Source organism: Salinisphaera orenii subsp. halophila YIM 95161 (assembly GCF_003732545.1).
GTDB lineage: Bacteria > Pseudomonadota > Gammaproteobacteria > Nevskiales > Salinisphaeraceae > Salinisphaera > Salinisphaera orenii_A.
This window is the reverse complement of record NZ_AYKF01000110.1, coordinates 57,672-113,531: the sequence shown is the minus strand read 5'-3', so window position 1 is coordinate 113,531 and position 55,860 is coordinate 57,672. Positions and strand designations below refer to the sequence as shown.

General features: G+C 68.6%; 52 protein-coding genes, 3 pseudogenes and 1 riboswitch (1 of these 56 cut by a window edge). Of the genes and pseudogenes, 15 read left to right on the top strand and 40 right to left on the bottom strand.

Going from position 1 to position 55,860, the window contains the following annotated elements; translation table 11 throughout:
- Positions 1 to 443: 443 nt before the first annotated feature.
- Both SAHL_RS14100 and SAHL_RS14095 read left to right on the top strand, forming a co-directional pair.
- Positions 444 to 869, top strand: coding sequence for a VOC family protein (locus SAHL_RS14100; protein WP_123592052.1), 426 nt, complete (start codon positions 444 to 446; stop codon positions 867 to 869).
- A gap of 83 nt (positions 870 to 952) precedes the next feature.
- Entirely contained in the window at positions 953 to 1,576 is a 624-nt protein-coding gene (locus SAHL_RS14095) for a LysE family translocator (RefSeq protein WP_123592051.1), read from the top strand.
- A gap of 29 nt (positions 1,577 to 1,605) precedes the next feature.
- On the opposite strand, the gene SAHL_RS14090 is transcribed toward SAHL_RS14095, so the two are convergent.
- The 12 genes from SAHL_RS14090 to btuB form a co-directional block, all read right to left on the bottom strand.
- Positions 1,606 to 2,475 (bottom strand): cobalamin-binding protein, encoded by an 870-nt coding sequence (locus SAHL_RS14090; protein ID WP_123592060.1) that lies wholly within the window; start codon positions 2,473 to 2,475, stop codon positions 1,606 to 1,608.
- Between the two features lie 179 nt (positions 2,476 to 2,654).
- Positions 2,655 to 3,581 (bottom strand): adenosylcobinamide-phosphate synthase CbiB, encoded by a 927-nt coding sequence (cbiB, locus tag SAHL_RS14085; RefSeq protein ID WP_221177968.1) that lies wholly within the window; start codon positions 3,579 to 3,581, stop codon positions 2,655 to 2,657.
- Between the two features lie 7 nt (positions 3,582 to 3,588).
- On the bottom strand, positions 3,589 to 4,332 hold the full coding sequence (gene cobS / locus SAHL_RS14080) for an adenosylcobinamide-GDP ribazoletransferase (RefSeq protein WP_123592059.1): 744 nt from the start codon (positions 4,330 to 4,332) through the stop codon (positions 3,589 to 3,591).
- 5 nt (positions 4,333 to 4,337) lie between these two features.
- Positions 4,338 to 4,961 carry a histidine phosphatase family protein gene (locus SAHL_RS14075; protein WP_123592049.1) on the bottom strand — a complete coding sequence of 208 codons (624 nt, stop codon included), beginning with the start codon at positions 4,959 to 4,961 and terminating at the stop codon, positions 4,338 to 4,340.
- The gene (cobT, locus tag SAHL_RS14070) at positions 4,958 to 6,022 is read right to left on the bottom strand and encodes a nicotinate-nucleotide--dimethylbenzimidazole phosphoribosyltransferase (protein ID WP_123592048.1); all 1,065 of its coding nucleotides are present in this window, start codon (positions 6,020 to 6,022) and stop codon (positions 4,958 to 4,960) included. The genes SAHL_RS14075 and cobT overlap by 4 nt, the downstream gene beginning before the upstream one ends.
- Positions 6,019 to 6,552, bottom strand: a complete 534-nt coding sequence (gene cobU, locus SAHL_RS14065) for a bifunctional adenosylcobinamide kinase/adenosylcobinamide-phosphate guanylyltransferase (RefSeq protein WP_123592047.1) — start codon at positions 6,550 to 6,552, stop codon at positions 6,019 to 6,021. The genes cobT and cobU overlap by 4 nt, the downstream gene beginning before the upstream one ends.
- Positions 6,545 to 7,318 (bottom strand): heme ABC transporter ATP-binding protein, encoded by a 774-nt coding sequence (locus SAHL_RS14060; protein ID WP_123592046.1) that lies wholly within the window; start codon positions 7,316 to 7,318, stop codon positions 6,545 to 6,547. Before SAHL_RS14060 ends, cobU begins: the two co-directional genes overlap by 8 nt.
- Positions 7,318 to 8,325: a FecCD family ABC transporter permease gene (locus tag SAHL_RS14055; RefSeq protein ID WP_123592045.1), complete on the bottom strand. Its 1,008-nt coding sequence runs from the start codon at positions 8,323 to 8,325 to the stop codon at positions 7,318 to 7,320. The genes SAHL_RS14060 and SAHL_RS14055 overlap by 1 nt, the downstream gene beginning before the upstream one ends.
- Positions 8,322 to 9,758: a cobyric acid synthase gene (locus tag SAHL_RS14050; RefSeq protein ID WP_245968544.1), complete on the bottom strand. Its 1,437-nt coding sequence runs from the start codon at positions 9,756 to 9,758 to the stop codon at positions 8,322 to 8,324. The genes SAHL_RS14055 and SAHL_RS14050 overlap by 4 nt, the downstream gene beginning before the upstream one ends.
- Positions 9,748 to 10,491: an adenosylcobinamide amidohydrolase gene (locus tag SAHL_RS14045; RefSeq protein WP_184947720.1), complete on the bottom strand. Its 744-nt coding sequence runs from the start codon at positions 10,489 to 10,491 to the stop codon at positions 9,748 to 9,750. The genes SAHL_RS14050 and SAHL_RS14045 overlap by 11 nt, the downstream gene beginning before the upstream one ends.
- A 59-nt stretch (positions 10,492 to 10,550) precedes the next feature.
- Complete coding sequence (gene cobO / locus SAHL_RS14040) at positions 10,551 to 11,174, bottom strand: cob(I)yrinic acid a,c-diamide adenosyltransferase (RefSeq protein ID WP_123592043.1); 624 nt, start codon at positions 11,172 to 11,174, stop codon at positions 10,551 to 10,553.
- A gap of 53 nt (positions 11,175 to 11,227) precedes the next feature.
- Positions 11,228 to 13,144 (bottom strand): TonB-dependent vitamin B12 receptor, encoded by a 1,917-nt coding sequence (gene btuB, locus SAHL_RS14035; protein ID WP_123592042.1) that lies wholly within the window; start codon positions 13,142 to 13,144, stop codon positions 11,228 to 11,230.
- Between the two features lie 136 nt (positions 13,145 to 13,280).
- A riboswitch (cobalamin riboswitch) is annotated at positions 13,281 to 13,502 on the bottom strand.
- Positions 13,503 to 13,621: 119 nt separating this feature from the next.
- On the opposite strand from btuB, the pseudogene SAHL_RS14030 reads away from it, so the two are divergent.
- A pseudogene (locus SAHL_RS14030) lies at positions 13,622 to 14,663 on the top strand (homocysteine S-methyltransferase family protein); the annotation flags it as partial.
- Between the two features lie 132 nt (positions 14,664 to 14,795).
- Positions 14,796 to 17,519 (top strand): annotated as a pseudogene (metH, locus tag SAHL_RS14025) (methionine synthase); the annotation flags it as partial.
- A 37-nt stretch (positions 17,520 to 17,556) separates the two neighbouring features.
- On the opposite strand, the gene SAHL_RS14020 reads toward metH, so the two are convergent.
- From SAHL_RS14020 to SAHL_RS14010, 3 genes are all read right to left on the bottom strand, one after another.
- Positions 17,557 to 18,534 carry a DUF2235 domain-containing protein gene (locus SAHL_RS14020; protein WP_123592039.1) on the bottom strand — a complete coding sequence of 326 codons (978 nt, stop codon included), beginning with the start codon at positions 18,532 to 18,534 and terminating at the stop codon, positions 17,557 to 17,559.
- A 137-nt stretch (positions 18,535 to 18,671) separates the two neighbouring features.
- A complete protein-coding gene (locus tag SAHL_RS14015) occupies positions 18,672 to 19,202 on the bottom strand; it encodes a cytochrome b (protein WP_123592038.1) in 531 nt (176 codons plus the stop codon).
- Between the two features lie 103 nt (positions 19,203 to 19,305).
- Positions 19,306 to 19,707, bottom strand: a complete 402-nt coding sequence (locus SAHL_RS14010) for a hypothetical protein (RefSeq protein WP_184947717.1) — start codon at positions 19,705 to 19,707, stop codon at positions 19,306 to 19,308.
- A 351-nt stretch (positions 19,708 to 20,058) separates the two neighbouring features.
- On the opposite strand from SAHL_RS14010, the gene hslO reads away from it, so the two are divergent.
- On the top strand, positions 20,059 to 20,952 hold the full coding sequence (gene hslO, locus SAHL_RS14005) for an Hsp33 family molecular chaperone HslO (protein WP_123592036.1): 894 nt from the start codon (positions 20,059 to 20,061) through the stop codon (positions 20,950 to 20,952).
- A 66-nt stretch (positions 20,953 to 21,018) separates the two neighbouring features.
- A complete protein-coding gene (locus tag SAHL_RS14000; RefSeq protein WP_221177966.1) occupies positions 21,019 to 21,903 on the top strand; it encodes an MBL fold metallo-hydrolase in 885 nt (294 codons plus the stop codon).
- Between the two features lie 21 nt (positions 21,904 to 21,924).
- Here the strand turns inward: SAHL_RS14000 and SAHL_RS13995 are convergent, their stop codons facing one another.
- Both SAHL_RS13995 and SAHL_RS13990 read right to left on the bottom strand, forming a co-directional pair.
- Positions 21,925 to 22,626 carry an NADPH-dependent F420 reductase gene (locus SAHL_RS13995; protein ID WP_184947715.1) on the bottom strand — a complete coding sequence of 234 codons (702 nt, stop codon included), beginning with the start codon at positions 22,624 to 22,626 and terminating at the stop codon, positions 21,925 to 21,927.
- 154 nt (positions 22,627 to 22,780) lie between these two features.
- Positions 22,781 to 23,656, bottom strand: a complete 876-nt coding sequence (locus SAHL_RS13990; protein ID WP_123592034.1) for a sulfotransferase family protein — start codon at positions 23,654 to 23,656, stop codon at positions 22,781 to 22,783.
- 531 nt (positions 23,657 to 24,187) lie between these two features.
- On the opposite strand from SAHL_RS13990, the gene SAHL_RS17870 reads away from it, so the two are divergent.
- Positions 24,188 to 24,802, top strand: coding sequence for a PEGA domain-containing protein (locus SAHL_RS17870; protein ID WP_184947713.1), 615 nt, complete (start codon positions 24,188 to 24,190; stop codon positions 24,800 to 24,802).
- Between the two features lie 133 nt (positions 24,803 to 24,935).
- Here SAHL_RS17870 and SAHL_RS13980 read toward each other — a convergent pair whose 3' ends face one another.
- Positions 24,936 to 25,139: a cold-shock protein gene (locus SAHL_RS13980; protein WP_123592032.1), complete on the bottom strand. Its 204-nt coding sequence runs from the start codon at positions 25,137 to 25,139 to the stop codon at positions 24,936 to 24,938.
- Positions 25,140 to 25,459: 320 nt separating this feature from the next.
- Positions 25,460 to 25,909: a YaiI/YqxD family protein gene (locus SAHL_RS13975; protein WP_123592031.1), complete on the bottom strand. Its 450-nt coding sequence runs from the start codon at positions 25,907 to 25,909 to the stop codon at positions 25,460 to 25,462.
- A gap of 149 nt (positions 25,910 to 26,058) precedes the next feature.
- Here SAHL_RS13975 and SAHL_RS13970 point away from each other — a divergent pair, with 149 nt between their 5' ends.
- On the top strand, positions 26,059 to 26,607 hold the full coding sequence (locus tag SAHL_RS13970) for an inorganic diphosphatase (RefSeq protein ID WP_123592030.1): 549 nt from the start codon (positions 26,059 to 26,061) through the stop codon (positions 26,605 to 26,607).
- A gap of 277 nt (positions 26,608 to 26,884) precedes the next feature.
- Here the strand turns inward: SAHL_RS13970 and SAHL_RS13965 are convergent, their stop codons facing one another.
- Positions 26,885 to 27,817 carry a ring-cleaving dioxygenase gene (locus SAHL_RS13965; RefSeq protein WP_123592029.1) on the bottom strand — a complete coding sequence of 311 codons (933 nt, stop codon included), beginning with the start codon at positions 27,815 to 27,817 and terminating at the stop codon, positions 26,885 to 26,887.
- Between the two features lie 237 nt (positions 27,818 to 28,054).
- Here SAHL_RS13965 and SAHL_RS17865 point away from each other — a divergent pair, with 237 nt between their 5' ends.
- Positions 28,055 to 28,225: a hypothetical protein gene (locus tag SAHL_RS17865; protein ID WP_184947711.1), complete on the top strand. Its 171-nt coding sequence runs from the start codon at positions 28,055 to 28,057 to the stop codon at positions 28,223 to 28,225.
- Positions 28,226 to 28,291: 66 nt separating this feature from the next.
- On the opposite strand, the gene SAHL_RS13960 is transcribed toward SAHL_RS17865, so the two are convergent.
- From SAHL_RS13960 to SAHL_RS13925, 8 genes are all read right to left on the bottom strand, one after another.
- Positions 28,292 to 28,774: a DUF302 domain-containing protein gene (locus SAHL_RS13960; protein WP_123592028.1), complete on the bottom strand. Its 483-nt coding sequence runs from the start codon at positions 28,772 to 28,774 to the stop codon at positions 28,292 to 28,294.
- Positions 28,775 to 28,933: 159 nt separating this feature from the next.
- A complete protein-coding gene (locus SAHL_RS13955; protein WP_123592027.1) occupies positions 28,934 to 29,365 on the bottom strand; it encodes a YkgJ family cysteine cluster protein in 432 nt (143 codons plus the stop codon).
- 281 nt (positions 29,366 to 29,646) lie between these two features.
- The gene (locus SAHL_RS13950) at positions 29,647 to 30,429 is read right to left on the bottom strand and encodes a nitrilase-related carbon-nitrogen hydrolase (protein WP_123592026.1); all 783 of its coding nucleotides are present in this window, start codon (positions 30,427 to 30,429) and stop codon (positions 29,647 to 29,649) included.
- Positions 30,430 to 30,501: 72 nt separating this feature from the next.
- The gene (locus tag SAHL_RS13945) at positions 30,502 to 31,851 is read right to left on the bottom strand and encodes an APC family permease (RefSeq protein WP_123592025.1); all 1,350 of its coding nucleotides are present in this window, start codon (positions 31,849 to 31,851) and stop codon (positions 30,502 to 30,504) included.
- Between the two features lie 1,025 nt (positions 31,852 to 32,876).
- Positions 32,877 to 33,413, bottom strand: coding sequence for a peptide deformylase (gene def, locus SAHL_RS13940; protein WP_123592024.1), 537 nt, complete (start codon positions 33,411 to 33,413; stop codon positions 32,877 to 32,879).
- Between the two features lie 72 nt (positions 33,414 to 33,485).
- Positions 33,486 to 33,701 carry a DUF3820 family protein gene (locus tag SAHL_RS13935; RefSeq protein ID WP_123592023.1) on the bottom strand — a complete coding sequence of 72 codons (216 nt, stop codon included), beginning with the start codon at positions 33,699 to 33,701 and terminating at the stop codon, positions 33,486 to 33,488.
- Positions 33,702 to 33,956: 255 nt separating this feature from the next.
- Complete coding sequence (locus SAHL_RS13930) at positions 33,957 to 34,850, bottom strand: SMP-30/gluconolactonase/LRE family protein (protein WP_123592022.1); 894 nt, start codon at positions 34,848 to 34,850, stop codon at positions 33,957 to 33,959.
- Between the two features lie 286 nt (positions 34,851 to 35,136).
- Positions 35,137 to 35,571: a lysozyme inhibitor LprI family protein gene (locus tag SAHL_RS13925; RefSeq protein WP_184947709.1), complete on the bottom strand. Its 435-nt coding sequence runs from the start codon at positions 35,569 to 35,571 to the stop codon at positions 35,137 to 35,139.
- Between the two features lie 302 nt (positions 35,572 to 35,873).
- Between SAHL_RS13925 and SAHL_RS13920 the strand changes: the two genes are divergently transcribed.
- Together SAHL_RS13920 and SAHL_RS13915 are read left to right on the top strand one after the other, a co-directional pair.
- Positions 35,874 to 36,497 (top strand): IMPACT family protein, encoded by a 624-nt coding sequence (locus SAHL_RS13920; protein WP_123592020.1) that lies wholly within the window; start codon positions 35,874 to 35,876, stop codon positions 36,495 to 36,497.
- Between the two features lie 703 nt (positions 36,498 to 37,200).
- Positions 37,201 to 38,124 (top strand): IS110 family RNA-guided transposase, encoded by a 924-nt coding sequence (locus tag SAHL_RS13915; RefSeq protein WP_123592019.1) that lies wholly within the window; start codon positions 37,201 to 37,203, stop codon positions 38,122 to 38,124.
- Positions 38,125 to 38,290: 166 nt separating this feature from the next.
- Here SAHL_RS13915 and SAHL_RS13910 read toward each other — a convergent pair whose 3' ends face one another.
- Positions 38,291 to 38,569 carry a peptidylprolyl isomerase gene (locus SAHL_RS13910; RefSeq protein WP_123592018.1) on the bottom strand — a complete coding sequence of 93 codons (279 nt, stop codon included), beginning with the start codon at positions 38,567 to 38,569 and terminating at the stop codon, positions 38,291 to 38,293.
- Between the two features lie 419 nt (positions 38,570 to 38,988).
- On the opposite strand from SAHL_RS13910, the pseudogene SAHL_RS13905 reads away from it, so the two are divergent.
- Positions 38,989 to 39,780, top strand: a pseudogene (locus tag SAHL_RS13905) (DUF3800 domain-containing protein); the annotation flags it as partial.
- A 697-nt stretch (positions 39,781 to 40,477) separates the two neighbouring features.
- Here the strand turns inward: SAHL_RS13905 and SAHL_RS13895 are convergent.
- The 6 genes from SAHL_RS13895 to aceE form a co-directional block, all read right to left on the bottom strand.
- A complete protein-coding gene (locus SAHL_RS13895) occupies positions 40,478 to 41,248 on the bottom strand; it encodes an SHOCT domain-containing protein (protein ID WP_123592016.1) in 771 nt (256 codons plus the stop codon).
- Between the two features lie 300 nt (positions 41,249 to 41,548).
- A complete protein-coding gene (locus tag SAHL_RS17585) occupies positions 41,549 to 41,737 on the bottom strand; it encodes a hypothetical protein (RefSeq protein WP_148045572.1) in 189 nt (62 codons plus the stop codon).
- A 97-nt stretch (positions 41,738 to 41,834) separates the two neighbouring features.
- Positions 41,835 to 42,056, bottom strand: a complete 222-nt coding sequence (locus tag SAHL_RS13890; RefSeq protein ID WP_123592015.1) for an addiction module protein — start codon at positions 42,054 to 42,056, stop codon at positions 41,835 to 41,837.
- Positions 42,057 to 42,206: 150 nt separating this feature from the next.
- Complete coding sequence (gene lpdA, locus SAHL_RS13885; RefSeq protein WP_123592014.1) at positions 42,207 to 44,039, bottom strand: dihydrolipoyl dehydrogenase; 1,833 nt, start codon at positions 44,037 to 44,039, stop codon at positions 42,207 to 42,209.
- A gap of 185 nt (positions 44,040 to 44,224) precedes the next feature.
- Positions 44,225 to 46,012: a dihydrolipoyllysine-residue acetyltransferase gene (gene aceF, locus SAHL_RS13880; protein WP_123592013.1), complete on the bottom strand. Its 1,788-nt coding sequence runs from the start codon at positions 46,010 to 46,012 to the stop codon at positions 44,225 to 44,227.
- Positions 46,013 to 46,111: 99 nt separating this feature from the next.
- Positions 46,112 to 48,802, bottom strand: a complete 2,691-nt coding sequence (aceE, locus tag SAHL_RS13875; protein ID WP_184947705.1) for a pyruvate dehydrogenase (acetyl-transferring), homodimeric type — start codon at positions 48,800 to 48,802, stop codon at positions 46,112 to 46,114.
- Positions 48,803 to 48,939: 137 nt separating this feature from the next.
- Here aceE and SAHL_RS13870 point away from each other — a divergent pair, with 137 nt between their 5' ends.
- Both SAHL_RS13870 and SAHL_RS13865 read left to right on the top strand, forming a co-directional pair.
- Complete coding sequence (locus SAHL_RS13870; protein ID WP_123592012.1) at positions 48,940 to 49,941, top strand: amidoligase family protein; 1,002 nt, start codon at positions 48,940 to 48,942, stop codon at positions 49,939 to 49,941.
- Complete coding sequence (locus tag SAHL_RS13865) at positions 49,938 to 50,639, top strand: gamma-glutamyl-gamma-aminobutyrate hydrolase family protein (RefSeq protein WP_123592011.1); 702 nt, start codon at positions 49,938 to 49,940, stop codon at positions 50,637 to 50,639. The genes SAHL_RS13870 and SAHL_RS13865 overlap by 4 nt, the downstream gene beginning before the upstream one ends.
- 63 nt (positions 50,640 to 50,702) lie before the next feature.
- Here the strand turns inward: SAHL_RS13865 and SAHL_RS13860 are convergent, their stop codons facing one another.
- Positions 50,703 to 50,909, bottom strand: a complete 207-nt coding sequence (locus SAHL_RS13860) for a CsbD family protein (protein WP_123592010.1) — start codon at positions 50,907 to 50,909, stop codon at positions 50,703 to 50,705.
- 76 nt (positions 50,910 to 50,985) lie between these two features.
- Positions 50,986 to 51,843 carry a formate/nitrite transporter family protein gene (locus tag SAHL_RS13855; protein WP_123592009.1) on the bottom strand — a complete coding sequence of 286 codons (858 nt, stop codon included), beginning with the start codon at positions 51,841 to 51,843 and terminating at the stop codon, positions 50,986 to 50,988.
- 92 nt (positions 51,844 to 51,935) lie between these two features.
- Between SAHL_RS13855 and SAHL_RS13850 the strand changes: the two genes are divergently transcribed.
- Positions 51,936 to 52,745, top strand: coding sequence for a glutaminyl-peptide cyclotransferase (locus tag SAHL_RS13850; RefSeq protein ID WP_123592008.1), 810 nt, complete (start codon positions 51,936 to 51,938; stop codon positions 52,743 to 52,745).
- Here SAHL_RS13850 and SAHL_RS13845 read toward each other — a convergent pair.
- The 3 genes from SAHL_RS13845 to SAHL_RS13835 all read right to left on the bottom strand — a co-directional run.
- The gene (locus SAHL_RS13845) at positions 52,732 to 53,133 is read right to left on the bottom strand and encodes an ectoine synthase (RefSeq protein WP_123592007.1); all 402 of its coding nucleotides are present in this window, start codon (positions 53,131 to 53,133) and stop codon (positions 52,732 to 52,734) included. The two genes, SAHL_RS13850 and SAHL_RS13845, sit on opposite strands and share 14 nt — an antisense overlap.
- A 46-nt stretch (positions 53,134 to 53,179) precedes the next feature.
- Positions 53,180 to 54,958, bottom strand: a complete 1,779-nt coding sequence (locus SAHL_RS13840) for a thiamine pyrophosphate-requiring protein (protein ID WP_123592006.1) — start codon at positions 54,956 to 54,958, stop codon at positions 53,180 to 53,182.
- A gap of 69 nt (positions 54,959 to 55,027) precedes the next feature.
- Positions 55,028 to 55,860: the 3' portion of an FMN-binding glutamate synthase family protein gene (locus SAHL_RS13835; RefSeq protein ID WP_123592005.1), read on the bottom strand. 784 nt of this gene lie beyond the right edge of the window; 833 of the gene's 1,617 nt are visible here — the last part of the coding sequence; its start codon lies beyond the right edge, outside the window — the gene reads right to left on this strand; its stop codon occupies positions 55,028 to 55,030.

Genomic DNA, 55,860 nt, shown 5'->3' with positions numbered 1-55,860 from the left:
GCGAGGCCGCGGGACGCGCTCTCGAGCGTATCCGGCAGGGCCGGGCCGTTGTGCCGCAATCCAGCGTCACCGCTGCTCGTGCGGCACGGCACTTCCGGCGCCCGGTCCCGCACCCAGGCAGCCGGCGGCCCGTGGGTCGGGTCACCCGAACCCGGGCGCCACTCGCCCGGGCATGCGCCCGACCGGCGCGAGTTCAGCACCGCGCCGGCCTCGATCATTCGGGGCTTGGTGGCAGCGATGGTTCACGGCCATCGTCGCGCCCCTCGCCGAACGCGCCGGCGGCTCTGGCGTCAGCCGATTCCGAGCCCCGGGCGGCTTGGCGCCGCCCAGGGCGCGCTGGCACGTACGACACCGTCGCGAGTGTCGACGAGGTGTGTGGCTGGCACGATCACCCGAGTGCGGTTTATGGTCGCCGGGTCCGATCCACGCCGCCCGGAGTTCCCATGGCGCTGTCCCCCTTTCATCTCGCGATCCCGGTTCACGACCTGCCCGCGGCGCGCCGCTTCTACGGCGAGACCTTCGGCCTGTCCGAGGGCCGCTCCGACACCCAGTGGGTCGACTTCGACTTCTACGGCCACCAGCTCGTCATCCACGAGCACCCGAAGACGCTGGCCCAGGACGGTGCCCACACCAATCCCGTCGACGGCCACGACGTGCCGATCCCGCATTTCGGCATCGTGCTCGAGTGGGCGGAATGGGAGGCGCTGGCCGAGCGCCTGCGCGCCCGCGGCATCGATTTCGTGATCGAGCCGCACATCCGTTTCCGCGGCGAACCGGGCGAACAGGCGACCATGTTCCTGCTCGATCCCTGTGGCAACGCGCTGGAGTTCAAGGCCTTTCAGGACCGCGGCCAGCTGTTCGCGACCTGAGCACCGGCTCGACATCCGCGGCTGCTTGATTTCGCGGCCGCCGGCCGCCATCTCGCAGGGCTCGTTCCTCCAGCGCTTCCCTCATGCCCTCGCTGCCGGCCCTGACCGTGTTCGTGCCCACCTTCGTGCTCGTCTCGCTCACGCCCGGGATGTGCATGATGCTGTCGCTGAGTCTGGGCATGCGCCTGGGCGTGCGGCGCACACTGCCGATGATGGCCGGCGAGCTCGCCGGTGTCGGGCTGGTGGCGGTGGCCGCGGTGGTGGGTGCGGCCGCGCTCATGCTCCGCTATCCGGCGGCGTTCATGCTGCTGAAGTGGGGCGGCGGCGCCTATCTGGTCTATCTGGGGGTGATGATGTGGCGCGATCGCGGGCCCGCCGGGACCGTCGAAGCGGACTCGCGCACGACCGGCACGGGCCCGGCGAACCTGGCCGTCCAGGGCTTTGTGACCGCGGTCGCCAACCCCAAGGGCTGGGCCTTCTTCATCGCCCTGCTGCCGCCGTTTCTCGAGGCGTCGCAGCCGCTGGCGCCGCAGCTCGCACTATTGGTCGGGCTGATTCTCGGCATCGAGTTCTGCAGCCTGCTGCTCTATGCCGGTGGCGGCCAGCTGGTGCGCGATTTCCTGCACCAGCGGCGCAACGTCGTGCTGCTCAACCGCGTCGCCGGTACCCTGATGGCGGCCGTGGGCGTCTGGCTGGCGCTGGACTGAGACCGGCGTCGTCGCCGGCCGGGGCGGCGTCAGCGCGCGGCGTCGATGGCCTCGCAGAGCTGCCGGGCGCCGTCGAGCAGGCGCAGTGTCGGCCGCTGGATCAGATCGGGCGGCACGAAGTGCAGCTGGTCGTCGGCCACCGCCCGCAGTCCCGGCCAGGCGCGCCAGTCGTCCAGCCAGTCCGGCCGCTCGTCGCCCATGCCGCTGGCGACGATGACCTCCGGATCCCGGGCCAGCACCGACTCGATGCTCACCTTGGGCGCCAGCGTGGCCACGTCGGCGAAGATATTGCGGCCGCCGCACAGCCGGATGAGCTGGCCCACGAACTGGTCGCGCCCCAGCGTCTGCAGCGGTTCGTCCCAGACCTGGTAGAACACGCTGACCGGCGGCCGGTCGGCGTAGCGACGGCGCAGCGTCTCGATGCCCGCGCGAAAGCGCCGGGCGGCGACGGCAGCGGTCTCCGCGTGGCCGGCCAGACGGCCCAGGTCCACGATCGCGCGGGCGACGTCGTCCAGCCGCCGCGGCCGATCGACGTACACCGGAATACCGAGGGTGGCGAAGCGCTCGCGTGTGGCCCGCGAGCCGCCGTCGCCCGAGGCCCAGGCAACCACCAGATCGGGGTCGAGGGCGACGACCGCCTCCAGGCTGACGCTGGTGTAGCCGCCGACCTCGGGCAGGGCCCGCGCCGCGGCCGGATAGTCGCTGTGCGAGACCGCGCCCACCAGCGCCTCGCCGGCGCCGGCGGTGTAGAGATTCTCCACCAGATGCGGCGCCAGTGCGACGATGCGTTCGGCCGGCGCGTCCAGCTCGATCTCGCGACCGAGAAAGTCCGTGACCGCGACGCCTTCGCCCGGCCACGCCGCCGGCGCGAGGCCGAGCAGGAGCCCGACGAACAGCATCAGGCGCGGCGCGGCGTCGCCCACACGACGGCGGTCGATGCCGGGCGACAGGCCGAACGGCACAAGACCGTTCAACCCTCGCGCGACGCGTCGAAGCCATCCCCGGTCAGCGGCCGCCCGGCGCGCCGATGCCGGCACGACAGCCGTGGTGCGGCGACGCCGATGACCGCCGATCTCCATCACAGAACAACGTCGAGGCCGACGATGACCGCGCACCAGAGCACGAGCGCGCGCCCGATCAGGGCGAGCGCGCGGCGAACGTCACCGTCGGCCGGCGGCGCGCCGCAGCCCAGCACCGGGCGTGCGCGCTGCTGTCCGTGATAGCGCGCCGCGCCGCCGAGGCGCAGGCCGAGCGCGCCGGCGCCGGCGCTCATCACCGGCCCCGCGTTCGGGCTGTCGCAGGCGCCGGCCTGCGCGCGCCAGCAGGCCAGCGCCGCGCGGCGGTCGCCCACCAGGGCGAGGCTCGCCGCGCTCGCCCGGGCCGGCAGCCAGTTCAGCAGATCGTCCAGGCGCGCCGCGGCCCAGCCGAAGCGACGCCATGCCGGCGTGCGATAGCCCCACATCGCGTCCAGGGTGTTGGCCAGCCGATGGCCGATCACCAGCGCCGCGGCCGCCGCCGGGCCGCCGACCAGGCCGCCGACGGCAAACCAGAACAGCGATGCGAAGACGCCGTCGCTCGCGTTTTCCAGCAGCGACTCGATCACCGCGCGCCGGATCGCCGCGGCGTCCATGGCGGCGGTCTCGCGGCTGACCAGACGCGCGACCGCACGGCGCGCCGCCGGCAGATCGCCGGCGGCCAGCGGCGCCGCTACGGCCTGGCCGTGTTCACGCAGACTGCGGGCGGCGATGCACAGACTCGCCAGCACGGCGGCCACCATCCAGCCGACGGCCGCCGGCAGCAGGACGACGGCCAGCGCCGTCGCCACCCCCGGCAACAACACCAGCAGCGCCACCGCGAGCACGCCGCCGATACGCCCGTGCGGCTGCAGATCGCGGCCCACGCGCGTGGCCAGCGCGCCGAAGCCGACGACCGGATGCAGACGCCGCGGCTCGCCCAGCAGCCGATCGAACAGAACTGCGGCCAGCATCGCCAGACTCAGCCCCACGCCGGACTCAAACCGTGAGCGCGGCCGCGACCACCACGGCCAGCTCCACGCATTCGATCAGGCCGCCGACGACGTCGCCAGTGTAGCCGCCGATACGGCGCTGCCAGAGCCCGCGCCAGGCCGCGCCGGCGGCGATCGCCGCGGCCAGCAGAATCAGCCAGCGGCCCGGGCCGACGACGAACAGCCCGATGACCGCCACCGCGGCCACCGCCAGGGCCGTGGCCCGCCGCGGCAGCCACGCGGCCATGGCCGTGGCCAGGCCGCCGGACCGGCGATAGGCCGTGGTCGCCATGAGCACGGCCGCGCCCGAACGCGCAAGCACCGGCGCGGCGACCAGCGCCAGTGCATCCCCGGTCCCGACGAGGACCGTCAGCGCCGCGGCCTTGGTCAGCAGCAGCAGGACCAGTGCGACCACCGCCATCGGCCCGGCCGCCGGATCGCGCATGACCGCCAGACAGCGCTCGGGATCGCGGTGGCCGGCGAACCAGGCATCCGTGCAGTCGGCCAGACCGTCGAGATGCAGGGCACCGCTCAGCGCCACCCAGACCGCGAGGGTGAGCACCGCCGCGAGCCCCGCGTGCACGCCGGCCAGCAGCGCCGCGAAGCCGGCAACCAGCAGGCCGATCAGCAGCCCCACCAGCGGATAGCAGACCACCGACCGCCCGGAATCACGCGAGGCGACCGGCGTGTGCACCAGCGGCCCGACGGGCAGCGTGGTCAGCAGCGCGCAGGCGAGCCAGAAGGGTTGCAGGCGTTTCATGCGACGTCGTCCCCGCCGATGTTGTGTCCGACCAGCCGCAGCATGTCGCCTTGCGCCGCGTGCGTCACGCGGAGGCGGCTGAGGCAGGCGTAGGGCGTAGCCAGCCGCTGGATGGCGGTGCCCGGCATGGCGAGCAGATCGCCGAGCAGGGCGCGCATCAGCCCACCGTGGGTCACGATCACGCCGTGGCTGCCGCGGGCCGCGTCGATGCGATCGTCGAAGCCTTCGCGGGCGCGCGCCCGCACCGCCGCCAGCGCCTCGCCGCCGGGCGGCGGGTGGGCCTCGGGATCGGCCAGCCAGGCGGATGCCGCGGTCTCTTCCTCGGCCCAGACGTCGGCCACCGGCCGGCCTTCCCAGGCGCCGAAGGACATCTCGCGGAATCGGGCGTCCACGCCGCAGGCGAGACCGCGCTCGGCGGCCAGGGCCTCGGCGAAGGCCCGGCAGCGGATCAGCGGCGAGCTGGTCACCCACTGCCAGTCCGGCACGCCCGCGGCCACGCGCCGCAGCCGCGCCCAGCCCGCCGCGGCCAGGGCCACGTCCCGCGAGCCGCGGAAGATGGCGCCGCCCTCGCACTCGGCGTGGCGCAGCAGGTCGATGGTGGTGGTCGCGATCCCGGTCATTCGCCGCCCCCGTCGTCGGCCACGCCGGCATCGGCGAAGGTCGCCATCTCGGCATGCACCACCAGCGCCGAGCGCAGCAGGGACAGCGCAACGACCGCGCCGCTGCCCTCGCCGAGGCGCATGCCCAGATCCAGCAGCGGCGCCGCCTCGAGGGCGTCGAGGGCGCGGCCGTGACCGGCCTCGGCCGAGCGGTGGGCGAACAGCAGCCAGTCGCGCGTGCCGGGGTTGATCGCACAGGCGGCCAGGGCGGCGACGGTGGTGATGAAGCCGTCCACCAGCAACGGCACCCCGGCCTGGGCCGCGGCCACGAAGGCGCCCGCCAGGGCCGCGATCTCGAGCCCGCCGACCCGCTGCAGCACCGCGAGGGCGCGCTCGGGACCGGCCAGTCCCCGCCAGTCGCCGCCGTGGCGGGCCAGACCGGCGGCGATGGCCTCGTGCTTGCGCGCCAGGCCGGCGTCGTCCACGCCGGTGCCGCGACCGATCGCCGTCTCCGGCGCGACGTCGAGCAGGCCGGCCAGAACCGCCGCCGCGCTGGTGGTGTTGCCGATGCCCATCTCGCCGCCGATGAACAGCGACCCTGCCGCGTCGACCCGTGCGCGGCCGGCGGCGAGCGCGGCCTCCATCAGCGGCGGCGTCAGTGCCGGCGCCACGGTGAAATCCGCGCTGCCGGGTGCCAGCTGCAGGTCGAGCACGCCGGCGGCGGCCGGCAGCGGCTCGACCGTGCCCAGATTGACCACGCTCAGACGCGCGTCGCCGGCGCGCGCGAGCACGGCCACCGCGGCGCCGCCGGTGGCGAAGTTGGCGATCATCTGCCCGGTGACCGCCTGCGGAAAGGCCGAGACCCCGCGCGCCGCCACGCCGTGATCGGCGGCGAACACGCAGACATCGACATGCTCCAGCCGGGGCATGGCGCGCCCCTGCCAGCCGGCGAAGTCCTCGGCCAGGGTCTCCAGCCGGCCGAGGGCCCCGGGCGGCTTGGTCAGCTGTCGCTGACGGGCGCGCGCCGCCGCCCGGGCCGTGGGGTCGATGGCCGCGGTGGGCCGCAGCAGCCAGTCGTTCATGGGCAGTCGTCCTTCAGGGTCGTCGGCAGGCCGGCCACCACCAGGGTGACGCGGGCGCAGGTCGCGGCCAGACGCTGGTGCAGGCGCCCGGCCTCGTCCACGAACGTGCGCGAGAGCGCGCCCATCGGCACCACGCCGGAGCCGACCTCGTTGCTGACCAGCAGCAGGCGGGCACGGCTGGCCGCGACCGCCGCCAGCAGCGCCTCGCGTTCGGCGGGCCAGCAGTCTTCGGTGAGTGCGTTGGTCAGCCACAGGGTGAGGCAGTCGACCAGCACGCAGGTGCCGGGCGCGTCGTGGCGGGCCAGCGCGGCGGCCAGATCCAGCGGCGCCTCGACCGTCTCCCAGCGCGGGTCGCGCCGGGCCCGGTGGCGGTCGATGCGGTCCTGCATCTCCGAATCCTGCGCCCGGGCGGTGGCCACATAGACCCAGCGGCCGACGCCGCCCGCCGCCAGCGCGCGGGCTTCGGCGAAGGCGGACTTGCCGCTGCGGGCCCCGCCGAGCACCAGATGTGCGCACCTACCCTCAGCCATGCAGCACCACCGGCGTATGGGTGCGCGGATGCGTCATCACACAGGCATCGGCATCGAAAAGGCGGCGCATGGTATCGACCGTGACGACATCGGACGGCACGCCCTGAGCCACGGCCGCGCCGTCGCGCAGCGCGAGCATGCGATCGGCGTGGCGCGCGGCCAGGCTGATGTCGTGCAGCACCACGACCACGGCCGCACCGCCGGCGGCGAAGGCCGCGATGCGATCCATGACCAGCGCCTGATGGCCGATGTCCAGCGCGGCCACCGGCTCGTCGAGCAGCAGCAGGCGCTCGCCGGCGTCCTCCGGGCGCCAGATCTGGGCGAGCACGCGGGCCAGCTGGACCCGCTGCTTCTCGCCGCCCGACAGCCGCGGGTACAGCCGGCGGCGCAGATGATCGATGTCGGTGGCCGCACAGACCGCCTCGATCACGGCCCGGTCGGCGACCGCGCCTGAGGCGTGCGGGGTGCGCCCGAGGGCCACCACCTCGTCCACCGTGAACGGGAAATCGAGCGTGCTCGCCTGCGGCAACAGCGCCAGTCGACAGGCCCGCTCGCGATCGCCGAGCGCGGTCAGCGGCCGGCCGCCGACACGGATGTCGCCGCGGGCGGGGGCGTGATCGCCGATCAGCGTGTGCAGCAGGCTGGACTTGCCGGCGCCGTTGGGCCCGATCACGGCCAGCCGCTCGCCGGCGGCCAGATGGAACGACAGCCCGCGGAGCAGGGTCCGGCCGCCGCGGGCGACATCGACGTCGGCCACCTCGAGCATCACGGCATCCCGTATTCGCGCCGCCGCCGCAGCAGCGAGATGAAGAACGGCGCCCCCAGCAGCGCGGTGAGCAGCCCCACAGGCAGCTCGCTCGGGGCGATCACGAGGCGCGCCAGGGTGTCCGCGGCCAGCAGCAGCACCGCGCCGGCGAGCGCCGAGGCCGGCAGCAGCCCGCGGTGGTCCGGCCCGATCAGCATGCGCACCACATGCGGCACCACCAGCCCGACGAAGGCGATGGCTCCGGCCACCGCCACCGAGACCCCGACCCCGGCCGCGGCCAGAAGCACCAGCCGGCGCTTGACCGCATCCACGGCCACGCCCAGATGGCGCGCCTCGGATTCGCCCAGCAGCAGGGCGTTGAGCGCGTTCGCCTGGGCCGGCAGAACGCCGAGGATGACCACGGCCACGGCGGCCACGATGGCCACCCGCGGCCAGTTCGCGCCGTCCAGACCGCCCATGCGCCAGAGGCTGATCCGGCGCAGCATGTCGTTGCTGGCATAGAACTCAAGCAGCGAGGACAGGCTGCCGGCGATCGCGCCGATGGCGATGCCGGCCAGCAGCATGGTCGCCACCGACGTGCCGGCGGCGTCGGTGGCCAGCCGGTAGACGACGATCACGGCCAGAGTGCCGCCGGCGAAGGCGCCCAGCGAGACCAGCGACAGCCCCGCCAGCCCGGACAGGGCGCCGCCGAAGACGATGGCCAGGCTGGCGCCGGCCGAGGCCCCGGCGGTCACTCCGATCAGCGAGGGATCGGCCAGCGGATTGCGGAACAGCCCCTGCATGGCCGCGCCGCAGACCGCCAGCAGCGCGCCCACCAGGGCGGTGAGCACGGCGCGCGGCGCGCGGATGTGCTGCACGATCAGCCCGAGCCGGGCGTCGTCGCCCTGGCCGAGCAGCGCCGCGAACACACCGGCGGGCGGCAGCGCCACCGCGCCCAGCAGGATCGCCACCAGCAGCGCCGCCGGCAGCGCCAGTGTCAGCACGACGAGCAGCGTGCGCGGCTTCACGGCAGCCGGTCCAGATCGATGGCGGCCTCGACGGCGTCGGCCAACCGCTCCAGTTCCGCCTCTCGGATCGCGTGCTGGTCGACCGCCTGGCCATCGACCAATCCCGCCCAGGCCAGCAGGGCGTCACAGCCGGCGGCGGTGTCGAACAGGCCGTGCAGATAAGTGCCGGCGATCTGTCCGTCCGCCGAGATCGCGCCGTCGGGGCCGTCGGCCAGGGCCACGAACGGCCGCGCCAGCGCGGCCCCGGTGGTGTGGCCGCAGTGGATGCGATAGCCGCGCACCGCACCGCCCGCGACCAGCGTGCCGGCCACGTTCTGCAGGTGTTTCTCGGTGTCGATCGTGGTCTCCAGATCGAGCAGGCCCAGCCCCGCGGTGGTGCCGGGCGCGTCCTCCACGCCGTCCGGATCGGCCACGCTGCGCCCCAGCATCTGGTAGCCGCCGCAGATGCCGAGCAGCTTGCCACCGTAGCGCAGGTGCCGTCGGATATGGTCGTCCCAGCCGCGCTCGCGCAGGAAGGCGAGGTCCGCACGCACGTTCTTGGAGCCGGGCAGCACGATCAGGTCCGCGCCGCCCGGGCGATCGCCCGGGCCGACCCAGCGCAGGTCCACCTGCGGGTGCAATCGCAGGGCGTCGAGGTCGGTGTGGTTGGAGATGCGCGGCAGGGCCGGCACCTCGACCACCAGCCGGGGCTCGCCGTCCAGGCGCTGGTCGCGCGCGATCGCGTCCTCGGCCTCCAGATGCAGACCGGTCAGCCAGGGCAGCACGCCGAACACCGGCTTGCCGGTATGGGCCTCGAGCCAGTCGAGACCGGACTGCAGCAGGGCGATATCGCCGCGGAAGCGATTGATCACGAACCCGGCCACCCGGTCGCGTTCGGAGTCGGACAGCAGCGCCAGCGTCCCCACGATCTGGGCGAACACGCCGCCCTTGTCGATATCGGCGACCAGGATCACCGGACAGTCCACGGCCTCGGCGAAGCCCATGTTGGCGATATCGCCGTCGCGCAGATTGATTTCGGCGGGGCTGCCCGCGCCCTCGACCAGCACCCGATCGTGGGCCGCGGCCAGACGGGCGTGCGAGGCGCGCACGGCGGCCATCGCGACGCGCTTGTAGTCGTGATAGGCGCCGGCGCCCATCGCCCCGACGGCGCGGCCGTGGACGATGACCTGGGCGCCGGTGTCGCTGGAGGGCTTGATCAGCACCGGGCTCATGTCGATGGTCGGCGCCAGCCCGCAGGCCTGGGCCTGGACCGCCTGAGCGCGGGCGATCTCGCCGCCGTCGACCGACACCGCGCTGTTGAGCGACATGTTCTGCGGCTTGAACGGGGCCACCGCCACGCCGCGCCGATGCCAGGCGCGGGCGAGCCCGGCGACCAGGGTCGACTTGCCGGCGTCGGTGGCCGTGCCCTGGATCATGAGCGTCCTAGCGGGCATGGGCCGCTCCCCGCATCCCCGCCAGCGCGTCGCCGAGCGCGGCGATCATCAGCCGCGCCGCGAGCTCGCCGAAACGGGTGTGCTTGCCGGTGTAGGCCAGCGGCGCGCCGTCGAGGCCGGCGAAGACCGCGGTGGCGTCGGTCCCGGTGCCGGTGGCCGGCGCGCCCGCGACGGGGCTGGTCACGCCGTGATCGATCAGGGTCGCCGTCTTGGCCTCGGTGAGCGTGGCCAGCGTCTCGGCACAGGCCGCCGGCGTCAACGCCAGACTGGTCCCGAAGGCACAGTTGATGGTGCCGACCGGCTCATCACCAAGCGGCCCATCACCGGCCGGCACCAGCTCGGCGCCGTCGGCGGGGTCCCCGGCGCGGCGGGCGTTGGCCAGACCCGCGGTGAGCAGCAGACACAGCGTGTGGCCGGCCTCGCGGACGCTGGCCAGCCGCAGCCGGTGCATCCAGGCGCCGGTCATCATGCCCACGCTGTCGGCGGGCAAGCCTCGTGCCGCCGCGGTCTCGGCGACCAGCGCGGCGGGCCCGCCGGCGTGCCGGGGCGCGGCGGAATCAACGGTCATGTTGCAGAAACCGCCGGCCTGCCCCCAGCCGCCATTGACCAGCGCCGAACTGAGCACCGGGCGCGGGCGATCGAAGAGCACGCCGACGGCCCCGCGATCGACGCGGCCGTGCCAGCCGGGCGGCAGCGCACCGGCGGGCGGGGCGAGCGGCGCCGCATCGTCCACCAGCGCTTCGGCCGACCAGCATGCCGGCGCGCCGTGCGCGTTGTCGTCCGCAGCGGCGATCAGTAGTCCACGCCCCGCCGCGCCTTGATGCCGGCCTTGAAGGCGTGCTTGACGTTGTCGACCTCGGAGACCGTGTCGGCCAGATCGCGCAGGGCCGAACCGCCGCCGCGACCGGTGACGATCACCGACTGCTCCTGCGGCCGGTTCGCGATCGCATCCAGCACGCGCTGCTCGTCCAGATACTTGTAGCCAAGCATGTAGGTCAGCTCGTCGATGACGACCAGATCGTAGGAGGCATCGCGCAGCATCGGTTCGACATAGCCCCAGGTCCGCTCGGCGGCTTCGATGTCGCCCGAGCGACCCTGGGTGTTCCACGTGAATCCAGTACCCATCTGGTGGAAATCCACCTGCGGGCAGTGATCGCGCAGATAGAGCTCCTCACCGGAGAGCTGCACGCCCTTGATGAACTGCACCACGCCGATCTTCTGGCCGTAGCCCAGCGCGCGCATGACCATGCCGAAGGCCGAGGAGGACTTGCCCTTGCCCTTGCCGGTGATGAACACGAACACGCCGCGTTCGGTGTCCGCGGCCTCGATCGCGGCGTCCACGCGATCCTTTTGCTTCGCCATCGCGGCCTTGTGGCGTCGATCCTTGTCGGTATCAGTCGGTGTCTCGTCGCTCATGGTGGCTCCGGTCGGGGCCGCAGCGGGCGCGTCGGCTCCGCTGCGGCATCGGTTTACTGCGGCTGGTAGCGCAGCGTGAAGAAGACATTGCGGTCGGCCTGATTGTAGAACCGTGCGGTCTCGTAGTCCTCGTCGAAGACATTGTTGAGCTGGGCCTGCAGCCGCCAGTCGCGTGCGACATCCATCGCGACGCGCAGATCCACGAGCTGATAGCTGTCCAGCTCGTTCTGATTAGCCAGGTCGTCATAGCTCGAATCCGCCAGCGTCAGGCTCGCGCCCGCACTGTAGCGCCCGAACGCACGATCCACATCGAACTGCGCGGAATATGCGGGCCGGCGCGGCAGGTCGTTGCCCCGATCGGCGCCGTCCGTGCGATTCTCGGCCTCCAGCCAGGTGAACTGCGTGTTGAGCTGCCACTCGGCGATGGTCGTGCCGAGGCTGGCCTCGGCGCCGCGGATCCGCGTCTCCTGAATGTTCGCGGGGCCGAAGGTGGCCGCGTCGTAAGCGATCAGATCGTCGATTTCGGTCTGGTAGGCGCGCAGCGACCACTGGCCCCAGTCGTGATCGGCGTCGAGGCCGATCTCCACACTCTCCGACTCCTCGGGGTCGAGATCGGGATTGCCGTAGTCCGGAAAATACAGCTCGTTGAACGTGGGCGCCTTGAACGCCGTGCCGTAGGAGGCGCTGAGCCGATAGGTCTCGGTCAGATCGAAGCCGTAGGTGGCCGAACCCGTGGCGTGCTCGCCGAACTGCTCGTTGTCGTCGCCGCGGCCGGCGAGCTGGACGTGATGCCGGCCCCAGTCGCCGAGGTACTGCACGAACACGGCGCTGTTGTCGCGGCTGTCCTCGAGCGCATCGCCGGTGAAATCGTTGCGGCGATCGCCGTCGTTGTCGCCGTCGACGCTCTCGTGCTCGTAGTCCAGGCCCAGCGTCAGCAGATCGTCGTTCGGCAACGTCCAGTCGTTCTGCCAGGTGACTTGATGACGCTGCGTCTCGAAGGCGGTGACGTAGACGCCGTCCAGGAAGTTGTCGGCGTCGTCCTGGCTGTTGCCGTAGGACAGCCGGGTGCGCCAGGCCTCGACCGGCCGCCAGGTCAGCGACGTGCCGATGATCTGCTGGATGCTGTCGCTCGCGTTCTGGGCCGTACCGTCGAACTCGACGTCGGCCTGCGAACGCAGGAAATTGAGATCCCACTCGACGCCGTTGTCGAAGATGTGGCCGTAATCAAAGGCCAGCGAGACGCGATCGTAACCGTCGTCGTCCGGTTCGTCGGCGAAACAGCCGCCGGCGCCGGCCGCCTCCGAGCGACAGGAGTCGAAACCGTCGGTCCGGCGCCCGGTCACGCTCAGGTTGTAGTGCGAGTTCTCGTCGCTGCCCGAGACGCCGACCTGGCCCTCATAGGTGCCGTCGCTGCCGGCCCCGAGCTGGAAGTAGGGCCGCGTGCCGCGCGTGCCCCGGCCGTCGCGGGTGAAGATCTGGATCACGCCGCCGATCGCATCCGCACCGTACAGCGACGAACGCGGGCCGCGCACGATCTCGATGCGTTCGATCTGTTCGACCGGCAGATCCTCGATGGCGGCCTGGCCGGCGGTCGCCGAGCGGTATTCGACGCCGTCGACGAGCACCAGCGTGTGATCGGATTCGGTCCCGCGCAGAAAGATCGAGGTGGACTTGCCCGGGCCGCCGTTGTTGGCGATGGACACGCCCGGCGTGCGCCGCAGCACGTCGCGCGCCGAACGCGCCTGCAGCCGCTCGATGTCGGCGCGCGTGACCACGGTGGTCGGCGCCAGCGTCTGCGACTCGCGCTGCGGCGTGCGCGTGGCCGTGACCTGGATGCTGTCGAGCCGATCGGCTTCGCCGGACCGGGCCTCGGCGGACGGCGCCGCGAACGTCACGGGCGCGGCAGTCGTGAACACGCCGGCGATCGCCAGCGCTACGGCGCGGCGGCCGCCGCGGTATGGATGATTCATCGGTTCCCCCTGAACTGGGACGCGCGCACCCGCGCGCCGGAAAACGGCGCGGCCGCGATCGGAGAAAACCGGAAAACGGGCGCGAGTCCGCATGCTCGCGGGGCGCCCATCAGCCGACCATCGCCCGCCGCGATGCCGTCACCCCAAGCGACAGGCCGGTCTCCGGGCTTGCGAGCGGCTTTCGCCCGTCTGCCGCGCCTTCCCGGGCGGATGCCCAGTGGCCCATGCGGTGACGCTGACTCGCTTACCGTTGCGGGGGCAGCGCCGGCCTTGTCTGCACGCTGGGCGCGCGACGCACCGGCTTCCCGTTTCGATCCGCGGCAGCTCGGCCGCGGATACCTGTAGCGTGGAAGAGCCTAGATAGCGCGCTTGACGGCGTCAAGCCGGCGCCGACACGGGTCGGCGATTCCGGCCCGATTTTCCGCCTATCCGGATAAGCGGATATACTGTGTGGCCTCACTTCGCGACATCTGTTACATGAGCGACCAGCGAAACGAGCTGCTGCACGCCGCACTCGCCGACCGGATTCTGGTGCTGGACGGCGCCATGGGCACCATGATCCAGAACCACGATCCGGACGAGTCCGAGTATCGCGGCGAGCGCTTTGCCGACTGGGACAGCGATCTCAAGGGTAACAACGACCTGCTGACGCTGACCTATCCGGACCTCATCCACGAGATCAGCTCGGCGTATGCCGAGGCCGGGTCGGACATCATCACGACCAACACCTTCTCCTCGACGACCATCGCCCAGGCCGACTATCACATGGAGGACCTGGCGGCGGAACTCAATCGCGAGGGGGCCCGGATCGCGCGCGAGGTCGCCGACGAATACAGCACCGAGGAGCGGCCGCGCTTCGTCGCCGGGGTGATCGGCCCGACCAACCGCACCGCCTCGATCTCGCCGGACGTCAACGACCCCGGCAAGCGCAACACCGACTTCAACGAGCTGGCCCAGGCCTACGGCGAGGCCGCCGAGGCCCTGCTCGAGGGCGGCGTCGACATCATCCTGATGGAGACGATCTTCGACACACTCAACGCCAAGGCCGCGATCTACGCCTATCGCCGGCTCCTGCGCGAGCGCGACATCGACGTGCCGCTGATGATCTCGGGCACGATCACCGACGCCTCGGGCCGCACGCTCTCGGGCCAGACTACCGAGGCCTTCTACAACTCGGTCGCCCACGCCCGGCCGCTGACCATGGGCCTGAACTGCGCGCTGGGCCCGGACGCGCTGCGCCAGTACGTCGAGGAGATGTCGCGGATCACGCCCTGCTACACGCACGCCTACCCGAACGCGGGCCTGCCCAACGAGTTCGGCGAGTACGACCTGCAGCCGGACGAGATGGCCGAGCACATCGGCGAATGGGCGGAATCGGGTCTGCTCAACATGGCCGGGGGCTGCTGCGGCTCCACACCCGAGCATATCGGCGCGATCGCCGATGCGGTCGCGGGCAAGACGCCACGCCAGCGTCCCGAGATCAAGCGCGCGATGCGCCTGTCGGGTCTCGAGCCGTTCACCGCATCGGCCTGAGAACCATCGCGCGGCAGCAGCCGCGCGTCATTTCAAGCCGCCCGGCCGCCGCGCCTCGCGCGCGCCGGGCGTGACGTTTCACGGCGGTGCCGTTAGCGCAGCCGCCCCGACGAGGGTCTTCATGGACGCAAGCAACTTCATCAACATCGGCGAACGCACGAACGTCACCGGCAGCAAGCGCTTCATGCGCCTGATCAAGGAAGGCGACTACGACACCGCGCTGGACGTGGCCCGCAACCAGGTCGAGAACGGCGCCCAGGTCATCGACGTGAACATGGACGAGGGGATGCTGGATTCCCTCGAGGCCATGCGCCATTTCCTGAACCTGATCGCCGGCGAGCCGGACATCGCCAAGGTGCCGGTGATGGTCGACTCGTCCAAGTGGGAGGTGATCGAGGCCGGCCTGCAGTGCATCCAGGGCAAGGGGATGGTCAATTCCATCTCGCTCAAGGAAGGCGAGGAGAAATTCCTCGACCAGGCCCAGGCTTGCCTGGACTACGGCGCGGCCGTGGTGGTCATGGCCTTCGACGAGGACGGCCAGGCCGACACCGAGGACCGCAAGGTCGAGATTGCCCAGCGTGCCTACGACATGCTGCTGGAAAAGCTCGATTTCCCGCCCGAGGACATCATCTTCGATCTCAACATCTTCGCGATCGCCACCGGCATCGAGGAGCACAACAACTACGCGGTCGATTTCATCAACGCGGTCAAGCGACTGCGTGAGACCTGCCCGCACGCCCACTTCTCCGGCGGGCTGTCGAACGTGTCATTCTCGTTCCGCGGCAACGAGACCGTGCGTCAGGCGATGCACTCGGTGTTTCTCTATCACGCCATCCCGACCGGTCTGGACATGGCCATCGTCAACGCCGGCCAGCTCGAGGTCTACGACGATATTCCCGAGGCGCTGCGCGAGGCTTGCGAGGACGTGGTGCTCAACAAGCGCGACGACGCTACCGAGCGCCTGCTCGATCTCGCCGAGGAATACAAGGGCAAGGGCAAGCAGAAGGATTCGAAGGAAGATCTCGCCTGGCGCGAATGGGAGGTCACCAAGCGCCTCGAGCATTCGCTGGTCAAGGGCATCGACACCTATGTCACCGAGGACACCGAAGAGGCCCGCCAGCAGGCCGACAAGCCGCTGGAGGTCATCGAAGGGCCGCTGATGGACGGCATGAACGTCGTCGGCGATCTGTTCGGCGACGGCAAGATGTTCCTGCCGCAGGTGGTGAAATCCGCGCGCGTGATGAAAAAGGCCGTGGCCTATCTGCTGCCCTATATCGAGGAAGAAAAGGACGAGGCCGACAAGGGCTCGAACAACGGCACCATCATCATGGCGACCGTGAAGGGCGACGTGCACGACATCGGCAAGAACATCGTCGGCGTGGTGCTCCAGTGCAACAACTTCGAGGTGATCGACCTCGGCGTGATGCAGCCGATGAACGAGATCCTGAGCGCCGCCGAGAAGCACGACGCGGACATCATCGGCCTGTCGGGCCTGATCACCCCGTCGCTCGACGAGATGGTCAACGTCGCCAGCGAGATGCAGCGCCGCGGCATGGACACCCCGCTGCTGATCGGCGGTGCCACGACCTCCCGCGCCCACACCGCAGTCAAGATCGACCCCCGCTACGACGGCGCCGTGATGTGGGTCAAGGACGCCAGCCGTTCGGTGCCGGTCGCCTCGCGCATGGTCGACAAGAAAGCCCGCGCGGAACTCGTGGACGAGCTCAAGGAAGACTACGACAAGCTGCGCGAGCGCCACGCCAACAAGAAGAAGGACAAATTCCTGACGCTGTCCGACGCCCGCGCCAACGGCGTGCAACTGGACTGGGAAAACTACGCGCCGCCGCGGCCGAAGCTGCCCGAGACAACCGAGTTCGGCGAGCGCCAGGCGCCGCCCCATGCCAAGAGCGGAGCCAACGGCGAGGCCACGCCCGAATCCGGCATGTACGTCTTCCGCGACTTTCCGATCGAGAAGCTCGTCGACACCATCGACTGGACGCCGTTCTTCCTGTCCTGGGAGATGAAGGGCCGCTACCCCGACATCCTCAACGATCCCAACAAGGGCCCGGAGGCGCGCAAGCTCTTCGACGAGGCCCAGGCCATGCTCAAGAAGATCGTCGAGGACAAGTGGCTCACCGCCAACGGCGTGGCCGGCCTGTTCCCGGCCAAGCGGGTCGGCGACGATATCCACGTGCTCTCGGACGATCGCAGCGAAACGGTGCAGGTTCTACACAACTTGCGCCAGCAGACCGAGCACCGCAAGGGCGTGCCCAACCGCTCGCTCGCCGACTTCATCGCCCCCGAGGATTCGGGCAAGGACGACTGGATCGGCGGTTTCGCCGTGACCGCGGGGCTGGGCTCCAAGGAGATCGTCGAGCGTTTCAAGGAACAGAACGACGACTACAACGCCATCCTCGTCGAAGCGCTGGCCGACCGCCTGGCCGAGTCCTTCGCCGAATGGCTGCACAAGTACGTGCGCGCCGAGCTGTGGGGCCACGCGCCGGACGAGTCGCTGGCCAACGAGGACCTGATCGGCGAGAAGTACGAGGGCATCCGTCCGGCGCCCGGCTATCCCGCCTGCCCGGAGCACACCGAGAAGGATGCGCTCTGGAAACTGCTGGACGTGGACAACACCACCGGCATCACGCTCACCGATTCGCGGGCGATGTGGCCCGGCGCGGCGGTGTCCGGCTGGTACTTCAGCCATCCCGAGTCACGCTATTTCGTGCTCGGCCGCGTGGCCAAGGATCAGGTCAAGGACTACGCCGAGCGCAAGGGCTGGGACATTGCCACCGCCGAAAAATGGATCGGCCCGAACCTCGGCTACGAGCCGGGCGGCTGAGCGTGCGCCGCCGCGGCCGGACCGCCGGCCGCGGTGCTCACGGCGCGGGCGGTCGCGCGCGCTCCGGCAGGTTGGCGGGGCGGTAGTCGGGCCGGCGTGCCAGACGCCGGGCGACCGAGACATGGATACAGGCATCCGCTGCGATACGGCGCACATGCGTGCCGAGCAATCGCCAGAACCCGCGATACGAATCGTGCAGCCGTCCCGCCGGATTCCCCTGCAGACGCGCACGGGCGTCCGGGGATACCCGCAGGCCTGCGGACTCGGCCTCGGCCAGTATCCAGCGCAGCGTGATGTCGGCCAGATCGCGGTCGACATAGCCGCCACCGATGTCGCTGTGCACGCCGGCGAACCAGCACTGGCGCACCCGCTGCCCCGACGCCAGCCGGCGCTCGTCCCAGAGCGTGGGCGCGAAACTGCGGCGTCTCTCATCGATGGCCAGCGCTTGCACCGCATGCGTCACGCCCGGACTCAGGCGGTTGTCGTGAAAACGCCGCAGCCGGAGCAGCAGGCCAAGCGCACCCACCGTCTCCCACACGCCGACGAAGTGCGGGGCACAGCCCGCGACCGGGCCCGTGCGCCGACGCGCGTCCGCGATATCGTCGCCGTCGAGGTAGGCGGCCACCACCGCGCCCGCGCGATCGCGACCGGCGCGATCGAGCACCCCGCACTGATCCACCAGCGACGCCAGCGAGCGCGCGGTGAAGGCACCACGGCTGAAGCCGAACACGAACAATCGGTCGCCCGGCTCGTAGGTGTCCACGAGATAGCGATACACCCGCGTCAGGTTCTGCTTGATGCCGTAGCCGAACGCCGCGCCCAGCGCCTTGCCGAGCGTGCGCCCGACGTTCAGCGAAAAGAAGTCGGCGCCGAAGGTGCCCACCCCGGGCTCGTAGCAGGCGCACTGCTTCGGCCCGTCGGGCGCCAGCGAATCGAACAGATGGGCGACGTTGGTGTTCACGCCGCCGAACTGACTGTTCGTGCCGTCGCAGCAGATGACGATGTTCTTGGGCAAGCGGCCCCCGTGGCGGCGCGTGTCATGGCCGGTGGGTAGCCGGACGGAGCGTTACCGTCGCAGGCGTTCGGTCCGCCAACAATCCGGATTTTCCGCAACCCGCCCGGTGACGCGGCCGCCACGAGCAACGGCCACACTCAGGTCATGCGCGCGAGCACCCCGTCGTGCCGGATCACGCGGTGATACAGCACCCCGGCCACATGCAGGCCCACGAGCGCCAGGACTGCCCAGGCGAGCCAGTAGTGGATCGCCGACAGCGTCTCGGCCAGCGCCGGCGACTCGCCCACCGGGCTCGGCACCGTGCCCAGCCCGAACCAGTCCAGCGGAAAACCGTGTGCGTTGGTGGCCAGAAAACCCACCACCGGCTGCGCGATCAACACGAGATAGAGCGCCCACTGGTTGGCGTGGGCCAGCCCCGCCAGAGCGCGCGGCAGGCCTGCCGGCGAGCCCGGCGTGGTGGTGAGAAAGCGCACGCACAGACGCGCCAGCATCAGCCAGAGCACGACGAAGCCCAGCGATTCGTGCCAGAAATAGAAGCCGGTCCGGACGTCGTCGCCCACCACCGAGATCAGCGCGCCCAGCGGCCAGACTGCGAAGACGAGCACGGCGACGAGCCAGTGAAAGCAACGGGCGAGCGGGTGGTAGCCCGCCTCCTGCGGCATCGACATGACCAATCTCCGGCTTGGGGCCTGTATCAGTCTACGCCGCGGCGCGCGCCGTCGTTGCAGCGCGACGATCGCCCGAGGGTCACCGCCGCGGGCGACAAAGGCCTCAGGCCGTGGCCGCGAGTTCGTAGGCGGCGAAGCGGCGCGGCGGACAGCACAGCACCAGCAGCAGTTCGCGGCCGGCCAGCCAGCGCGCGACCTCGCGGCCGTCGTCGTGATAATGCACCACGCGGCTCACCCAGCCGCGCCCGTCGGCCAGCAGCGTGCCGGTCGTCGTGACGCGGGGCAGACCGAGGATCGCCAGTGCCTGCGGCACCGTCGCCGGCGCAAGACCCCGTATCGCGACCGCCTCGGCCAGCACGCGCGTGTACGAGGTCATGCCGCAGAGGCGGCGCAGATCCTCGGCGTGACGCGCGATCGTCGCGTTGTTGCGATTCTGCATCGAGTGCTGACAATGGCTCATGAGCGTGACCTCCCGGACCTGCTGCCGCGACCTTCGGGGCACCATTCGCGCACTCCTGGCGCCACGGCCGTGCCCGATTTCATCATGCATAACCGGTGCCATACGGCACGGCGCGCGTCCGGGCTCCGCAGGGCCCGGACCGACCGCAAGCCAGGCCGACAAAGAGGCCGTCGTTGTCGCGTTCGCCGCGAGCGAGCGAGACCGGGCGATGCGCGCCCTTGCATTTGCAGCCGTACGCCACGGCCAGGCGGGCAAACGACGCTACACTGACATCGCGGCCACGATCCGGGCGGAAACCGGCCACACGAGCAGCGCGGTCGAGACCACACCGCGTCCCGAGTTGAAACCGACGTCCCGAGCGCACATTTCCCGTTCACATCCGAGACGAGTGCCGCCATGCCCGCCGATCATCTGCAACGCTTCCTGTTCGACGACACGCCGGTGCGCGGCGAGATCACGCAGCTGGAGGCGACCTATCAGGACGCCATCGCGCGCCACGACTATCCGGCGCCGATCGAACGCCAGCTCGGCGAGCTGCTGGCCGCCTGCGCGCTGCTGACCGCGACGGTCAAACTCGACGGCACGCTGAGCATCGAGATCCGCGGCAACGGTGCGCTGTCGCTGCTCATGGCCGAGTCCAACCCGGGCAGCACCGAGAGCGCCCAGCGGCTGCGCGGCATCGCCCGGTTCGACGACGCGGCGGTGGCCGCGCTCGACGAGCCGACCCTGGCCGCACTGGTCGGCGACGGCCGTGTGGTGATCACGCTCGATCCGGAGGACGGCCAGCGCTACCAGGGCATCGTCGACCTGGCCGCGGGCACCATCGCCGGCTGTCTCGAGAACTATTTCGCCCAGTCCGAGCAGCTGCCGACCCGGCTCTGGCTGGCCACGGACGCGCATCGGGCCGCCGGCCTGCTGATCCAGAAGCTGCCGGCGGCCGAGACCACCGCCGACCCGGAGGCCTGGGACCGCATCAACCATCTCGCCGCCACCATCACCGCCTCGGAACTGACCGCGCTGGAGCCCCGGCAGGTGCTCTACCGGCTGTTCCACGAGGAGGTGCCGCGGCTGTTCGAGCCGGCGCCGGTGATCTTTCGCTGCACCTGTTCGCGCGCGCGTTTCGGCCGCGCCCTGCACCAGCTCGGTGCCGAGGAGCTGCGCAGCGTGATCGCCGAACAGGGCGAGCTCGAAACCCAGTGCCACTTCTGCAACACGGTCTACACCTTCAGCCCGACCGATGTGGAGGCGCTGATCGAGGACCCCGACGCACCCTCGCCCACGCTGCAGTAGGCGTCCACCGCGGCACGCGCGCCGCGCTGGCATACTCCGGGCCATGATGCCCACCGCCCGCCGTGCATGAAGACACGACTGATCGCCGCCGCGGCGCTGCTCGCCGGCCTGCTGGTCCCGCTCGCCCCGGCCGGCGCCGCGGACTACGAGATCGAGCGCATGCAGGGCCACGTCTACCGTTTCACGGCGGGCAACTACCGTTCGGTGTTCATGGTGACCGACGCCGGCATCGTGGCCACGGACCCGATCGACGCCGAGGCCGCCGCCTGGCTAGGGCGGGAACTCGAGACGCGCTTCGACGTGCCCCTGCGCTACGTGATCTACAGCCACAACCACATGGACCACACCTACGGCGGTCGCGCGCTCGACGGCGAGGGCGTTCGCTTCGTCGCCCATCGGCTGGCGCGCGCCGATCTGGTGCACACCCGCGCCGACACGCGCATCCCCGAGCTGACGTTCAACGACGAGATGACGCTCCATCTCGGCGCCGCCCGGGTGCATCTGCGCTACCACGGCGCGAACAACGGCCGCGGCTCGATCAGCATGCACTTCCAGCCGGCCGACGTGATGCACGTGGTCGACTGGATCGTGCTCGGCCGCATGCCCTACCGGGATCTCAAGGGCTACGACATCCAGGGCATGATCGACAGCACCGACGAGATTCTGGCCACCGATTTCGATCTGTTCGTCGGCGGCCACGCCGAGGCCGGCAGCCGGGCCGACGTCGCCCGCTACCGCGACTACCTCGAACAGCTCTACACCCGGGTCCGCGACGGCATGCTCGCGGGCAAGTCGCTCGCCACCCTGCAGGACGAGATCCGCCTGCCCGCCTTCGACGATCTGCGCATGTACGACGAATGGCTGGCGCCGAACATCGCGGGCGTCTACCGCACGCTCAACGACCGCTCCTATATGGACATGCGTCCGGACGTGCCCGACACGCCCGAGTGATCACCGCGCCCGCGTCGGGGCTCAGTATTCGCGCGCGTTGTCCAGGCCGCCTTCGTAGACCGGCGTGCCGCCGGTGGCCTCGATCAGCGCCTCGGCGATGGGGCGCACGGATTCGTCGTTGGTGGTCCAGGGGATCTCGAAGTCGGCCGCCTCGACCGCGTCCGGCGACGGAAAGCTGGCGGCACCCTTGAGATTGAAGGCGCGGATGAAGCGGGTGCCCTCGAACAGGCGCGCCGAATAGACCGCCTCCCCGACCGCCTCGGCCTCGGCGGCGATCTCGCCGTCGCGATGGGCGAAGGCGTTGTCCACGTTCACCAGCACCTTGCCGGCCATCGCCTCGCCGTGCGCCTCGGCGATCGACGGCTCGGCGGCGTAGGGTACCGCCAGCGTGACGATATCGGCGCGCTCCACCGCGGCGCCCACCGCCATGGCCTCGGCGCCGTGACCGGCCGCGGCCACCACGTCGTCCAGCTCGTCCGGATGCCGGGTGGCGAATATCACGTGATAGCCGGCGGCCGCCCAGAGAGTGCCCAGCGCCTGGCCCATGTTGCCGGCGCCGACCATGGCGATGGTCCGCGACGGCTCGGACGCAGTGTTCTCGCCCGCCCCGGCCGCCGTGCCCGCCAGCATCAACAGGATCAGCGCCGAGACCGCCAGGCTAAGGCAGCCGGGGCGGCCGCGGCGAGCGCGCCGCGACGTGCGAAGCCGGTCGAATCGAAACATGGCCGTTCCTGCAGTCGAATGATCGTTCCGTATTCCTATCACGCCGGAGCGATCGGCGCGACGGCCCGGCATCAAAAGCGAGCGCGCGACCAACCGGCCGACCGTGATCGAGCACCGCCGACACGCCCGGTCCGTGCACGGCGATCAAAATGCCCTAGACGGGAAACCAGCGATCCGGGTCCAGCGCGTGCCGCTCGACGTAGGCGATCTGCTCGGCGGTGAACACCTCGTGCGCCTTGGAAGGCGCCGGCCGGATCGCACGGCTGTTGCGCTTCCAGACCTCGTGGTCCTTGACGATATCGGTCGTGTCGTACACCGGGTGCAAGGAATCGGCGGGCAGGCCCAGAAACGCCTCCAGCCGCCTCAGATGGCGGTCCACATCCGCGGCCAGCGCCTCGTAGCGCAGGATCAGATGCCCGTCGGCGCCGCGGCGGGCCACCGAGCAGGACAGCGCCCGGTTGTAGTACCGGACGGCCTTGACGAGACCGTTGGCGCCGCCGAAACGCTCACCGAAGGTCGAATACTTGCGCGCGGCGTCCACGAGCGAGGCGATGTTGTCCAGCGGCGACCGCACGATGTGCACGAACTGCGGCTGCGCGAAATGACGCTCGATAAGGTCCAGCACGAAGATGTTCTGCGGGCTTTTCTCGACCCAGCGCCGGTCGCCGGCCACGGCGTCGAGCATCTCGCCGAACTGGGTATAGATCCGCGCGATCGAGCGCTCCCGCCCCAGCCCTCGGCGCCGCACTTCGTCGCCCAGCGCCTGCGGCAGCTTGTCCACATTCTTGGACCAGTCGAACTTCCGGGTCAGACCGGCGCGGTTGTACAGTCCCCGAAGACGATCCCGCAGCACCCGACGGACGCCGCCCACGTGCCCGAAGCGACGACGATCCAGGTCGTCGGCGACGGCATAGAGCCGGTTGGTTTCCGGCAACGCCAGCAGGCGATCGCTCGTGGCCAGAAGCGACTGCACCAGCGTCGTGCCCGAGCGCGAGCAGCCGACGACGAACAACGGGCGGTTGGCGTGCATGAAAACTCGCTGGACTGAGCGAGAGCCGACCGGCCCTGCGTAAACCTCGACCCGGCCGGAATCGCCCACCCGGTCCCCCAGTTACCATCACAGCGCGAGCCCGTGCCGGGTGGTGGCACGCACAAAGCCAGCGAGCCGGGCGCCGTGGAAGGTCAGGCGAGAGCCTCGCATCGCCGGTGTATCCGGTCAATGCGTGTCATGGCCTCGCATTGCAGCGCCACTGAACGGTCCCCTTGCCGTTCCCGACGTCCGGCCGCCGTCTGGCGGGTGCCCCGATCCGCCGCACAGCGCTGCGCCGCCACTTTCGGGTGCGTCACGGGAAACAGTGCGGGTCAGGCACATGAATCCGCCGCGGCGTCCGTCGTGCCAATCCCGGACATGTCCGGCGCAGAACGGCTTTCGGCTCAACCACGCGACCGACCGGCCGATACCCCCGGCAGCGGCCGACATTCGTCGTGGCGCTACGACGCGCTCTCGTGTTCGAGCATCGCCGGATGCCCGCGAGACGCCTTTCCAAAACGGGGGAATCCAATGAAGCAAACCATGCTGACCTGCCTGGTCATATCAGGCAGCCTGCTCTGTGCGGCCTGCGCCACCATCGTCGGGGGAACCAGCCAGAGCGTGTCTTTCGAATCCGAGCCGAGCGGCGCCACGGTACGCGTGGACGGCAAGGCGATAGGCGAAACGCCCGTCAGTACGCGCCTGGATAAAAAGGACGATCAGACGCTTACCTTCGAACTGGCGGGGTACAAGACCGTCACGAAGGAGCTGGCAACCAAGACCGAGCCGTGGTTCTTCGGCAATCTGATCACCGGCGGGCTGTTCGGCTCCACGACGGACTTCGCCTCGGGCGCGGTCTACGAATACAGTCCCGACCAGTATTTCGTGACGCTACCGCCCGAGGACAGCGCGGGCATGCTGAACGATCGACAGCAGATCGAACGCTACGTCGTGGTCATCTACGATGAACTGCGCCGTGCGGTGGCCCGGGGCAACCCCGAAACGAACGAGACGTTCGCGAATCTGATGGACGCGCTCGGCATCGACCCGGACGAGACGACCCGAATCGACACGCTGTCCCGGCTGATCATGGATCACCCGGATGCGGTCGCCGGCGCAAACGCGATTGCGGATCGGTACTACTGAAAACCCGGTTCAATCGGGCGCCGACACGAAACCCGGCGGGACCGCGCGGCCGTCAGGACGACGCACACGGCGCTCGTGTCGGACAAAAAAAAGGGGGCTGGATCGCTCCAGCCCCCTTTTTTGCGTTCGTAACTTAAAGCGGAACGACGCTATTGGCGCAGGGCCCTTTCTTGCCCTCGCCTACTTCAAACTCGACAGCCTGCCCGTCTTCGAGACTGGCAAAGCCGCTCATCTTGATCTCCGAATGGTGAACGAAGAGATCCTTGCTGCCGTCTTCAGGAGCGATAAAGCCGAAGCCTTTCTCCGAGCTGAACCACTTCACTGTGCCTTTGGCCATACTTTACTCTTGGTGTTAACCGTTTTGATTGATGCAGTTTCCTGCGCGATCAGTATAGGCGTCACGGCCGCAATGCACGAATAACGCGCCCGGATTTCATCCGGAAAATCAGTCGGCTCCGCGCCCGGAATGCGCCTTTTGCGGCCTGGCCACACATTGCTTGAAGCAATAAAAGTGATCGTGAACACGATGTTGGCGCCGCCGACCGGCGATCGGCGCGCGCGCCTGCGGCGCCGGCAGCCGTCCGTATGGCGACGACACCATCGTTGGGAGAAACGGCGCGTCGGTGCGCGATTTGCGCCCGACTCGGCGCCGGCCCGCTAGCGGGTCGCCCGCGCCAGCCACCGATCCAGCGCATTGGCGAACGCCTGACGCTCGCGTTCGCCGAGCGCGGACGGGCCGCCGCCGTGGATACCGCTGGCGCGCAGCGTGTCCATGAAGTCGCGCACGGTCAGGCGCGCGGCGATATCGTCGGCCGAGTACATCTCGCCGCGCGGGTTGAGCGCATGCGCGCCCTTGTCCATGACCTCGGCGGCCAGCGGAATGTCGGCGGTGACGACCAGATCGCCCGCGGCCACCCGGCGCACGATCTCGTTGTCCGCGACATCGAACCCGCCCGGCACCTGAATGGCCTGCACCTGGGGCAGCCGCGGCACCTGCAGCGGCTGGTTGGCCACCAGCGTCACGGCCATGCCGGTGCGCCGGGACGCCTTGAACAGGATCTGCTTGACCGTGACCGGACAGGCGTCCGCGTCCACCCATATCTGCACGCCATGCTCCGGCTGCGCCCCGCGGGGTCGAGGCCGCGAGCATAACGCGTCGAACCGAGTATCGGGCGGCGCGGAGGCTCGGAGCGATCGCGCGCCCTCGGTAATCACGTATTCTCACGGCGGGCGCCCACCGTTGACACAGGAGATTCATGCTTTTTCAGGACGCGATCGGTCAGCTGAAACCCCAGGACGAGGACGGCGTAACCGTGGTGATCGAGACGCCCATGGGCAGTCGTCAGAAATACGACGTCGACCATGACACCGGGCTGTTCAAATGGGCGCTCGAACTGCCTGAGGGCGTGACCTTTCCGTTCTCGTTCGGCTTCGTGCCCAACACGCTGGCCGAGGACGGCGACCCGCTCGACATCATGCTGCTGATCGACGGCGAGATCCCGCAGGGCACCGTGGTCAAGGCCCGGCTGGTGGGCGTGCTGCAGGCGGAACAGGACGAGGGCCACGACGGCGAGGCCGAGATGGTCCGCAACGACCGGATCGTGGCGGTGGCGAACCTGTCCCGCGTCTACACCGGCGTAGACGCCCTGGACGATCTGCGCCCCGGCCTGATGTGGGAATTCGAGCAGTTCTTCGTCACCTATAACAAGATGATAAAGCGCGACTTTCGCGTGCTCGACCGCGGCAGCGCCGAGCAGGCCCAGCAGATGCTGGTCGAGGCCGTCGAACGCGCGAACAAGGGCTGACACACCGGCGCATCCGACCCGGCGCCCGGCGCACCGCCCGCCGGCGACGCGGGCGGGCAACACGCGGACGAGGCCGCCGATGTCGACGCCTGGACCGGTCCGGAGGGCACTGCCCGAGCGTCGGCTATTCAGGCCGCCGTGCGCGCCCATTCGATCACACCGCCCGACGTCGTCGGGCCGAGGTCGGCGCGAGGCGCGACTCGTTGATACACGGGTTCGCACCCGCCGGCACGGATGGCGATCGACCGGGCGCGGGCCGGCCGCGAGGCAGCCGCGGCTAGAGCGGCGGCAACGCGGCCTCTATCTCGGCCCGCCGGGCCTCGTACTGCTCGGGCAGCTTGAGATGCGTGCCCAGGGCCTCGGCCGTCTCGTCCACCGTGAACCCCGGCCCGTCGGTGGCGATCTCGAACAGCGACCCGCCCGGCTCGCGAAAATAGACCGAGTGGAAGTACTGGCGATCGATCTGCGGCGTGGCGTTGAGGCCGTGGGTCGTCAGCACGTCGCGCAGCGCCATCTCGTGGTCGTCGTCGGCGGCCCGGAAGGCGATGTGATGGATCGAACCCACCCCCTGCCGCTCCGGCGCCAGCGCCGGGTCCACACGGACATCGACGAACGCCCCGGGCGCCCGGCCGTCACCGGCCCGAAAGCGCACGCGGTCGTCGGCGGTGGCGACCCGCCGGAAACCGAGTCCCTCCTCGAGCACCATCGCGGTACCGTCGAGCGCGTGCGTCCACACGCCGACGCCGTGAAACCCGCGCACGGCGTGTTCGGCCGGTATCGCGGCCGCCGCCCGGCCTTCGATGTCGGCGGCCGACGCCGTGCCGACGAGCTGCAGGGCGATGCCGTGCGGATCGTGGAACGTCAGCATCTGCTCATCGAAACGGGTCGCACGCTCGAACGCCACGTCGTGTTCGGCCAGGCGCTCGGCCCAGAAGGCGAGCGCGTCCGGGGGCACTGCCAGGCCGATCTCCACCGGGGCACCGGCGCCGTGGCGCCCGGCCGGGGCCCCCGCGAAGGGAAAGAACGTCAGCGCCGTCCCGGGCGAGCCGATGGCGTCGCCGTAGTACAGATGATAAGTGCCCGGATCGTCGAAATTGACGGTCTTCTTGATGAAGCGCATGCCGAGCACACGCGTGTAGAAAGCCACGTTCTCGGCCGGATCGCCGCAGATCGCGGTGATATGGTGCAAGCCAGCGCTGGGTTCGGCCATGCCTCGTCTCCGCAGGGGCCGCGCCGGCCCGGCGATGGCGCCCGGCGGCACGGCGTTGATGACCGCGCCTACGCTACCGGCGGGGCCCGGGCTCGAAAAGCGAGCGCTTTCGGCAATCTCGTTCGAATCGTCTGAACGACACACCGCCGGGCGGCCCCGGCATCACTGACAAAAAAGCAGGCACAGCCCTTGCTTGGCAGGACAGGTGTCCGTCCAGCACCCGACGCCGGAGCCTTCATGCCAGACGACGACCGCCATTCGACCGGCCGAATACCCCGGCGCCGCCTGATCGCGACCGCGGTCGTCGCGGGCGGCCTGACGCTACTGGGCCTGCTCGCGCTGCAGTGGCTGCCGGGCCCGGTGCACACGCCGGCGGTACAGTCCGCGGCCGAGCCGCCGTCGGAGTGATCGGGCGCCGGCGGGCCGCAGGGCCGTATCGGCGGCCGCCTTGTCTACCGCGCGATCGCGGCGGGCTCAGTCCCCGCCGTCGAGCGCGTCTTCCGAGATCGTCTTCGTCGCCAGCTTGTCGAGCATGGCGCCGACCTTGGGTACCGCCTTGCAGTCGCCGATGTCGTGGCGTTCGGCCAGATACTCGATGTCGTTGTAGGCCAGCCGGGTTTCACCGTCGTCGGCCCAGATCAGGGCCTTGGCGGGCAGATCGATACCCATGGTCCGGCCGCACTGCATCAACGGCGTGCCGGCCTTCGGGTTGCCGAAGATCACCAGCGTGGTCGGCGCCAGATCCATGCCGGCCTGGGTCGCGCCCTCGGCGTGATCGACGGTATCGAAGACCGTCAATCCGTTGGCCCGGGCCACGCGCTGGAAGCGCTCGACCGTGGTGGCCACGTCGTGGGGGCTGGACTCGACGATCAGCCCGTCGACGTCGGACGCATCACCCGCGTGGGCGCCGGCGCCGGCGAACAGCAGCACGAACAGAAACGCAATGCGACAAACCATGGTTCACTCGGTGTGGGAGGCCGTGCGGCCAGCCTACGTGCTCGCGTCACGGCTGACGAGTCCGGGCGTCGCGCACGGCCGCCGGCGCGACGACGCCCGCTTACCCCGCCGCTCGGTGGACAAGATCGCGCCGCGGTCCCGGTTCGACTGTCGGCGGTCTCAGGCCGCTGCCGGCGCCGCGGGCAGCGGCGGCGGGTCGTCGTCGTTTGAACCGGCGTGCACGGTCATCGCCGTGGCGGGCAGCACCGGCCGCGTCCAGTCGGCGGGGGTGAGCGCGGGCAGTCCGTGGGCGAGGCGGGCCCGGTCGCACTGTGGGCTGACGGCGCCGAACTCCCACGATGGCGCCACCTCGCGGCAGACGCCGGGGCGGTCCGCATGGATGGTGCAGCGGGCGTGACGACCGATGTCGGCCTCCAGAGCCACGCAGCGCGCGGGCCGATGCTTGGTGCCTTTCATCACCAGCCGATGGCCGTCGAGCGGCTCGGTGAGCGCGGCCGGCACGCGGCCGCCGTATTCCGGCGCCGCCTCCAGCCAGTGGAAGGCGACGCGGTACAGGGCGCAGCAGGCACCACAGCTCAGGCAGGGATGCATCGCGGGGACCACGCTCCAAGGCAGGTGAAGGCCAGGCCAGATAACCAGGCCGGATAATACGCCGGAACGCACCGCACCGGCGGATATTGGGCGCCGAACGGCAGCGCAGGGCGGATGCTCGAGACCCGATCGGTTGGCCGGCGGCAACCGGCACGGCCGTCTGCGCTCCCGCTTGCCAGAGCCTGGCGTGCCGGAACCGCCGCCGGACGAAGCCGTGATCCGGCGCGCCGCGATTCGCCTTCGCGCCGGCCGACTCGCGGCCCGACGGCCTCGGCCGCGCCTCAGCCGCTCACCGGCGGCGGGTCGCGGTGCAGGGCGAGATAGTCCGGGCGCACGCGGCTGGGCACCGCCGGGGCGAGGCGTGCCACGGTCACCCCTTCGGCCTGCCCGCCGGCCTCGGCGCTGAGCTCGCCGTCGACCGACACCGCCATCGAGCCGCCGGTGAAGGTGAAGCGCTCGCCCTCGCCCACCTGGTTGACATAGACATGCGGCAGGCCGTTCTCCACCGCGCGGGCGGTCGCGAACAGGTGATGATCGAAGCCGAACGGCGTCATGTTCGCCGAGATCGTGACCAGCGCATCGGCGCCGGCCCGCGCCAGCGCCCGGGCGACTTCCGGAAACTCCACGTCGAAACAGATCATCACGCCCAGCCGGTGGCCGCCGACGGACACCAGCCGCAGTGCGTCGCCGGGCACGAAGCCCGCGCTCTCGTCGCCGAACAGCTGGGCCTTGCGATAGACCCCGCCCGGGCGGCCGTCGCGATCGATGAAAAACGCGGCGTTCGCGAAACCGCCGTCCACCGCCTCGGCCGCGCCGAACAGCACGGCGGTGCGATGATGCGCCGCGCGCTCGGCCAGCGCGGCGAACAGCTCGCCGTGCACGTCGCAGACCAGCGCCTCGAGGTCGGTCGTGGTGTAGCCGCCCCAGAACAGCTCCGGAAAGACCACCAGATCGGCCGCCGGATGCGCGGCGATGACAGCCTGCATCCGGGCGACGTTGGCCTGCGGATCGCGCAGCGCGGGCTTGAGCTGGGCCAGCGCTACCGTGAGTTCCTGTTGCGCCATGATCGATGCTCTCCGGTGTGGCACGGGAGACGAAGGCTCGGGCGCGGCGGCCCGAGCGCTTCGTCGGTCGGATCAGTCCGGTTTTTCGCTGTCCAGCGCCAGCTTGGGCGGCGGCTGGCGAAAGCCGCGCGTCAGCACGGCCAGCCAGAGCACGCCCAGCGCCAGCCAGATGCTGCCGATGATGCGCGCATCCGCGCCCAGGCTCAGCAGCAGATAGCCGTCGATGAGCACGCCCGCCAGCGGGACCACGATCCAGCCGAGGATCGCGCCGATGCCCTGGCTCGGCCGATGCCGCCAGTAATGCACGATCGCACTCAGATTGACCAGCGTGAAGGCACTGAACGCGCCGAAGTTGATGAACGAGGCCGAAGTGGTCACATCCACGAACAGCCCGACCAGCCCCGTCAGGCCGATCAGCACGATGCTGACCACCGGCGTACGGTACTTGGGCGAGACATAGGCCAGCCGGCTCGGCAGCGTGCCGTCCCGGCCCATGGTGAACAGCAGCCGCGAGGCGCCCGCCTGAATCGCCAGGCCACAGGCGAACTGGCCGACGATCAGCCCGGCCAGCACGACGGCATTGAACAGGTTGCCGCCGACCATGCGCGCCAGCTCCAGCGCGGCGGAATCCACGTTGTCGAACTCGACGCCGGGATGGATCAGCTGCGCGGTCCATGAAACGCCCACGAACAGCACGCCGAAGAACACCACCACGATCAGCATCGCGCGCGGGATGGTGCGTTTGGGGTCGATCGTTTCTTCCGTGAGCAGCGTCAGCCCGTCGAAGCCGATGAACGAGTAGGCCGCCACCGCCGCGGCCGTGGCGAGTGCGGCGATCGTGGTCGTATCGTTGGCGAACGGCGAGAGCAGCGTGCTGCCGGTGTCATGGCTTGCGAAATAGCCCAGGCTCAGGGCCACGAAGATCGCGATCACCAGCAGCTGGAAGGCCACCAGCAGATAGTTCGCACGCGCCGTGACCTGGATACCGATGATGTTGAGCAGCGTCGTGGGCACGATGAAGGCGACGATCCAGGCACCCATCGGGATGATCGGAAACTGGGCCGACAGATAGGCCGCGCCGATCAGCCATACGACCAGCGGGATGAAGAAATAGTCCAGCAGGATCAACCAGCCGGTGAGAAAGCCCAGCCGCGGGCCCATTTCCTCGCCGACATAGGTATAGGCCGAGCCCGCACTCTGATAGTGCACCGAGGCCATGCGCCCATAGCTCCAGGCCGTGCATACCATCGCCAGCAGCGTGATCAGATAGGCCGTGGGCGCGGTGCCGTTGGACAGCTGGATGATGATGCCGATGGTCGCCAGCGCGATCAGCGGCGTGACCCAGGCCACGCCCAGAATCACCACCGAGGACAGCGTCAGCGTGCGTTTGAGGCCGGGGTTGGCGGCGGATTCAGTGGTCATGGCGGCTCCCGGGGGCGGTGATGTCGAGACGTGACGGCGACAGGGCGAGGCCCGCGGCCCGAGCCACCGGCACGCGATGTGCAGGCCGCCCTGTCGCTGAAGCGCGTTGCGTTGGCATGGTGCGTGTCCTCCCTCGCGGATCACCGGTACACGCCGGACGAATGGTAGTTATACTTTCCATGCAAGATATTGACCAACCGCGACGGCTGTCAACGGGCCTCGCCGGTCGGTCAGCGCATCGACCCGCGCGAGGCGAGGATCGCCGCCCCAGGCCGCGGCGCCCGTCGCGGTCGGGCCGTCTGGCGCGCGGACACGGCGCATGACGGCTGACACCCGCCGCGAGGTCGTGTGCCGCGGCGGTCTCGGGTGCACGCCGGACCCGGCGCCAGCCCCGGTCCGACTCGAACCCATCGGCAGCATCCACAGCGCCCGCGGCTGACACCCGCAAGCGCATCGCTACGGCCGGCGGCGGCGGCCGCTGCGCATGCACTGCATGGTCGCAGAGAGAGCAAGTCGCCGGCGTTCGAGCGCGGGATGTGGTTGAGGCTCGACGCAACCGGCCGAGCCCGACGGACGGACCGGCCCGGCGACCGGTGACGTCGGCGCGGCTGGCCTGCAACGGCGCGTCGACCGTCGTGGCCCGACTCGGCGGATTCGCATCGACGCGGTCGAGGCGGGGTATCGACCGCGGCGCAACGTGCGCGGGCGATACCGCCGCGTGGCGATGCAGGCCCGGGCGGGGCTGGAAGCAAGGCGTGAGTCGCGCCGTACGGGCTCACCTCTTGGCAAAATCGACCGGCCGGATCGGCGCAGCGCGCGCCGTGCCGCCGGCGATGGCGCTCGACCAGGGCCTGCCGTGTTTAAGGCCGCACATCGTGTGCGGCAAGGCACGAGTCGCCGATCATGGCGCGCCCCGATCCAGACGGGCAACGCCGCAGCGCGCCCCGGGTCGATCGTTCATGGGCGGCCCAACCCGACGCGGGCCAGGCGCCGTGGTGCGGGCTCGCGTGAAGCGTCCGCAGCCGCTAGTCGTGAACGGGCGGATGGCGGCGCAGTTCCTCGGTGAAGCCCAGGCGGGTCATGTCGGTCATGCGCTCGGGGTAGAGAATGCCCTGCAGATGGTCGTATTCGTGCTGCACGACGCGGGCGTGAAAATCCGTGGCCTCGCGTTCGATCGGCGCGCCGGTGTCGTCCAGCCCGCGGTAGCGGATGCGCCGGGCGCGCGGCACGTAGCCCTGCAGGCCCGGAATCGACAGACAGCCTTCCCAATCGCCCACGACTTCGTCGTCGAGCACCTCGATCTCCGGGTTGATTAGCACCGTGAGCGGCACGCCGTCGTCGGCCTCGCCGCTGACGGTGCGCGCGGGCGGAACGAAGAACATCATCACCGCCCGGGCGACATACACCTGCGGTGCGGCCAGACCCACGCCCTCGGCATCGGCGAGCGTGTCCTTCATGTCCGCGATCAGGCGCTGGATCTCCGGCTCGGCGGGGTCGGCGACCGGCGCGGTGACCTGGCGCAGCACCGGCTGGCCCATGCGGGCGATCTTGCGTATCGCCATGACGATGCGACTCCTTGCAGGCGAAAACACGCAGGATAACCGGCCGCGCCCGGCCCCGGCAGGCGATCGCGGTCAGCGCGGGCCACGCAGCGGGTCGAGCAGCGGCTTGAGCCCGTTGTGGTCGATGTGGTGCATGAGCGCGAGCAGGCGCCCGAGCTCGCCGTCGGGAAAGCCCTCGCGGGCGAACCAGTGCAGATACGGCCCCGGCAGATCGGCCAGCAGCCGGCCCGCGTACTTGCCGAACGGCATCGTGCGCGTGACCAGCTTGTCCAGATCCTGCGGGTTCACGGCGCGCGACCGCCAAGCGCGGCCCGGGTGCCTGTCACGGCGGCGGCAGGCGTGGCCCGCCGCGGCGGCCGGGCGACGTGCGGCGTGCCGGGCGCGCCGCCGACCTGTGGACCGGTACCGGCTCGACGAAGGCGCATCGATGCCCGCGCCGCCGCGGGGCCGAGTGCCGCTGCGACGACGATCCGCGGCGAGCGGCCCGGATCCGTTGCGAGCCGATCCACCGGACGCTCTGCCGGCGAGCGAACGGGATTCGCCTCAGGGCCGCCCGGCGTGCGGCACATCGACCCGTATCGCCGCCAGGGTGGCCTCGCGGGCGGCGCTGCGGGCGTGCTCGTCGAAGTCCGGCGCCAGACAGGCGAACAGGGTCCGGCCGTCCGCGCCACCGAGCATGCAGGCGAACACGCCGGTGCCGGTCGGGATCTCCTCCAGGATCTCGCCGCCTTCGCGGACCCGGAACAGCCGCTCGCCCAGGGCGTCGGCGATCCACAGCGCGCCCTCGGCGTCCAGGCCGCAGCCGTCCGGGGCGAGCGCGAGTTCGCCGAGCGCCGTGGCCAGGTCACGCGCGGCGGGCGGATCGCCGAAGGCGGCCCAGTCGCGCCGGTTCGACAGCGAGCCATCGGCCGCGACGTCGAATGCGGACACGCGGTTCCCGAACGTCTCGTTAACCAGCAGGGCGCCGTCGTCGGTCAGCACGCTGCCGTTGGGGAACCACAGGTCGTCGGCGACCCGGCTCACACCGCCGTCCGGATCCACGCGCAACAGGTTGGCGGGCGCGATCGGGGCGCCGGCCATCAGGTCGAAGCCGAAATTGCCGACGTAGGCGCGGCCCTGGGCATCGACCACCATGTCGTTCGGGTGCCCGCCGACGTGCGGGCCCAGATCGGCGTGCGTGACCAGCCGGCCGTCGGCCTCGCGGCGCAGCAGGCGGGCGTCGCGCATGGAGACCACGAGCAGCCGACCGTCCGGCAACCAGCCGAGCCCGGAGGGCTGCTGCGGCACGTCGGCCTCGATGCGCAGGTCGCCGCCATCCTCGGCCGCGGAGAACACCCGATGGGTGTAGAAGTCCACGAACCAGATCCGTCCCCCGTGCCAGCGGGGGCATTCGAGGAAGGACAGGTCGGCCACCAGGGTGCTGATCTCTCGGGGCATGGGTCGGGCTCCAGCGGGTCGCGAGCCGCGCGACCGGGGTCATGTACTGAAAATAACGTTCCCGACGTCCGGTAGATGTGTCAAGACGACCCGGCAACCGGATGGCCGCGCGGGGCCGCAGCGCATGTCGCCGCGTGCCGCATCCATGCCTTGATGCGTGAATCTGTATCGGACGCCGCCTGCCCGCGCGGCCTCGCCGTCGGCGCCACGCGCCGCCCGGACCGGACACCGTCGGCAGAGATGAACGACCGGGTCGCGCCGGCACCCGCGAACCCACGCCCTGCGGCTAGTACAGCTGCTCGAGATACCCCCACAGTTCCTCGGCACGCTCGTAGACCAGGGCGTTCCGGGCGCCGGTCAGGGCGAGGGCGTAAGAGCTGCCGTAGACCTGTCGTGTGAAGGTCTGGTTCAGAAAGGCGTACTCGGCGTCACGGTAGTCCAGCCATTGGCGCTGCGAGGCGCGCAGTGCCGCCTGCTGCGGCTCCGACAGCCGCGCCATCACCCGGCGGTACGCCTCGTTCAATTCGTCGTCGAGCGCCTCGGCCATGCTCCCCGAGGCCTGGTCCATCGACAACGTCGTCCGCCCGTCCAGAATCCGCTGCTGATACGCGGCCATGCGTTCGTGAAACGCGCCGACGTGGTTCGGGACATCCGGATTCACGATCCCGGCGGTCGCAAAACCCACGAACCCCAGCAGCACCAGTGCCACCCATCCCTTCATGACAGCCCCTCGTTTCGCGGCATGAGGCCGTGCGTCCAGCAAGGTCCGCGCCAGACCGCGCAAGTCCCGGATCGGCCGCGGAATAATGGCCGGGCCGGCACGCGCCCGTGGCCGCACTGTAAGACCCGCCGACGCGGGACGCGGCCTCATCGGCGCCCGTGCCCGCCGATCGGCGCACATCGGCCGTCCACGGCCGAGCGCCCAGGGCCCCGCCCGAAACCGATAGCATCAACGCCGAGCACTGCCCGAAACCCGCCGGCGCCCGACCCGCCGGGCGGCCGGGCCCGCCGGACGGAGACCCGATGCGCCATGCCATGCCCGCCGCGAGCGTCGACGCGCCGCACACCGCCACGCTCGACGTGCAGAAAAGCCGCTTCATCGGCTGGTGCGCGGCCGTCGACGGCATCGACGACGCCCAGCGGCTGGTCGCGCTCGCGCGCCGGCACCACCCGGAGGCCTCGCACCACTGTTTCGCCTACATCGCCGGCGCGCCGGACGACGACCAGGCCATCGGCTTTGCCGACGACGGCGAGCCCGGCGGCACCGCCGGCCGGCCCATGTATCAGGTGCTGGCGGGCAGCGGCCTCGGCCGCGTCGTCTGCGTGGTCATCCGTTATTTCGGCGGCACCAAGCTCGGCACCGGCGGCCTGGCACGCGCCTACGGCCAGACCGTGACCGCGCTGCTCGCGGACCTGCCGACACGCGAATACATCCCGCGCCGCCGCGTCTCGCTCGGCCTGAACTTCGCCGACGAACAGCCCGCCCGCGGCTGGCTGGCCGAACACGAAGGCGAGATCGTGGACGCCCGCTACCACGCCGAAGGCGTCACGCTGGCAGTGGACTGGCCGCAGGACGCCGATGCGGATCTGGCCGAGCTCGATGCGCGGCTCCACGGGCGGCTGGGCCTGGATGCCGACGAGGCGTAGCCCGTGCGCTCGTTGCATTGGTGCGTGTAGCGCTGGCGAGCGCAATAGCCAGCTGATTCCGCCAAGCCAACCGGGGTTTCGCGCTCTTATATTTGCTTGCCCACATGCGTGCCTTGTTATTCAAAAGGCACCCTGTCTTGCGCCGATGCTGCGCATCGGTGCCCTGCGCGGCTGCGGCCGCAAGCGGGACAGCCGGAAACTCGCTACGCTCAAACATCCGGCTGTCTTGATCCGCTTGCGGCCTTCGCTGCTCAGCGCTACGCCCAAGGGATTGAACGCAGGTCCTACATAGAAAAGTGCGGTCTGGCTGTTGCCTGGTCGTCTGTATTCGGGTCCCGTGTGGAGCGGCGAGAAGCGCAGCATCGAAGGGCCGCTTCATGCGGCAGCCTGTCTGAGGGCCGCGCAGCGGCCCGAGTTCTGCCGCATCCCTTCGATGCGAGCATCGCAGTGGACCGGCGCTTCGCGCCGGCGTGCAACCCGGGTGTCTTTTCCTTTTATCTCTTCCTAAGTTCGTACAATGGCGTCGAGAGCCCGGCGTGTGCGCCCGTTTTACTTTAGGTTCCGCGACCGCGAAGCAGCTTGGTGCCGCACGCCGGTTTCTCACGCCTACGTCCGAACAGTTGCCAGGTCTATCGCTCGTATCGATAAGAATGGGCTCGCGCGTGAGATCTCTCGACATCTATCACTTTAACGGAGATTAGCCATGATCGGTGTGGGTATTGATGTCGGTAAGTGTGCACTGGATCTCGCACGCCACGATCAGCCGGCCGTGTATCGATTCGATAATACGGCGTCCGGCATTGCCGGCATACTCGAGCACTTGGCGAGCTGGGGTGAGACTCAGGTCGTGCTCGAAGCCACGGGCGGGCTGGAAAAGCCTGTGCTGGACGCCCTGATCGCGGCGGGCCATGCGGTGAGTCGCGTTAATCCAAGACAAGCCCGTAACTTCGCACGTGCCAGCGGCCAGCCGGCCAAGACCGATGCCTTGGATGCCCAAGGTCTGGCCGATATGGCCCACTGCATGTTTGCCAAGCTGGCCCGCTATGTGGCGCCGGCCGACTGGCAGACGATGCTGGCCGCTTTTGTCACGAGACGCACCCAAGTCGTGGGCGCACTCCAGCAGCAAACCCAGCAGATCGAGGCCATAAGCGTGCCCGAGTTGCGTGCACTCGCCGCACACTCTCTAGCAACGCTTCGGGCCGAGCGCGAGGCGCTGGACAAACGCATCGCCGAACTGGCTAAACCCCATCTGACACCGGCCTGGCGATCCATCAAGGGGCTGGGGCCTGTCGTACAGGCGACCTTGATCAGTCAGTTGCCCGAGCTGGGTACGCTATCTCGCCAGCAAATCGCCAAGCTTGTTGGCGTGGCGCCGCTCAATCGCGACAGCGGCACGCTACGCGGCCGACGCGGTATCTTCGGCGGACGCCGCGCGGTGCGTAAAGTGCTCTATATGGCGGCCTTGGTCGCCGTCCGATGGGAGCCCCAGTTCAAGGCGTTCTACGAGGCCTTGAAAGCGCGCGGCAAGCGGCCGAAGGTCGCGTTGGTTGCGTCGATGCGCAAACTGCTGGTCGTGCTCAATGCGCGTCTGCGCGATGAACGAATCGCCCTGGCTATGTCGACATAGCTATAGATGCTCAAGACAGTTGCTGCTTCCTTTCGTTTGGACAAGCAAATGAAAGGGAGTCGCGCATCAGCGCGAAACCCCAAGCCGCATCAAAGCACGACGCTCAATCCGACCCGCGCTCATCGGGCAAGCCGAACAGTCGCGGCACCCGCGGCCCAATCCGACGCTATCCGCGCCCGGTCACCTCCAGCAAGTGATACCCGAACTGCGTCTTCACCGGCCCCTGCACCTCGTTCAGCGGCGCGCTGAACACCACCTCGTCGAACGCCGGCACCATCTGGCCGGGGCCGAACGTGCCGAGATCGCCGCCCTGGCGGCCGGACGGGCACGTCGAGTGCGCACGCGCGATCTCCGCGAAATCATCCCCGTTCTCGATCCGTTCCTTGAGTTCGATGCATTGGGCCTCGTCTTCAACGAGGATGTGGCGGGCGCTGGCTTCGGCCATAGTCGGTCCTGCTTTAATGAAATCTGGGCGCCATACTACGGCAATTCGCGCATGAAAGATCGTGACTTATCGCTGCGAATGCAAAATGCACGACGTGACCCTAAATGCGCTGTCGTAGTCTAGAAGTTAAACAATCGGCCAATAAAGTGCCTCGCTTATCGCTCGCCACTTGAAGTCCTTCACTCCATCGGCTCCGGTGCACTCGGAAGTCGAGTCCAACTAGACCCTGCTTCCCTTCCTGCTCAATGTCTGGATAGGTATGCTGTCCTCGGGTTCCCTACTTTAATAGGGCCAAGCAGCGCTTAACACGAACTATTTACTCAAGAATTCGTAAACGGCTCCTGCATTACAGCACTCCGTATCATCTTATGTCTAAAGAGCTTATCTTATACTGCGATGAATGAGATAAAGACGGACCACATTTCGCTAACTTTTACGGTGGTCTTCTCATAAGATCGCAAGACCTTGAGACATGTATCCAAGAGTTAGCCGATAAAAAAACCGAGCTCGGGTTCACGGGAGAGCTCAAATGGCAAAAGGTCACGCCGTTTTTTCTAAATAATTACTTAGCTTTTATAGATTTTCTGTTCGATTTTATCGAAAAAGATCTTATAAAAGTACGCATTATGTTTACACAAAAATACTTCGCTGCCGTCGGCCTCAGCAAAGAACAAAAACAAAATGAATACTTCCTACTCTACTATCAATTTATTAAACACGCATTTGGTTTAACGCATGCTGCAAAAGAATCTGATTCAAGAGTCGGCCTGAGAATACATTTTGACCAGCTGCCAGATACGAGAGAAAAATGCGAACAGTTTAAGGATTATATAGCCAACTTAAATCGTAATAAACAATTCTCAGAGGCGGGAGTGATCCTATCTCGAAATCAATTAGCTGAAGTCGACTCGAAAGACCATATTTTACTTCAGTGTATCGACCTAATTCTGGGATCTATCCAGTTTCGCCTCAATGACAAACATCTGCAAAAGCCTGCAGGGAAAACTCGCCGCGGAAAGAAAACTATTGCCAAGGAAAAGCTTTACAAACAAATTAACCGGCGAATTCGTGATATTTATCCCAATTTTAATGTCGGAATATCAACAGGAACCGAAGGGGATGCCACAAAAAAATGGGACCACCCGTATAGACATTGGCTTTTTATGCCAAATAATGCGGCTATAAACCCGGCTGCGGCCAAGAAAAAATAAATAGCCCCGCGCACGCTATGTCAAAGGACGTATCTCAAGCACCGCTTGAGACTTCGCGTGCGGCAGGGCCACCTTGATTTTGGCACGTCGGCTAGCATAACGCAACACCAAAAGCAAACACTGCGCTAAAAGAGAGCAACTGTTGTTTTGCTTTACGCTGGGTGCAGCGTAGTTACCTCCACATCTGCCTGACCCGTTCGGCTATTTGCGGGACGTTAGCCTGGGCCATTCGAGCCATTCAGGGACGGTATACTCAACCCCGTACTCAGTTCCTTATTCACCTGAAACACGCTTATGGCCGCCTAGCTCGCGTCACACTACCCAACACACCCGATCACTTTACCCAGCGCCGCAACAGCCGCCAGCTGATCTCCTTCGAAGACTAGGACCATCGGGTCTATCTCAAGCTGATCGATGATTCCGCAACAAAAGCCTGTACGGCGGTGATCGCTTACTGCCTCTCATACCGAATCATGTGCACTTCATCCTCCAGCCAAGACACACCGACGGTCCGCGGGCGGCGCTTGGCGAGGCGCATCGACGCTATACGCGCTACGTCAAATTTCGGGAAAACTGGCGCAGCCATCTATGGCAAGAGCGATTTCGTGCCTATCCCATGAATGATGTGCATCTCTAGGTCGGGGTGCTCTACGTGGAGCTAAATTCATAAGTGGCATACGCGGATGTCAGCGACCACTCACAGCCGCGCCAGCAACTCCTGCTTCTTGGATGCGAACTCGCCGTCGGTCAGCAGCCCCTTCCGGTGCAGTTCGCCGAGCCGCTCGATCGCATCCAGAATCCCGGCACTGTCGCTGGGCGCGGACGCGGCCTGCGGCAGGGGTTCGGCAGCGGCTGGCGCTTCCGCCGGTGCCCCATCTGAAACGCCGTCGACGCGAGTCAGCCGCTCCAGCGGCACTTCACCGAGCTGGCTGGTGAACACGAGCCGGCTCGCCGCGCCCTGCTGCGACTGCGCCACGCCGCTGATGCGGTGCTCGCCGGTGTCGTAGACCGCGAGCTGCCCGTTTTCGCGGATGGCGAGCCGCCGCGCGGCGTCGAAGTAGGCGTAGGCGAGGTCGTTCTGCGTGCCGGTGGCCGACGGCTGGCCCAGTTCGGCCGGCCAGCCGTGGTCTCGCACGCGCGGGCCGGTATCCCATGCGCGGGCATCGGGGTCGATGCGGCGGTGACGGCTGGCCGACGCCACATTGGCCCGGCGCAACTGTTCGGACAGGGCGTTGCAGAGGGCGTCGACGCGGCTCTTGAGGCCGTGGTTGTTGGCGTCGGTGAGCATGATGAGCCCGCCGCGCATCCACTGGCCGGGGCCGGCGAATTCGGGGTGGTCGAACATGGCCATGTCGCCCCCGCCCTGTTCGACGGCGTGGCGCAGATGGCGGACGGCATCGGCGGAGAAGCCGAAACGGTCGGCGAGGGTGGCGGTCGAGGTGTCGGAATCGGTCTGCGGGTCGGTCATGTCGGTGTGACCTGAGTGATGGGCGAGCGGATGACGCTCAGTGTGCGCGCGGAATCGGCCGGCCGGAAGACCCCGCGCGTCGGTTGCTACGCCTTTGGGCCGAGGGCACGACAAGGCCGGCGCGCGGCCGGCTTTGATTCGACAGGCCGGGGGAAGGGTCGTGCGCTCCTTCTTATTCGGCCTATCCAGGGCCGTGAATGCAGGAATTCAGGACCTGCATCTGGCACCCTCCGCACGAAGCCGAGGACAGCGCATCGTTTCCTACGGTCGAATCTGCCATCGCCAAGCGCGCACTTTTCGTCACACGCGCGGCTTCCAATAACCGGGGCGCTGGTGCAAATGGGGTACGGCGACCACCGTGATCGTGTTGCCATCGTGCCGATAGATAACGCCGTACGGGAAGCGATTGACCAGACAACGGCGCGTGCGGTCACTGATCGGCGAATGCGCCTCTGGAAATTGCTGGATACGATTCAGGGCTTCAGCCACCACTTGGCAAACCGTCGGCCCAGGCCCGGTAATTGCTGGTCGTAATAATCGACGGCATCACCGAACTCGGCGGCGGCCGCCTCGTAGAAGTAGACGTTCAACGCTGATCGTCTTGGCCCAACACCTGCGATGCGGGAATCGAGCGCATCTCGCCACGATCGGCCATATCGATCCGTGACTCGGCTTCCTGCGCCCAAAGCTTGTCAATTTCGGGATCGGGCCGATCGAGACTCGAGAGCAGTTCCTCGACCAACGCGGCACGCTGTGCTGGCGGCAGGCTCAGGGCGTCGTTCAGTATTTTGTCGACCGTAGCGCTCATGTTGCATGCCCACTCGTTCTTCAATGATTGAAGACTAGAGCGTGCACGGCCTCAAGTAAACGCATGTCGGCTGCTCAGTCGCCGGTTCGCGAGGACGATAAAAAGGCCGGCGAACTCGCCGGCCTTCTACACCTCGAAAAAGTAGCGACGCTACTTTTTCTTCTTCGGCATATACAGGTCCGTGAGCGTCCCGGCCTGGGCCTCGGCGGCCATGCCGACCGTTTCCGACAGGGTCGGATGCGGGTGGACGGTCAGGCCGATGTCGTGGGCGTCCGCGCCCATCTCGATGGCCAGGCCCAGCTCGGCGATGAGCTCGCCCGCACCGGGGCCGACCGCGCCGGCGCCGATGGCCCGCCCGGTCTCCTTGTCGAACAGGATCTTGGTGGTGCCTTCGGAATAGCCCATGCCGAGCGCGCGGCCGCTGGCCGCCCAGGGGAAGGCGCCCTTGTCGTATTCGGTGCCGTCCTCCTTGGCCTGGGTCTCGGTGACGCCGGTCCAGGCGACTTCCGGATCGGTATAGACCACGGAGGGGATGCACTTGGCATCGAACGCGGATTTCTCGCCGGCGCAGCATTCGGCGGCGACCTTGCCCTGGTGCGTGGCCCGGTGGGCGAGCTGTGGTTCGCCGGAAACGTCGCCGATGGCGAAGATATGGTCGACGTTGGTGCGGCACTGCTTGTCGACGGCGATGAAGCCCTTGTCGCCGACCTGCACGCCGGCGTTGTCGGCGCCGATCTTCGGCCCGTTGGGCTTGCGGCCGACGGCGACGAGCACGCGGTCGTAGTCCTTGCTCGCGGGCGCGTCCTTGCCCTCGAAGCTGGCCTTGAGCGCCTTCTTGTTGGCCTTGAGGCCCGTGACCTTGGTGTTCGTCCAGAGGTTGTCGCAGCGCGCCTTCATCCGTTTTTCCAGCGGCTTGACCAGGTCGCGGTCGGCGCCGGGCAGCAGGTTGGGCGTCATTTCGACGACATCGACCCTGGTGCCGTGGGAGGCGTAGACGTTAGCCAGTTCCATGCCGATGATGCCGCCGCCGACCACCAGCAGGGACTTGGGCAGCTCATCCGGCGACAGGGCGGCCTCGGAGTCCCAGATGCGCTCGTCCTCGGGCCAGTCGGGGAGCATGACGGGCTCGGAGCCGACGGCGATGATGCAGTTGGCGAAGCTGATCTCGCGGGTGTCGTCGCCGCCTTCGACGGTGAGCGTGTGGTCGTCCTTGAAGGTGCCGTTGCCGTTGACGACCTGGACCTCGCGCTTCGCGGCCATGGACTTGAGCCCGCCGGTGAGCTTGTCGATGACCGACTGCTTGAACTCGAGCAGCTTGGGCAGCTCGATCTTCGGCTCGCCGAAGCTCACGCCGTGCTCGGCCATGGCGGCGGCGTCGTCGATGACCTTGGCCGAGTGCAGCAGCGCCTTGGACGGGATGCAGCCGACGTTGAGGCAGACGCCGCCGAGCACGCTGTGGCGCTCGACCAGCGTGACGTTCAGGCCCAGATCGGCGGCGCGGAAGGCCGCGGAATAGCCGCCCGGGCCGGAACCGAGCACCAGCACGTCGCAGTCGTAGTCATGCGCGCCCGGGCGCGGCTGGCCGCTGCCGCCGGACTTCGGCTTGTCGCTGTCTTTCGACTCCTTTGTCGGCTTTTTCGACGACGATTGATTCTTTTCATCGCTTTTCTTCTTGCCCGCATCCTTTTTCCGGCCCGAGCTTTCGGCCTTGTCGTCCGCGGCATCCTCGGCCGCGTCGTCGCCGCTGTCGGCGGCTTCGATGAGCGCGATGACCGAGCCTTCCGAGACCGTGTCGCCCTCGGCGACCTTGAGCTCGGTGATCCGGCCGGCGACGGTGGAGGGCACTTCCAGCGTGGCCTTGTCCGACTCCAGCGTGATCAGGGCCTGTTCCTTGTCTACCTCGTCGCCCTCGGCGACCAGCACTTCGATGACCTCGACCGCGTCGAAGTCGCCAATGTCCGGAACCTTGATTTCCTGCGCCATGGTTTAGTTACCTTGACCGGCCGGCCGGCCGGATTATGCGTTCAAGAAGCGAGCGATCGAAGCGACACACGTCAGACCGCCCGGCGCGCGTCATGGAGCTGCAAGACAAGGCGCCGTGAGCGCGGTGTAGCAACGCTACACAAGCGAGCGGCAACGCCGTATTGCAGTGCCATGGCCGCGGCCTCTTAAAGAAGCAACGTACGAAGATCCGAGAGCTTCTCGCTGAGGAACCCGGTGATCCGCGCAGCCTTGGCCCCGTCAATCACGCGGTGATCGTAGGACAGCGACAGCGGCAGGATCAGCCGGGGCTCGAACTCGCTGCCGTTCCACACCGGCTGCCAGCTGTGTTTGGACACGCCGAGGATGCCCACCTCCGGGCTGTTCACGATCGGCGTGAAGGCCGTCCCGCCGACGCCGCCCAGGCTGGACACAGAAAAGCTCGCGCCCTTCATCTCGTCGCCCTTGAGCTTGCCGTCACGGGCGCGGCCGCTGATGTCGTCCAGATCGCGGGCGATGTCGTAGATGCCCTTGGCGTCGACGTCCTTGATGACCGGCATGAGCAGGCCGTTGGGCGTGTCCACGGCCACCGCGATGTTCACGTAGTGCTTGTGCACCAGGTGCTCGCAGTCCGCGGTGAGCGAGCTGTTGAGATCCGGGAAGGCCTTGAGCGCGGCCGCCGAGGCCTTGAGCAGGAACGCCAGCGGCGTGAGCTTGACGCCCTCCGCCTTGGCCTTGTCCTTGTTGGCCTGGCGGAATTGCTCCATCTCGGTGATGTCGGCGGTGTCGAACTGGGTGACGTGCGGAATCAGTAGCCAGTTGCGGTGCACGGCCTTGGCCGAGAGCTTGCGGATGCGCGCCAGCTCGGTGGTCTCGACCTCGCCGAACTGGCTGTAGTCGATATCCGGCTGCGCGGGCACGCCGCCGCCACCGGCCGGGGCCGCCGCGCCGGCGGAGGCGCCGCTACCCTGGACCTGCTTGAGCGTGTCCTTGACGTACTGCTGCACGTCCTCGGCGAGGATGCGGCCCTTGCGGCCGCTGCCCTCGATGCGACCGAGATCGGCCCCCAGCTCGCGGGCGTACTTGCGCACGCTGGGCGAGGCGTGGGCCTTGTTGAAGCGGTCCTCGTCGACGTCGGCGAGCTTGCTGGAGCCGTCGTCCTCGCTCGGCGCCGGGGCGGACTTCTTGTTGGACCCGTCGCCCGCGGCGGCGGCGCTGTCGGCTTTTTTCGCGCGATCCGTCTCCGAGGTGCCGGATTGCTTCGCCTTGGCCTCGTCGTCGCTCGACCGCCCGCCGTCGGACTGCTTGCCGCCGGCCTTGTCGCCGCCGCCCGCGGTCTCGACCTGCGCGATCACGTCGCCTTCGGAGACGGTATCGCCCTCGGAGACCGTCATCGCGACGATCCGGCCGGCCGCGGTGGACGGCACCTCCAGCGTGGCCTTGTCGGATTCCAGCGTGATCAGCGCCTGTTCCTGCTGGACCTCGTCGCCTTCGGCGGCCAGCACTTCGATGACCTCGACCGAATCGAAGTCGCCGATATCCGGCACCTTGACCTCGACGGTCTCGCCGCCGCCGGCGTCTTCGTCGCTTTCGTCATCGCCGTCATCGTCGGCCGGCGCGGCGTCGTCGCCGGCCTCGTCCGCGGAATCGTTCGATTCGTCCGATTCCTCGGCCGCCTCGGCTTGTCCGGCGTCGGCATCGCCGTCGTCGTCCGCGTCGTCCGCGCCGCCGTCTTCATCGGCGACCTCGACCAGGGCGATGACGTCGCCCTCGGAGACCGAGTCGCCTTCGGAGACCTTCATTTCGGTGATCTGACCGGCCACGGTCGAAGGCACTTCGAGCGTGGCCTTGTCGGACTCGAGCGTGATCAGCGCCTGTTCCTGCTCGACGCTGTCGCCCGCCGAGACCAGGACCTCGATGACCTCGACCGCGTCGAAGTCGCCGATGTCCGGGACCTTGATTTCCTGCGCCGCCATAGAGCGTTTCCTTGATCCGGTGACACGGCCCGCTGCCGGGCCATGGTTTCAAAGCGTGGTGCGTTGACGCGTCGCGATCGTTACGCGATCAGTGGGTCCTCAATGGGTGATCGGCTCCGGCTTGTCCGGGTCGATGCCGTACTTGCGGATGGCCTCGCCCACCTTCTTGCGCTCGATGTCGCCCTGATCGGCGAGCGCCTTGAGCGCGGCCACGATGATCCAGCGGCGATCGACCTCGAAGAAGTCGCGCAGCGCCTCGCGGGTGTCGGAGCGGCCGTAGCCGTCGGTGCCGAGCGTGTGATACGGGATCGGCATGAATGGCCGGATCATCTCCGGCAGGCCGCGGACGTAGTCGGTGGCCGCGATCGCCGGGCCCTTGGCGTCGGCGAACTGCCGGGCCACGAAGCTCTGGCGCGGATCGGCCTCCGGATGAAGCATGTTCCAGCGTTCGGTGGTCAGCCCGTCGCGCTTGAGCTGGGTGAAGCTGGGCACGCTCCAGACGGTGGCGCCGACGTTGTATTCCTTTTCCAGCATCTCGGCGGCGGCGATGGACTCGCGCAGGATGGTGCCGGAACCCATCAGGTTCACCTGCTTCTTGTAGCGCTTGTTGCCTTCCGAGAACCTGTACATGCCGGCGATGATGTCGTCCTCGACGCCTTCCGGCATGGCCGGGTGCGTGTAGTTCTCGTTCATCATCGTGAGGTAGTAGTAGACGTCGCGCTGCTCCTCGTACATCTCGACCAGGCCGCGGTGGATGATCACCGCCATCTCGTAGGAGAACGTCGGGTCGTAGACGCGGCAGTTGGGCACGCAGTCGAACATGATCGGGTTGTGCCCGTCCTGATGCTGCAGGCCCTCGCCGTTGATGGTCGTCCGCCCGGCGGTACCGCCGAGCATGAAACCGCGGGAACGCATGTCGCCCGCCGCCCAGCACAGATCGCCCACGCGCTGATAGCCGAACATGGCGTAGAAGGCGTAGAACGGGATCATCGTCCGGCCGTGGTTCGAATACGACGTGGCCGCGGCGATGAACGACGAGATCGCGCCGGCCTCGGTGATGCCCTCCTCGAGAATCTGGCCGTCCTTGGCCTCCTTGTAGAAGGCGAGCTGGTCGGAGTCCTCGGGCACGAACAACTGGCCGACCGGCGAATAGATGCCCAGGCTGCGGAACATGCCCTCCATGCCGAAGGTGCGCGCCTCGTCGGGGACGATCGGGACCACGCGCTTGCCGATGTTCTTGTCGCGGGCGAGGATCTGCAGCAGGCGCACGAACACCATGGTGGTGGCCATCTCGCGATCACCCGAGCCCTGGAGCAGCTTGTCAAACGCCGACAGCGGCGGGATCTCGAGCTTGTCGCCCTCGGTGCGCCGCTGCGGCAGATAGCCGCCGAGCTCTTCGCGCCGGGCCTTGAGGTACTGGATCTCCTCGGAGTCCTCGGCCGGCTTGTAGAAGGGCGCCTCGGCGATCTTGTCGTCGTCGACCGGGATCTCGAAACGGTCGCGGAATTCCTTGAGCGCGTCTTCGCCCATCTTCTTCTGCTGATGGGTGATGTTCTGGCCTTCGCCGGCCTCGCCCATGCCGTAGCCCTTGACCGTCTTGGCCAGGATCACGGTCGGACGCCCGTTCTTGTTGTTCACCGCGCGGTGATAGGCGGCATAGACCTTGTGCGGATCGTGGCCGCCGCGGTTCAGGCGGCGGATGTCCTCGTCGGACATCGACGCGACCATCTCCTCGAGCTCGGGATACTTGCCGAAGAATTCCCGGCGCGTGTAATCGCCGCCGTTGGCCTTGTAGGCCTGGTATTCGCCGTCGACCGTCTCGTTCATCAGTTCCACGAGCTTGCCGTCGTGGTCCTGGGCGAGCAGGCCGTCCCAGAGCGCGCCCCAGATCACCTTGATGACGTTCCAGCCGGCGCCGCGGAAGGCACCTTCGAGCTCGTTGATGACCTTGGCGTCGCCGCGCACCGGGCCGTCCAGGCGCTGCAGGTTGCAGTTGACCACGAAGATCAGGTTGTCGAGGCCCTCGCGCGAGGCGATATCGATCGCGCCCATGGATTCGGGCTCGTCCATTTCGCCGTCGCCGCAAAAGCACCAGACGTGGCGGCCCTCGTTGTCCTGGACGCCGCGATGCTCCATGTAGCGCATGAAGCGCGCCTGATAGATCGCATTGATCGGACCGATGCCCATGGACACGGTGGCGAACTGCCAGTAGTCCGGCATCAGCCAGGCGTGCGGATAGCTCGACAGCCCCTTGCCGGTGGATTCGGCGCGGAAGTTGTAGAGCTGGTCCTCGTCGAGCCGGCCTTCCAGATACGAACGCGCGTAGATGCCCGGCGCGGAATGGCCCTGGATATAGACCAGGTCACCGCCGTGCTTCTCGCTCGGCGCGTGCCAGAAGTGGTTGAAACCCACCTCGTAGAGCGTGGCCGCCGAGGCGAAGCTGGCGATGTGCCCGCCCACGCCTTCGTGATGGCGATTGGCCTGGATCACCATGGCCATGGCGTTCCAGCGGATGATCGAGCGGATGCGCCATTCGATGGCCGGATCGCCCGGCGAGCGCTCCTCCATGTGCGGCGGAATGGTGTTCACATACGCCGTGTAGGGCGAGAACGGGATGTGGGCACCCGAGCGGCGGGACCGCTCGATGAGCATTTCCAGAAGAAAATGGGCCCGTTCCGGGCCCTCGCGTTCGATGACAGCATCCAGCGCATCACGCCATTCGGCGGATTCCTGCGCATCGACATCCTCGACGTCGTCGATGTGCTCGGGGTGGGCACGGGCCTGGGCCATACGGCGCTCCTTGAAACCGGATCAGAACTGCGTTTATGCGGATACTACGCCCGCGTTTCGAGCGTCGACAACTGGCCGCGCGGGTCAGCGGATGGCATGCTTGATGCCCGCTTGCAAATGTTGCAGTGCACGATCGCATGACCGCGGACCATCCCGTATCCGAGAATCCACCGCTGCGCCGGCCCTCACGCTGCCATACGGCGGCGCAGGGGGTGCGTCGCGTGGGGGTGGAACTTGAATTCAGCGGCCTGACGATCGAGCGCATCAGCGAGACCCTGCGATCCACGCTGGGCGGCGAAATCCGGCCCGCCAGCGCGTACGAACATGCGGTCGTCGACACGCCGTGGGGCGATTTCGCGATCGAGCTCGACTACGCCTATCTCAAGGAACGCGGCCGTCGCGAGAGCGACGACGGCCTCTGGGGCGACGTCGAGCGGGTCTCCGAGGATCTGCTCGGCGCGCTGGCCAAGCGGGTGGTGCCGTTCGAGATCGTCTGTCCGCCGATCGCCATCGACGCCCTGCACGAACTCCACCCCATGATCGCGGCCCTGCGCGAGGCGGGCGCGCGCGGGACCAGCACCTCGGCGTTCTACGCCTTCGGCCTGCATCTCAATCCGGAGCTGCCGGATCTGGAGACCGAGACGCTGCTGGGCTATATCCGGGCCTTCACGGTGGCCTACGACTGGCTGGTGCGCGCCAGCGCCATCGACATCAGCCGGCGCGTCTTTCCCTACATCCAGCCGTATCCGCGCGAGTACGCGCGCCTGATCTGCGACCCGGACTACCGCCCCGATCGCGACCGGCTCATCGACGACTACCTGGCCCACAACGCCAGCCGCAACCGCGCGCTGGACATGCTGCCGGTCTTCGCCCACCTGGATGCCGAGCGCGTGCGCAAAGCGGTCGACGACCATCTGGTCTCTGCGCGGCCCGCGCTCCATCATCGCCTGCCCAACTGCGAGATCGAGCGGCCCGGCTGGGATCTGACACCCGACTGGGACCGCTGGCTGGTGGTCGAGGAACTGGCCGCCGACGCGCCGCGCCTGGACCGTCTCTGCCGGGCCTACCGGGACGTCCTGGAGCGACCCATGGGCGACTGGTTCGGCGGCTGGGCGGACACCTTCGAGCGCGACGCGTGAGCCGCGCGGCGCCACGACCGCGCATCGCCGTGACCGGCAAGGCCAGCCGCTGGGCGCCGGGCTGGTGGTGCGCCCGGGCGGCGATCGCGCTGGCCGGCGGCCGGGCGCTGCGGGCCACCCCGCGCCGCGGCCTGCCCGCGGCCCTCGACGGCCTGGTGATCGGCGGCGGCGACGACATCGCCACCGATCTGTATCTGAGCGATGCCGCACCCGACGCCCGGGCCGATCGCGAGCGCGACGCCTTCGAGCTCGCCGCGATCCGCACGGCCCGGGCGTCCGGCACGCCGGTGCTCGGCATCTGCCGCGGCGCCCAGCTGCTCAACGTGGCCGCGGGCGGCACGCTGTACGCCGATCTGGGCCGGCGCCGGCGGCGCACGAGCGACCGCGCCAACCCGCTGCCCTGCAAGCGGATCGTGCTGAAACGCGGCTCGCGGCTGGCCGCCATCGCCGGCCGGCGCCGGATGGCGGTCAACGGCCTGCACCATCAGGCGGTGCGCGGCCTGGGCGCCGGATTCACGGTCAGCGCCCGCGACGCCGACGGGCTGGTCCAGGCGATCGAGACCGTGGACCGGACGTTCACGATCGGCGTCCAGTGGCATCCTGAGTATCTGTGCTATCAACGCCCGCAGCGGCGGCTGTTCGCGGCTCTGGTGGCGGCCGCGCGGCGCCGGCCGGGCCCGTCGACCGCTCAGGGATGAGCTGAGGCACGACAGGGCCGTCCGACAACGCCGGACGGCCCGTGACGCCGCGGTCGGGCGCGTCTAGAGGTACTTGCGCTCGAACTCCTTGAGCATCTCCTCGGCCTTCTCCCGGGTCTCGCCGTACTTTTCCTGGATCTTGCCGAGCATGTTCTGGCGCCGGCCGGCGGTCTCCTCGACCTCGTCGTCGGTCAGACGCCCGAAATGCTCGCGCGCCTTGCCCTTGAGTCGATCCCAGCGGCCTTCCCACTTGTCGCTCGATTCCGTCATGACGTCGCTCCGTGGTGAATGACGCTTCGACTATACCGCAGTGCAGCAAGAATGACAGCCCCGACTGTCATCGTCGTCATTCGCGGTCCGGATCGGTGTTGTCGCGGTCGGAATCGCTGTAGGCGACCTGAGCATAGTTGACCACCGCGACGAGCATGACGCCGCCGAGTATGTTGCCGAGCAGCGTCGGCAGGAAGAACACGCCGAGGAACTCGCCGATGCCGTTGACGCCGCTGAAAACGCCGTAGAGCGCGGCCACCGAGCCGGCGATGATGTGCGGGAAATGCGCCAGGCCGATGAGATAGCTCACCAGAATGATCACGCCCACGCGGGCGGTCTCGGCGAACGGCATGAGCCAGAGCATGAGCGCGACCAGCCAGCCGGCGAAGATCGCGCGCACGAACATGGTGGCGAAATCGTATTTGTACTCGGAGGCCGCGATGCTGGCCAGGGCCTCGTTGATCTTGGGATCGAGCACCTTGAAGTACGACAGGGTCGCGGCGAATATCGCCGTGCCCAGCATGTTCGCGAGCAGCACCACCACCCAGAGATTGAACGTGCGCGTGAGCACGCCCACCGAGCGCACGCGCAGGACTTCCAGCACCGGGGTGAGCGTGTTCTCCGTGAACAACTGCTGGCGGCCGAGAATCACGAACAGAAAGCCCATGGCGTAGCCGAAACTGGCGATGATCGGGCGCCAGTCGGCGTCCGGGGTGTAGTTGTAGAGCACCGCCTGGGCGACCAGCGAGAAGCCCATCGACAGGCCCGCGCCGAGCGCGGAGAACGCCAGACCGGGCAGGGGGCGGGTGAGTTCGGATTCGGCCTCGCGGCGAATCGCCTCGTAGACCACCGCGGCGCTCGGCGCCTCGCGCCGGCGCGCATCGCGCTTCTGCTGATAATCGAGATCGTGTTCTCGGTGTTCGACTTCGGCCATGGATGTTCTGCCTCGATAGGGATGATGCATTCTAGGACTTAACGTCGGCGCGGTATGCACGCGGATTGGCGCGCCTTCGCTATCATCGCGGTATGCGCTCGTTTTCCCGACGACACACCGGCCCGTGGCTGCTGCTACTGCTGCTGATCTGCGCCGGTGCCGTCGCGGCCGCGCCGTCCGAACGCGCACGCATCCTCGCCAGCCATCCCCACGACCCGGATGCGTTCACCCAGGGCCTGCTCGTGGCCGACGGCCTGCTCTACGAGAGCACCGGCGGCTACGGCGACTCGAGCCTGCGCCGCGTGGCGCCGGCCAGCGGCGAGGTGCTGCAGACGCGCTCGCTGTCACGCGATCACTTCGGCGAGGGCCTGGCGCGCGTCGGCGCGCGGCTCTACCAGCTCACCTGGAAGGCCGGCGTGGCCTTCGTCTACGACCGCGACAGCCTGGCGCGCATCGATCGGCTGACCTACGACGGCCAGGGCTGGGGCCTGACCTACGACGGCACCCACCTGATCATGAGCGACGGCAGCGCCACGCTGCAGCTGCGCGATCCGGACGACTTCCGCCGCGTCGGCGCGCTCGAGGTCACCGAGGACGGCCAACCGGTCGACGAGCTCAACGAACTCGAGTACATCGACGGCGAGATCTGGGCCAACGTCTGGTATCGCGACCGGATCCTGCGCATCGACCCGCGCACCGGCGACGTCATCGCCAGCCTCGACGCCACGCCGCTGCGCGCGGCCCTGCCGGCGGATGCCGAGGCCGGGGTGCTCAACGGCATCGCCTACGACGCCTCCGCCGGCCGCATCTATGCCACCGGCAAGAACTGGCCGCGGCTGTTCGAGATCGCCCGGCCGACCGCCGGCCGGGCCGATCCCGGCGCGACGCTCAGCGCTGAATGACCGAGCCGTCGTCGTCGAGCAGCGGGTAGCTGCCCTGCTCGTCGTGGTCCTCGGGGCCGACCAGCGACGGCGAGAAGCAGCAGAGCACGGTCATGCCCTTCTCGCTGGAGAGAATATGCTGCTGGTGCTTGTCCAGCGCATAGAGCACGCCGGGCTTGAGGTCCCAGGTGCCGCCCTCGGTGAGATCCTCGATCCGGCCTTCACCCTCGATGCAGATCACCGTCTCCTTGTGGTTCTTGTACCACATGTGCAGCGCGCAGCCGGGCTTGACGTAGGTCTCGTGGAACGAGTGGCCCATGCCGTCGGCCCGCAGCGTATAGCGGCGGCTGACGAACTTCTCTTCGTCGACGGCGGTCTTTTCGGCGTCCTGATGGGTGCGTACGAGCATGAATCCTCCTCGTGGCTCGTTGTGATGAAAATCGGTGTGGCCGCGGCTAGCGCCGCCATTTCGCGAACATCTCCTTCATGGAGTCGCGGATCACGTGTCCGGCTTCGGGATCGCCGCCCAGCATCGAGGTCATGAAGCCCTTGGCCTGCTCGAAGCCGATATGCGGCGGCAGCGGCGCGATCCCGGGATCGGTGTAGGCGTTGATGACCACCGGGCGATCGGCGGCGAGCGCTTCGCGCCAGACCGCGTCGATGGCCTCGGGTGATTCGATGCGCAGGCCGGTCAGTCCCAGCAGGCGGGCGTATTCGTCGTAGGCGAAGTCGGGCAGATCCTGCGAGGTCTCGAACTTGGGATCGCCCTCCATCACCCGCTGCTCCCAAGTGACCTGGTTGAGATCGCGATTGTTGAGCACGAGCACCACGGCGCGCGGATCCCTCCATTCACGCCAGTAGCGGGCGACATCCATCAGGGCCTGGTTGCCCAGCATCTGCATCGCCCCGTCGCCGACCATGGCGATGGCCGGGCGCCCCGGCTGGGCGAACTTGGCCGCGAGTAGATAGGGCAGTGCGTTGCCCATCGAGGCGAGCCCGCCGGAGACCGAACCCGCCATGCCGCGCCGGACGCGCAGATAGCGGGCATACCAGTTGGTGCCCGAGCCGACGTCGCAGGCCAGCATCGCGTCCGCCGGCAGATGCCGCGACAGGCCGGCGAACACCGCCTGCGGGTTGACCGGGTCGGCCGCGATTTCGGCGCGCTCGTCCACCAGGCGCCACCAGTCGCGGGTCTTGTCGATGAGGGTGTTCTGCCACGCGCGATCGGTCTTGCGGGTGACGCGCTCGGCCAGCGCCGCGAGCGTGGTGGCGGCGTCGCCCGCGAGATTGACCTCGGTCGGATAGCGCAGGCCGAGCGCCTCGGCGTCGATGTCGATCTGGACCGCGCGTGCCTGGCCCTCCTCGGGCAGGAACTCCGCGTAGGGGAAGCGGGTGCCGACCAGCAGCAGGGTGTCGCAGTCGGCCATCATGTCAGCGCTGGGCTCGGTGCCGAGCAGGCCGACCGTGCCGGTGACGTAGTCGACGTCGTCCGGAATCATGGTCTTGGCCAGGATCGCCTTGGCGATGCCGGCGCCGAGGATGTCGGCCAGGGCCAGGAGCTCGTCGACCGCGTGCTTGCAGCCCGCGCCGGCCAGGATCGCGACCTTTTCGCCGGCGTTCAGCACCGCGGCCGCGGCGTCCAGATCCGCGGGCTCGGGCACGGTGCGCGGCGGGCGATAGCCGATGCCGGAGAACACCGCCCCGTGGCTGCGCGGGGGATCGACCATGGGCAGATCCTGGACATCGTTGGGCACGACGATGGCCGTGACCGTGCGTCGGGCGGTGGCGATGCGCAGGGCCTGATCGACGAGATGGCGCGCCTGTGGCGCATCGGCGACCAGATGCACGTAGTCGCCGGCCACGTCCTTGTAGAGTGCGGTGAGGTCGATCTCCTGCTGATAGTCGGTGCCGAGGCTCATGCGCGCCTGCTGGCCGACGAGGGCGACCGCGGGTACGTGATCCTTCTTCGCATCGTAGAGACCGTTGAGCAGGTGCACCGCCCCCGGCCCCGAGGTGGCCACGCACACGCCCGGCGTGTCGGTGAACTTGGCGTGGGCCGCCGCGGTGAAGGCCGCGATCTCCTCGTGGCGCGTCGGAATCAGGCGCGGCCCGGCCTCGGCGCGGCGCAGCGCCCCCATGACGCCGTTGATACCGTCGCCGGAATAGCCGTAGACGCGCTCGACGCCCCATTCGGCGAGCCGCGAAACGATGAAGTCACCGACTGTCTGACCCATGGCCTGCCCTCGACTGGACTGCGGGCCCCGAGCCTACTTCGCGACTGCATCATGCAGCCATCCGTCCGTCTACTGACGCGCCGCCGACGCCGTGGCGGCCGGCGCGAACGAATCGGCGCGCGCCCGGGCCCAGTCGGCGCGATAGGCCTCGGGGATGCGATCGGCCAGAAAATCGCCGGTGGCGACCGGCGGCTCGATCTCGGCGAAGGTCTCGGCGTGGCCGTGCTCCGGCCGATGCTTGATGTGCGCGTAGGTCAGAGCGTCCGGATCGTCCAGGCCCATCGTGCCGACGATGTCGAGAAACGACTTCACGGTGGCGTCGTGGTAGTTGCGCACCTGCAGCGATTTCTTCAGCACGTCCAGGGCGGCCGCGCGGCGCGGATCCTGGGTGGCCACGCCGGTGGGGCAGGTATCGGTGTGACAGCGCCGCGCCTGGATGCAGCCGACCGAGAACATGAACGCCCGCGCGGCGTTGCACATATCCGCACCGAGGGCGATCTTCTCGACCATGTCGAAACCCATCACGACCTTGCCGCTGGCGATCACCCGGACCTGATCGCGCACGCCGATGCCCACGAGGCAGGCGTGCACGAACGGCAGGGCGTCGTCGATGTAGGTGCCGATGAAGTCCTCGAACTCGGCCGGCGCCGCGCCGGTACCACCCTCGGCGCCGTCGACGGTGATGAAATCCGGCACGATCCCGGTCTCCACGATCGCCTTGCAGATGCCCATGAACTCGTGCCGATAGCCCAGACAGAGCTTGAAGCCCACCGGCTTGCCGTCGGCCAGTGCCCGCAGCCGCTCGACGAAGCGCAGCAGCCCGAGCGGGGTGTCGAACTCGGGGTGGGAAGCCGGCGAGGCGCAGTCCCGGCCGGGCTCGATCTCGCGCACCCGGGCGATCT

Coding starts and splice junctions, on each gene's coding strand:
- SAHL_RS14100 (WP_123592052.1), top strand. CDS start 444: ATGGCGCTGTCCCCCTTTCATCTCGCGATCCCGGTTCACGACCTGCCC.
- SAHL_RS14095 (WP_123592051.1), top strand. CDS start 953: ATGCCCTCGCTGCCGGCCCTGACCGTGTTCGTGCCCACCTTCGTGCTC.
- SAHL_RS14090 (WP_123592060.1), bottom strand. CDS start 2,475: ATGCTGTTCGTCGGGCTCCTGCTCGGCCTCGCGCCGGCGGCGTGGCCG.
- SAHL_RS14075 (WP_123592049.1), bottom strand. CDS start 4,961: ATGACCGGGATCGCGACCACCACCATCGACCTGCTGCGCCACGCCGAG.
- cobT (WP_123592048.1), bottom strand. CDS start 6,022: ATGAACGACTGGCTGCTGCGGCCCACCGCGGCCATCGACCCCACGGCC.
- cobU (WP_123592047.1), bottom strand. CDS start 6,552: ATGGCTGAGGGTAGGTGCGCACATCTGGTGCTCGGCGGGGCCCGCAGC.
- SAHL_RS14060 (WP_123592046.1), bottom strand. CDS start 7,318: ATGCTCGAGGTGGCCGACGTCGATGTCGCCCGCGGCGGCCGGACCCTG.
- SAHL_RS14050 (WP_245968544.1), bottom strand. CDS start 9,758: ATGCCCGCTAGGACGCTCATGATCCAGGGCACGGCCACCGACGCCGGC.
- cobO (WP_123592043.1), bottom strand. CDS start 11,174: ATGAGCGACGAGACACCGACTGATACCGACAAGGATCGACGCCACAAG.
- btuB (WP_123592042.1), bottom strand. CDS start 13,144: ATGAATCATCCATACCGCGGCGGCCGCCGCGCCGTAGCGCTGGCGATC.
- SAHL_RS14015 (WP_123592038.1), bottom strand. CDS start 19,202: ATGTCGATGCCGCAGGAGGCGGGCTACCACCCGCTCGCCCGTTGCTTT.
- SAHL_RS14010 (WP_184947717.1), bottom strand. CDS start 19,707: ATGGTGCCCCGAAGGTCGCGGCAGCAGGTCCGGGAGGTCACGCTCATG.
- hslO (WP_123592036.1), top strand. CDS start 20,059: ATGCCCGCCGATCATCTGCAACGCTTCCTGTTCGACGACACGCCGGTG.
- SAHL_RS14000 (WP_221177966.1), top strand. CDS start 21,019: ATGAAGACACGACTGATCGCCGCCGCGGCGCTGCTCGCCGGCCTGCTG.
- SAHL_RS13995 (WP_184947715.1), bottom strand. CDS start 22,626: ATGTTTCGATTCGACCGGCTTCGCACGTCGCGGCGCGCTCGCCGCGGC.
- SAHL_RS13990 (WP_123592034.1), bottom strand. CDS start 23,656: ATGCACGCCAACCGCCCGTTGTTCGTCGTCGGCTGCTCGCGCTCGGGC.
- SAHL_RS17870 (WP_184947713.1), top strand. CDS start 24,188: ATGAAGCAAACCATGCTGACCTGCCTGGTCATATCAGGCAGCCTGCTC.
- SAHL_RS13980 (WP_123592032.1), bottom strand. CDS start 25,139: ATGGCCAAAGGCACAGTGAAGTGGTTCAGCTCGGAGAAAGGCTTCGGC.
- SAHL_RS13970 (WP_123592030.1), top strand. CDS start 26,059: ATGCTTTTTCAGGACGCGATCGGTCAGCTGAAACCCCAGGACGAGGAC.
- SAHL_RS13965 (WP_123592029.1), bottom strand. CDS start 27,817: ATGGCCGAACCCAGCGCTGGCTTGCACCATATCACCGCGATCTGCGGC.
- SAHL_RS17865 (WP_184947711.1), top strand. CDS start 28,055: ATGCCAGACGACGACCGCCATTCGACCGGCCGAATACCCCGGCGCCGC.
- SAHL_RS13960 (WP_123592028.1), bottom strand. CDS start 28,774: ATGGTTTGTCGCATTGCGTTTCTGTTCGTGCTGCTGTTCGCCGGCGCC.
- SAHL_RS13955 (WP_123592027.1), bottom strand. CDS start 29,365: ATGCATCCCTGCCTGAGCTGTGGTGCCTGCTGCGCCCTGTACCGCGTC.
- SAHL_RS13950 (WP_123592026.1), bottom strand. CDS start 30,429: ATGGCGCAACAGGAACTCACGGTAGCGCTGGCCCAGCTCAAGCCCGCG.
- SAHL_RS13945 (WP_123592025.1), bottom strand. CDS start 31,851: ATGACCACTGAATCCGCCGCCAACCCCGGCCTCAAACGCACGCTGACG.
- def (WP_123592024.1), bottom strand. CDS start 33,413: ATGGCGATACGCAAGATCGCCCGCATGGGCCAGCCGGTGCTGCGCCAG.
- SAHL_RS13930 (WP_123592022.1), bottom strand. CDS start 34,850: ATGCCCCGAGAGATCAGCACCCTGGTGGCCGACCTGTCCTTCCTCGAA.
- SAHL_RS13925 (WP_184947709.1), bottom strand. CDS start 35,571: ATGAAGGGATGGGTGGCACTGGTGCTGCTGGGGTTCGTGGGTTTTGCG.
- SAHL_RS13920 (WP_123592020.1), top strand. CDS start 35,874: ATGCGCCATGCCATGCCCGCCGCGAGCGTCGACGCGCCGCACACCGCC.
- SAHL_RS13915 (WP_123592019.1), top strand. CDS start 37,201: ATGATCGGTGTGGGTATTGATGTCGGTAAGTGTGCACTGGATCTCGCA.
- SAHL_RS13910 (WP_123592018.1), bottom strand. CDS start 38,569: ATGGCCGAAGCCAGCGCCCGCCACATCCTCGTTGAAGACGAGGCCCAA.
- SAHL_RS13895 (WP_123592016.1), bottom strand. CDS start 41,248: ATGACCGACCCGCAGACCGATTCCGACACCTCGACCGCCACCCTCGCC.
- SAHL_RS13890 (WP_123592015.1), bottom strand. CDS start 42,056: ATGAGCGCTACGGTCGACAAAATACTGAACGACGCCCTGAGCCTGCCG.
- lpdA (WP_123592014.1), bottom strand. CDS start 44,039: ATGGCGCAGGAAATCAAGGTTCCGGACATTGGCGACTTCGACGCGGTC.
- aceF (WP_123592013.1), bottom strand. CDS start 46,012: ATGGCGGCGCAGGAAATCAAGGTCCCGGACATCGGCGACTTCGACGCG.
- aceE (WP_184947705.1), bottom strand. CDS start 48,802: ATGGCCCAGGCCCGTGCCCACCCCGAGCACATCGACGACGTCGAGGAT.
- SAHL_RS13870 (WP_123592012.1), top strand. CDS start 48,940: ATGACCGCGGACCATCCCGTATCCGAGAATCCACCGCTGCGCCGGCCC.
- SAHL_RS13860 (WP_123592010.1), bottom strand. CDS start 50,909: ATGACGGAATCGAGCGACAAGTGGGAAGGCCGCTGGGATCGACTCAAG.
- SAHL_RS13855 (WP_123592009.1), bottom strand. CDS start 51,843: ATGGCCGAAGTCGAACACCGAGAACACGATCTCGATTATCAGCAGAAG.
- SAHL_RS13850 (WP_123592008.1), top strand. CDS start 51,936: ATGCGCTCGTTTTCCCGACGACACACCGGCCCGTGGCTGCTGCTACTG.
- SAHL_RS13845 (WP_123592007.1), bottom strand. CDS start 53,133: ATGCTCGTACGCACCCATCAGGACGCCGAAAAGACCGCCGTCGACGAA.
- SAHL_RS13840 (WP_123592006.1), bottom strand. CDS start 54,958: ATGGGTCAGACAGTCGGTGACTTCATCGTTTCGCGGCTCGCCGAATGG.